Origin of the sequence: Trichocoleus sp. FACHB-40 (genome assembly GCF_014695915.1) — a bacterium.
Lineage (GTDB): Bacteria > Cyanobacteriota > Cyanobacteriia > Cyanobacteriales > FACHB-T130 > Funiculus > Funiculus sociatus.
In genome coordinates this window covers 115,133-172,803 of sequence record NZ_JACJPF010000041.1, presented here as the reverse complement: position 1 = coordinate 172,803, position 57,671 = coordinate 115,133, and the positions used below count along the sequence as shown (strand labels likewise).

At 46.0% G+C, this 57,671-nt stretch carries 50 protein-coding genes, 1 tRNA gene and 1 pseudogene (2 of these 52 running past the window's edge); 27 read left to right on the top strand and 25 right to left on the bottom strand.

Features of this window, described 5'->3' with window-relative positions:
• From H6F63_RS07270 to H6F63_RS07255, 4 genes are all read left to right on the top strand, one after another.
• Positions 1 to 2,784, top strand: the 3' portion of a protein-coding gene (locus H6F63_RS07270; protein WP_190636126.1) for an isopeptide-forming domain-containing fimbrial protein. It extends 669 nt beyond the left edge of the window; 2,784 of the gene's 3,453 nt are visible here — the last part of the coding sequence; the start codon falls outside the window, past its left edge; its stop codon occupies positions 2,782 to 2,784.
• A 38-nt stretch (positions 2,785 to 2,822) separates the two neighbouring features.
• A complete protein-coding gene (locus H6F63_RS07265; RefSeq protein ID WP_190636211.1) occupies positions 2,823 to 3,437 on the top strand; it encodes a pseudouridine synthase in 615 nt (204 codons plus the stop codon).
• 462 nt (positions 3,438 to 3,899) lie between these two features.
• Positions 3,900 to 6,107, top strand: a complete 2,208-nt coding sequence (locus H6F63_RS07260; protein WP_190636124.1) for a serine/threonine phosphatase — start codon at positions 3,900 to 3,902, stop codon at positions 6,105 to 6,107.
• 105 nt (positions 6,108 to 6,212) lie between these two features.
• Positions 6,213 to 7,532, top strand: coding sequence for an FHA domain-containing serine/threonine-protein kinase (locus H6F63_RS07255; protein WP_190636123.1), 1,320 nt, complete (start codon positions 6,213 to 6,215; stop codon positions 7,530 to 7,532).
• Here the strand turns inward: H6F63_RS07255 and H6F63_RS07250 are convergent.
• Positions 7,529 to 7,750: a DUF4327 family protein gene (locus H6F63_RS07250; RefSeq protein ID WP_190636121.1), complete on the bottom strand. Its 222-nt coding sequence runs from the start codon at positions 7,748 to 7,750 to the stop codon at positions 7,529 to 7,531. The two genes, H6F63_RS07255 and H6F63_RS07250, sit on opposite strands and share 4 nt — an antisense overlap.
• A gap of 409 nt (positions 7,751 to 8,159) precedes the next feature.
• Between H6F63_RS07250 and H6F63_RS07245 the strand changes: the two genes are divergently transcribed.
• Positions 8,160 to 9,047 (top strand): lipid kinase, encoded by an 888-nt coding sequence (locus tag H6F63_RS07245; RefSeq protein WP_190636118.1) that lies wholly within the window; start codon positions 8,160 to 8,162, stop codon positions 9,045 to 9,047.
• Here H6F63_RS07245 and H6F63_RS07240 read toward each other — a convergent pair.
• Positions 9,044 to 9,805: a Uma2 family endonuclease gene (locus H6F63_RS07240; RefSeq protein WP_190636116.1), complete on the bottom strand. Its 762-nt coding sequence runs from the start codon at positions 9,803 to 9,805 to the stop codon at positions 9,044 to 9,046. The two genes, H6F63_RS07245 and H6F63_RS07240, sit on opposite strands and share 4 nt — an antisense overlap.
• Before the next feature lie 76 nt (positions 9,806 to 9,881).
• On the bottom strand, positions 9,882 to 10,100 hold the full coding sequence (locus H6F63_RS07235) for a hypothetical protein (RefSeq protein ID WP_199297821.1): 219 nt from the start codon (positions 10,098 to 10,100) through the stop codon (positions 9,882 to 9,884).
• A gap of 122 nt (positions 10,101 to 10,222) precedes the next feature.
• Between H6F63_RS07235 and H6F63_RS07230 the strand changes: the two genes are divergently transcribed.
• Entirely contained in the window at positions 10,223 to 10,471 is a 249-nt protein-coding gene (locus tag H6F63_RS07230) for a helix-turn-helix transcriptional regulator (RefSeq protein ID WP_190636114.1), read from the top strand.
• A gap of 57 nt (positions 10,472 to 10,528) precedes the next feature.
• Here H6F63_RS07230 and cimA read toward each other — a convergent pair whose 3' ends face one another.
• Positions 10,529 to 12,172, bottom strand: coding sequence for a citramalate synthase (gene cimA, locus H6F63_RS07225; protein ID WP_190636112.1), 1,644 nt, complete (start codon positions 12,170 to 12,172; stop codon positions 10,529 to 10,531).
• A gap of 102 nt (positions 12,173 to 12,274) precedes the next feature.
• Here cimA and H6F63_RS07220 point away from each other — a divergent pair, with 102 nt between their 5' ends.
• The 3 genes from H6F63_RS07220 (at position 12,275) to H6F63_RS07210 (ending at position 14,132) form a co-directional block, all read left to right on the top strand.
• Positions 12,275 to 12,604, top strand: coding sequence for a 2Fe-2S iron-sulfur cluster-binding protein (locus H6F63_RS07220; protein WP_190636110.1), 330 nt, complete (start codon positions 12,275 to 12,277; stop codon positions 12,602 to 12,604).
• A 161-nt stretch (positions 12,605 to 12,765) separates the two neighbouring features.
• Positions 12,766 to 13,272 (top strand): hypothetical protein, encoded by a 507-nt coding sequence (locus H6F63_RS07215; protein ID WP_199297846.1) that lies wholly within the window; start codon positions 12,766 to 12,768, stop codon positions 13,270 to 13,272.
• 98 nt (positions 13,273 to 13,370) lie between these two features.
• Positions 13,371 to 14,132 carry an ATP-binding cassette domain-containing protein gene (locus tag H6F63_RS07210; RefSeq protein ID WP_190636107.1) on the top strand — a complete coding sequence of 254 codons (762 nt, stop codon included), beginning with the start codon at positions 13,371 to 13,373 and terminating at the stop codon, positions 14,130 to 14,132.
• Here the strand turns inward: H6F63_RS07210 and H6F63_RS07205 are convergent.
• The gene (locus H6F63_RS07205; protein ID WP_190636104.1) at positions 14,129 to 14,899 is read right to left on the bottom strand and encodes a winged helix-turn-helix domain-containing protein; all 771 of its coding nucleotides are present in this window, start codon (positions 14,897 to 14,899) and stop codon (positions 14,129 to 14,131) included. The two genes, H6F63_RS07210 and H6F63_RS07205, sit on opposite strands and share 4 nt — an antisense overlap.
• A 396-nt stretch (positions 14,900 to 15,295) precedes the next feature.
• On the opposite strand from H6F63_RS07205, the gene H6F63_RS07200 reads away from it, so the two are divergent.
• Both H6F63_RS07200 and H6F63_RS07195 read left to right on the top strand, forming a co-directional pair.
• The gene (locus tag H6F63_RS07200; RefSeq protein WP_190636103.1) at positions 15,296 to 15,595 is read left to right on the top strand and encodes a hypothetical protein; all 300 of its coding nucleotides are present in this window, start codon (positions 15,296 to 15,298) and stop codon (positions 15,593 to 15,595) included.
• Between the two features lie 154 nt (positions 15,596 to 15,749).
• Positions 15,750 to 16,004: a DUF6761 family protein gene (locus H6F63_RS07195; RefSeq protein ID WP_190422140.1), complete on the top strand. Its 255-nt coding sequence runs from the start codon at positions 15,750 to 15,752 to the stop codon at positions 16,002 to 16,004.
• Positions 16,005 to 16,478: 474 nt separating this feature from the next.
• Here H6F63_RS07195 and grxD read toward each other — a convergent pair whose 3' ends face one another.
• From grxD to H6F63_RS07180, 3 genes are all read right to left on the bottom strand, one after another.
• A complete protein-coding gene (grxD, locus tag H6F63_RS07190; protein ID WP_190421978.1) occupies positions 16,479 to 16,802 on the bottom strand; it encodes a Grx4 family monothiol glutaredoxin in 324 nt (107 codons plus the stop codon).
• A gap of 72 nt (positions 16,803 to 16,874) precedes the next feature.
• Positions 16,875 to 17,132 carry a BolA family transcriptional regulator gene (locus tag H6F63_RS07185; RefSeq protein WP_190421980.1) on the bottom strand — a complete coding sequence of 86 codons (258 nt, stop codon included), beginning with the start codon at positions 17,130 to 17,132 and terminating at the stop codon, positions 16,875 to 16,877.
• Between the two features lie 44 nt (positions 17,133 to 17,176).
• On the bottom strand, positions 17,177 to 17,809 hold the full coding sequence (locus tag H6F63_RS07180; RefSeq protein WP_190421982.1) for a hypothetical protein: 633 nt from the start codon (positions 17,807 to 17,809) through the stop codon (positions 17,177 to 17,179).
• A gap of 483 nt (positions 17,810 to 18,292) precedes the next feature.
• Between H6F63_RS07180 and H6F63_RS07175 the strand changes: the two genes are divergently transcribed.
• The 3 genes from H6F63_RS07175 to H6F63_RS07165 are packed head-to-tail and all read left to right on the top strand — an operon-like array spanning position 18,293 to position 25,412.
• Positions 18,293 to 20,932, top strand: a complete 2,640-nt coding sequence (locus H6F63_RS07175) for a response regulator (RefSeq protein ID WP_190636100.1) — start codon at positions 18,293 to 18,295, stop codon at positions 20,930 to 20,932.
• The gene (locus H6F63_RS07170) at positions 20,911 to 23,277 is read left to right on the top strand and encodes a GAF domain-containing protein (RefSeq protein WP_190636098.1); all 2,367 of its coding nucleotides are present in this window, start codon (positions 20,911 to 20,913) and stop codon (positions 23,275 to 23,277) included. Before H6F63_RS07175 ends, H6F63_RS07170 begins: the two co-directional genes overlap by 22 nt.
• A gap of 56 nt (positions 23,278 to 23,333) precedes the next feature.
• Positions 23,334 to 25,412, top strand: coding sequence for a S8 family serine peptidase (locus H6F63_RS07165; protein WP_190636089.1), 2,079 nt, complete (start codon positions 23,334 to 23,336; stop codon positions 25,410 to 25,412).
• Positions 25,413 to 25,457: 45 nt separating this feature from the next.
• Here the strand turns inward: H6F63_RS07165 and H6F63_RS07160 are convergent, their stop codons facing one another.
• From H6F63_RS07160 to H6F63_RS07145, 4 genes are all read right to left on the bottom strand, one after another.
• Positions 25,458 to 26,237 (bottom strand): lysophospholipid acyltransferase family protein, encoded by a 780-nt coding sequence (locus H6F63_RS07160; RefSeq protein WP_190636087.1) that lies wholly within the window; start codon positions 26,235 to 26,237, stop codon positions 25,458 to 25,460.
• 164 nt (positions 26,238 to 26,401) lie between these two features.
• On the bottom strand, positions 26,402 to 26,890 hold the full coding sequence (gene tadA / locus H6F63_RS07155) for a tRNA adenosine(34) deaminase TadA (RefSeq protein WP_190438701.1): 489 nt from the start codon (positions 26,888 to 26,890) through the stop codon (positions 26,402 to 26,404).
• 87 nt (positions 26,891 to 26,977) lie between these two features.
• A complete protein-coding gene (gene grxC, locus H6F63_RS07150) occupies positions 26,978 to 27,292 on the bottom strand; it encodes a glutaredoxin 3 (RefSeq protein ID WP_190421992.1) in 315 nt (104 codons plus the stop codon).
• Positions 27,293 to 27,334: 42 nt separating this feature from the next.
• Complete coding sequence (locus H6F63_RS07145; RefSeq protein ID WP_199297819.1) at positions 27,335 to 29,998, bottom strand: EAL domain-containing protein; 2,664 nt, start codon at positions 29,996 to 29,998, stop codon at positions 27,335 to 27,337.
• 196 nt (positions 29,999 to 30,194) lie between these two features.
• Here H6F63_RS07145 and H6F63_RS07140 point away from each other — a divergent pair, with 196 nt between their 5' ends.
• The 5 genes and pseudogenes from H6F63_RS07140 to H6F63_RS07120 all read left to right on the top strand — a co-directional run bounded on the left by H6F63_RS07140 (position 30,195) and on the right by H6F63_RS07120 (position 34,523).
• A complete protein-coding gene (locus H6F63_RS07140) occupies positions 30,195 to 31,490 on the top strand; it encodes an FAD-binding oxidoreductase (RefSeq protein ID WP_190636084.1) in 1,296 nt (431 codons plus the stop codon).
• A gap of 65 nt (positions 31,491 to 31,555) precedes the next feature.
• Positions 31,556 to 32,875 (top strand): heterodisulfide reductase-related iron-sulfur binding cluster, encoded by a 1,320-nt coding sequence (locus H6F63_RS07135; protein ID WP_190636082.1) that lies wholly within the window; start codon positions 31,556 to 31,558, stop codon positions 32,873 to 32,875.
• Positions 32,875 to 33,084 (top strand): annotated as a pseudogene (locus H6F63_RS07130) (Uma2 family endonuclease); the annotation flags it as partial. The gene H6F63_RS07135 and the pseudogene H6F63_RS07130, both read left to right, overlap by 1 nt.
• Before the next feature lie 138 nt (positions 33,085 to 33,222).
• A complete protein-coding gene (psb28, locus tag H6F63_RS07125) occupies positions 33,223 to 33,624 on the top strand; it encodes a photosystem II reaction center protein Psb28 (RefSeq protein WP_190636080.1) in 402 nt (133 codons plus the stop codon).
• Positions 33,621 to 34,523 (top strand): TIGR01777 family oxidoreductase, encoded by a 903-nt coding sequence (locus H6F63_RS07120; RefSeq protein WP_190636077.1) that lies wholly within the window; start codon positions 33,621 to 33,623, stop codon positions 34,521 to 34,523. The genes psb28 and H6F63_RS07120 overlap by 4 nt, the downstream gene beginning before the upstream one ends.
• A 103-nt stretch (positions 34,524 to 34,626) precedes the next feature.
• Here H6F63_RS07120 and murA read toward each other — a convergent pair whose 3' ends face one another.
• Positions 34,627 to 35,997: a UDP-N-acetylglucosamine 1-carboxyvinyltransferase gene (gene murA / locus H6F63_RS07115; protein WP_206755819.1), complete on the bottom strand. Its 1,371-nt coding sequence runs from the start codon at positions 35,995 to 35,997 to the stop codon at positions 34,627 to 34,629.
• Between the two features lie 58 nt (positions 35,998 to 36,055).
• On the bottom strand, positions 36,056 to 36,202 hold the full coding sequence (locus H6F63_RS07110) for a hypothetical protein (RefSeq protein ID WP_190636076.1): 147 nt from the start codon (positions 36,200 to 36,202) through the stop codon (positions 36,056 to 36,058).
• 6 nt (positions 36,203 to 36,208) lie between these two features.
• Here H6F63_RS07110 and H6F63_RS07105 point away from each other — a divergent pair.
• Positions 36,209 to 36,292 (top strand) — tRNA-Leu (locus H6F63_RS07105).
• A 104-nt stretch (positions 36,293 to 36,396) separates the two neighbouring features.
• Complete coding sequence (locus H6F63_RS07100) at positions 36,397 to 37,185, top strand: RNA methyltransferase (RefSeq protein ID WP_190636074.1); 789 nt, start codon at positions 36,397 to 36,399, stop codon at positions 37,183 to 37,185.
• Between the two features lie 83 nt (positions 37,186 to 37,268).
• Here the strand turns inward: H6F63_RS07100 and H6F63_RS07095 are convergent, their stop codons facing one another.
• Complete coding sequence (locus tag H6F63_RS07095) at positions 37,269 to 37,493, bottom strand: hypothetical protein (RefSeq protein WP_190636073.1); 225 nt, start codon at positions 37,491 to 37,493, stop codon at positions 37,269 to 37,271.
• A gap of 221 nt (positions 37,494 to 37,714) precedes the next feature.
• Here H6F63_RS07095 and lpdA point away from each other — a divergent pair, with 221 nt between their 5' ends.
• The 5 genes from lpdA (at position 37,715) to H6F63_RS07070 (ending at position 43,616) form a co-directional block, all read left to right on the top strand.
• Positions 37,715 to 39,148, top strand: coding sequence for a dihydrolipoyl dehydrogenase (gene lpdA / locus H6F63_RS07090; RefSeq protein WP_190636072.1), 1,434 nt, complete (start codon positions 37,715 to 37,717; stop codon positions 39,146 to 39,148).
• Positions 39,149 to 39,237: 89 nt separating this feature from the next.
• On the top strand, positions 39,238 to 40,122 hold the full coding sequence (gene trpC / locus H6F63_RS07085) for an indole-3-glycerol phosphate synthase TrpC (RefSeq protein ID WP_190636071.1): 885 nt from the start codon (positions 39,238 to 39,240) through the stop codon (positions 40,120 to 40,122).
• A gap of 396 nt (positions 40,123 to 40,518) precedes the next feature.
• On the top strand, positions 40,519 to 40,800 hold the full coding sequence (locus tag H6F63_RS07080) for a DUF5340 domain-containing protein (protein ID WP_190422014.1): 282 nt from the start codon (positions 40,519 to 40,521) through the stop codon (positions 40,798 to 40,800).
• Positions 40,801 to 40,912: 112 nt separating this feature from the next.
• The gene (locus H6F63_RS07075; protein WP_190636070.1) at positions 40,913 to 42,235 is read left to right on the top strand and encodes a hypothetical protein; all 1,323 of its coding nucleotides are present in this window, start codon (positions 40,913 to 40,915) and stop codon (positions 42,233 to 42,235) included.
• A gap of 226 nt (positions 42,236 to 42,461) precedes the next feature.
• Positions 42,462 to 43,616, top strand: coding sequence for an alanine--glyoxylate aminotransferase family protein (locus tag H6F63_RS07070; RefSeq protein WP_190636069.1), 1,155 nt, complete (start codon positions 42,462 to 42,464; stop codon positions 43,614 to 43,616).
• Positions 43,617 to 44,159: 543 nt separating this feature from the next.
• On the opposite strand, the gene H6F63_RS07065 is transcribed toward H6F63_RS07070, so the two are convergent.
• From H6F63_RS07065 to H6F63_RS07040, 6 genes are all read right to left on the bottom strand, one after another.
• Positions 44,160 to 44,351 (bottom strand): DUF2949 domain-containing protein, encoded by a 192-nt coding sequence (locus H6F63_RS07065; protein WP_190422022.1) that lies wholly within the window; start codon positions 44,349 to 44,351, stop codon positions 44,160 to 44,162.
• Positions 44,352 to 44,960: 609 nt separating this feature from the next.
• Positions 44,961 to 45,575, bottom strand: a complete 615-nt coding sequence (locus H6F63_RS07060) for a DUF192 domain-containing protein (RefSeq protein ID WP_347276778.1) — start codon at positions 45,573 to 45,575, stop codon at positions 44,961 to 44,963.
• Between the two features lie 23 nt (positions 45,576 to 45,598).
• Entirely contained in the window at positions 45,599 to 46,294 is a 696-nt protein-coding gene (gene nblR / locus H6F63_RS07055; protein WP_190422023.1) for a response regulator transcription factor NblR, read from the bottom strand.
• A gap of 243 nt (positions 46,295 to 46,537) precedes the next feature.
• Positions 46,538 to 47,236 carry a pirin family protein gene (locus tag H6F63_RS07050; RefSeq protein ID WP_190438742.1) on the bottom strand — a complete coding sequence of 233 codons (699 nt, stop codon included), beginning with the start codon at positions 47,234 to 47,236 and terminating at the stop codon, positions 46,538 to 46,540.
• 46 nt (positions 47,237 to 47,282) lie between these two features.
• On the bottom strand, positions 47,283 to 47,504 hold the full coding sequence (locus tag H6F63_RS07045) for a CDGSH iron-sulfur domain-containing protein (protein WP_242019576.1): 222 nt from the start codon (positions 47,502 to 47,504) through the stop codon (positions 47,283 to 47,285).
• A 179-nt stretch (positions 47,505 to 47,683) separates the two neighbouring features.
• A complete protein-coding gene (locus H6F63_RS07040) occupies positions 47,684 to 47,869 on the bottom strand; it encodes a hypothetical protein (RefSeq protein WP_190636062.1) in 186 nt (61 codons plus the stop codon).
• A 103-nt stretch (positions 47,870 to 47,972) separates the two neighbouring features.
• Here H6F63_RS07040 and metH point away from each other — a divergent pair, with 103 nt between their 5' ends.
• Positions 47,973 to 51,557 (top strand): methionine synthase, encoded by a 3,585-nt coding sequence (gene metH / locus H6F63_RS07035; RefSeq protein WP_190636060.1) that lies wholly within the window; start codon positions 47,973 to 47,975, stop codon positions 51,555 to 51,557.
• A 104-nt stretch (positions 51,558 to 51,661) separates the two neighbouring features.
• On the opposite strand, the gene H6F63_RS07030 is transcribed toward metH, so the two are convergent.
• The 4 genes from H6F63_RS07030 to H6F63_RS07015 all read right to left on the bottom strand — a co-directional run.
• Positions 51,662 to 52,420 carry a Uma2 family endonuclease gene (locus H6F63_RS07030; RefSeq protein ID WP_190636203.1) on the bottom strand — a complete coding sequence of 253 codons (759 nt, stop codon included), beginning with the start codon at positions 52,418 to 52,420 and terminating at the stop codon, positions 51,662 to 51,664.
• 328 nt (positions 52,421 to 52,748) lie between these two features.
• Positions 52,749 to 54,035: an MFS transporter gene (locus H6F63_RS07025; RefSeq protein WP_242019574.1), complete on the bottom strand. Its 1,287-nt coding sequence runs from the start codon at positions 54,033 to 54,035 to the stop codon at positions 52,749 to 52,751.
• A gap of 575 nt (positions 54,036 to 54,610) precedes the next feature.
• Entirely contained in the window at positions 54,611 to 55,774 is a 1,164-nt protein-coding gene (locus H6F63_RS07020) for a PepSY-associated TM helix domain-containing protein (protein ID WP_190636058.1), read from the bottom strand.
• Between the two features lie 40 nt (positions 55,775 to 55,814).
• Positions 55,815 to 57,671, bottom strand: the 3' portion of a protein-coding gene (locus H6F63_RS07015) for a TonB-dependent receptor (RefSeq protein ID WP_190636055.1). 939 nt of this gene lie beyond the right edge of the window; 1,857 of the gene's 2,796 nt are visible here — the last part of the coding sequence; the start codon falls outside the window, past its right edge; it ends in the stop codon at positions 55,815 to 55,817.

The window sequence follows — 57,671 nt, the reverse complement described above, 5'->3', positions numbered from 1 at the left end:
GTCAGTGGAAATGTTCAAGTACCCGATTCAGTAGCTTTGAGAGGAAATCAAGCTTCCGGTTATGAATACCTAACCGGAAGTGGCGATCTGGGTGATATAGACTTCGCTGCTACATTTATTACCGATCGCAACGCTGGAGACGGGGTAATTAAAAGAACAGCCAAAATTACCCTGACACCAGATAACAAAATCTCTGTAGAAATAGATTTTGGTGCGGGATATCAACTTGTTGTTCCGCCTTATGATTTGAGTAATAACGTTACACAAGACAGTAGAAATAACTTAGTTAACCAAACTCTCCCTCCTACGTTGAGGTTTGGCTTTGCTTCTTCAACTGGAACATTTACAAATATTCATGAAATTCAAAGCCTGAGAATTGATACTTTAGTTCCCCCTGTAGCGGATCTGAGCATCACCAAAACCGATAACTTGGACATTGCCAACCCAGGCGATACCATTACATACACTATTGTGGCAACTAATAACGGTCCGGCAGGCGTATTCGGAGCCAGCGTGACCGATACCTTACCGATTCAACTTGAAAATGCCACATGGGCTTGTACCGCCACAGCAGGCTCTATTTGCAATGCCCCGACTGGCAGTGGCAATATTAACACAACTGTAAACTTGCTTCCTAGCGGTACAGCGACCTTTACAGTCACAGCGCAGGTGAAAGCTGGGGCGACGGGAAGCATGGAAAACACAGCTAGCGTTCAGCTACCACCAAACTCCGGTCTAACCGACCCGACTCCAGACAATAACAGCGCTACAGATGCCACCAACCTACCTGCGATTGCTCCCGATCTAGCGATTGAAAAGACTCACACGGGCACCTTTATTGTAGGTAAGCAAGGAGTTTATAGCTTGAGCGTGAGAAACTTGCCTACATCTGGTTCTACCACAGGCACTGTCACAGTACAAGATACGCTGCCCGCCGGACTGAGTTTTGTCTCTGCCACTGGCACCAATTGGAGTTGTTCGGCGTCGGGGCAAGTTGTTAGCTGTACCTACACTGGCGGTATTGTAGCACCAGGCGAAAATTTGCCAGCGATCGCTCTGCGAGTTAATGTGGACAGTGCAGCGACAGGAAATATTACTAACTCTGCTACTGTTACCACACCTGGAGACGATCCGAACGATCCTGATAACCCTAATAAATCCAACAATACAGCTAATGACCCCACAACGGTTAATATCGGTCCGATAACGTTCAAATCCGTCCGCTTTTTGAGAGACAACGACAACACCGGAACGCTCACCGCTGGCGATGATATTCAATACACCATTATTGTCGAAAATCCCAGCAGCAATACAGCAGCAATCACAGGCGTAGTAATTAGCGACACCATCCCTACTCAATTGCAGGTGTTACGAGATGGTTCTAACACGGTAACTATTGACTCAGGCTTTGCGCTTTCCCCCAACTTGCCCAGCACTAGCTTTAATGGCACTGGCAATTCCGTCACCTTTACCCAACCAGGAACGCTAAATCCTGGTATTAGAGCAACTCTCACCTTTAACGCTCGGATTCTGCCTAACAGTGCTAGTCCAGTTGCTAACCTGGGCAGCGTCAATTACACAGGGGATGGAGGTAATCCGGTACTGACCGATGCCAGTGACTCTACTAATCCTACTGGGCCTGGTTCTGGAGTTAACCCCGGCACTCCAGGAAGTGTCTCCTCTGGCGGTAATGTGAACCAACCTAATGATAGTAATGCCGACCCGACGATTATCAACTTTGTTACTCCCTTGAATCCCTCCGGCAGCAAATCGGTGCGTTTAGCCGTAGACGCGGATGGCAGCGGCTCTCTCACCAACGGGGACATATTAGAGTACACCGTTACTTACACTAACAATAACTCCACCAGCGTAATTAGTAGCTTTCTAGTAATTGACCCCTTGCCTAACAGTTTGAGTTTCGTACCGGGCAGTTATATTTTTACAGCTACTAACGGTTTTGCTGCTGCCAACAACAATACAACTGTGACAGCTAATTTTAATTTCAACGGTACAACAGACACTAATCTGAGCAATCCTAATGCCACAGGGCAACTTGGTGCAGGCGGGGGTAGGGTGACAATCAAGTTCCGCGTCCAAGTGGTAGCTGCTGCTGGAACGTCGATTAGCAACCAAGCCCTTGCTACATTAAATGGAGGGAGATTACCTCCCGGTAGTTCCTATCCTACCGATGCGGTGTCAGGGCCAGGAGACTTAAATCAAGGCACTGGTGGTGGAAACAATGACCCAACACAGCTAGTAGTAGCTGCTGGTGGTCCCGCGCGTCTGCGGTTGGTGAAGAGAATCACGAGAGTAAATGCAACGCAGTACGCTAACTTTGTCCCAGCCGAACCTGCCGACCCCAATGAAACAGCTTTTCCTAACTTTGCTCAACTGTTATTGGGAGTTCCAAAGCTAGGGGGAAATACACCTTTAATAAGTGGTGATGAGGTAGAATACACGATTTATTTCCTATCTGATGGTGGTAGCCCAGTTAATAATGTCAGATTCTGCGATGCGATTCCCACTGGAACAACTTTTATCTCTGATAGTTTTAGTCCTGGTGCAGGTATTTTGGTGAATCGAGCAGGAATAAGTGCCTCTTTGACTAACTTAGCGGATGCTGACGTAGGGACATTTTTCTCATCTCTTGCTCCATTGGCTGCGGGTAATGCCTGTCCTAATCAAGGTAATCCTGATGGTGCAATAATTGTAAATTTAGGTAATATTTCTAATATTGCTGGTAATAACTTTGGTTTCGTGCGCTTTCGGATCAAAATTAACTGAAGAAATTACAATTTAAAATCTTAAACTTGAAATCATAAATTAGCGTGTACCGATATCTGATTTTTTACAAGCCTTATGGCGTCTTGACTCAGTTTACAGACAATAGTTCAACTGAGCACAAACGCAGCACGCTGAAAGATTATATCTCCGTTCCCTCGGTTTATCCGGTGGGTCGCTTGGATTGGGATAGTGAAGGATTGCTGCTGTTGACTAATGATGGACAGTTGCAGCATCGTTTGAGTAATCCTCGATTTGGGCATCCTCGGACGTACTGGGTGCAGGTGGAACGGATTCCGGATGAAGATGCTCAGGAGCGTTTGCGTCAAGGTGTGGTAATTCAAGATTACCGGACGCGACGGGCAAAGGTGAAGTTGTTGCCAGCAGAACCATCGCTACCACCGAGAGATCCGCCGATTCGATTTCGGAAAAATGTGCCGACAGCTTGGTTAGAGATGACTTTGTTTGAGGGAAAGAATCGCCAAGTGCGGCGGATGACGGCGGCGGTGGGGTTTCCGACGTTGCGACTGGTGAGGGTAGCGATCGCTCATCTGAGTATTGTTGGTCTAGACCCCGGACAGTGGCGGGATTTAAGCTTAGTTGAGCTAGAACTATTAAAGAAGCTATGTCAGACTAATGGTAGTCGCATTAAGTAGTTGTTATTTGTCAGCGATCGGTGAACAACTGTCAAGCACACCTGTAGGTAGTAGCTAGACTGCAAAGCCATTGCTAGATTCTATCTAGCGCGATCGCGCAAAAGCAAAACTTATAGTCTAGGCATATCTCATCGGGTGCTATGCTTGCCTATTACGTCAAAGTCGAATGGCACTTTGCCCTAAAATAAAGGACTCTTGGAGAAGCCACTGGGTATCTACGAGGCTGATAACTGACAACCCATTTCAAGGGGTTGAAAGTTTAGCCTACTTTAGCTTTAAGCCGGAAATTTATTTTTTCCTTTCAACCAGCCAATGCCATTCCATCAAAGTCTATTGACGCATACTAGAAACTTCTGCCTAATGAGGTTGGAAGCTTCGAGTGCGACATGGCAAACTAGAAAAGCAGTTAGTTTGTCTTTATTTCGATTCAACACACCACAAGGGAATTGAGGAAGTTCCGCCATGCTTGTTTGTCCCCAGTGTCAATTTGAAAACCCCAATACCAACAAGTTTTGTCAAAAATGTGGAACTTCCCTAACCCACAAAGTTTGTCCTCAATGCACTACTCATGTGCCTTTTAATCTGGAAAATTGCCCAAATTGTGGTGAGGAGACGGGAACTGTCAGGTGGGCGATTCTTTCTATCGAGCCAAAATTGTCAGTTGTCCCACAAGCAACCTCACAAGCGTCAGCGGATTCTGCCGACAAGGTTGCAGAAATTGCCTCTACAACTCAAACAACACAGCCGTCGTCTGATGTCTCAGTCGCCCAAACAATACCACCAGAAATTATTGTAGAACAGGAAGACATTACTACAGTCCCGCTACTCGATACTCCAAAGGTAGAGGTATCACCTGCATCTGTAGAGGCCGCAGAAGACACCCTCGATTTGACCTCAACTACATCTCCACTATCACCAACGGTTTCTGTTTCATCAGCTGATGACCAAACACAACCGTTGGGAGCAAATGAAGCAATTGACCTAAGTCCGGCTGAGGAAAGTTCTGATGAGCAACAGAGCGTTGATAGCAGTATTCCAGAAGACAAAGAAACAAAGCCACCAGAACAAACATATTTAGACCAGCAAAAGCGTTATCAATTGCTGGATAGTCCGCCTCAAAATTCCGGAGTCACTGAGGTGATGGTGAGAGTTTTGGATACTCAACCGTTTCAACAGTCTTTGCTGGAAGCTGTGGTTGATAGTGCAAAGTCAGAATCGACGACAGCTTCAGAAGACACTCTCTCCGCCAAAAGCATTCCGGGCATAGTTAGAGCATATTTGGATTTACACAATAAGTTTTATCCAACTGTGCCAGCAATTCACGATGCGTGGCAGGAAAATGAAACTTCCGTGGTGCTACTAGAAGACCGCTCCGAATTGCCTCTGCTCATCGAGCTTTGGAAGAATGCCCAAATGCCAATGTTGCAGATTTTGTACTGGCTAGATGAGATGGCAAAATTGTGGGCATCACTGGAACCCTGGCAGATGCGTCAGAGTTTGCTGGAATTGTCGAATTTGCGGGTGGATGAAGACCAAACACTGTGTCTGCAAAGGTTGTATGCAGAATCAGAAGATACGCCAATAACGTTACACGATCTGGGGCAAATGTGGCAGGGGTTATTCTACCAGTCCCAGCGAACACAATTTAATTCTTTGGATCAATTGTTTCGGGATTTGCGCGGGAGTAAGATTTCCACGGCTTCAGAAGTGCGCTCGCGTCTAGAAGAAATCGCTAGTGAAATCGAATCCAACCAACAACAAAAAGTAAGTCGTCAGGATCTGCCCACATCAGCAGACAGCAGCGAGGGCGATGATATGCCCACCATCATTCTACCGATGCAGTTGCTCAGTCTCGATGATGCTGGTTACACCGATATTGGGCGACAACGCGAACACAATGAGGACAACTTCGGCATCCAGACACAAGTCAAGAAGCAGGAAACCCCACTAGGTCGCACTGTGCAGGCGCGTGGTTTATACATTCTCTGCGATGGCATGGGGGGTCACGCTGGTGGGGAAGTAGCATCATTGATGGCTGTGGACACGCTGAAGCGATATTTCAAAGCTAATTGGCAAGACCATCTGCCATCGGAAGACAGCATCCGTGAAGCGATACATTTAGCCAACAAAGCAATTTACGATACTAACCAACAAAACGCCCGCTCTGGCAGCGGCCGCATGGGTACTACTCTGGTGTTGGTATTGGTGGAGGATACTAAGGTAGCGATCGCTCACGTCGGCGATAGTCGTCTCTATCGCCTCAGCCGCAAACTCGGCTTAGAGCAAGTCACCGTAGATCACGAAGTCGGTCAACGGGAAATCCAGCGAGGAGTAGAACCCACACTCGCCTACTCTCGCCCCGATGCCTACCAGCTTACCCAAGCCTTGGGGCCGCGAGATGAACAGTTTGTTCGTCCTGATGTCCAGTTTATGGAACTTAATGAAGATACTTTGCTAATTTTATGTTCCGATGGTCTATCAGATAATGACCTGCTTGAAACTCACTGGCAAACTCACCTGTTGCCTCTCCTTAGTTCCAGAGCTAACCTGGATCAGGGGTTGATGCAATTGATTGATCTGGCCAATCAGCACAACGGTCACGATAACATTACAGCAGTGGTAATCCGGGCGAAAGTGCGACCCGACCTGGAGCATCAGCAGCTTTTCTAAAAGTTGGGGGTTTTGGGTTTTGAGTTTTGAATTAAAGACTTAAAGCACAAAACTCAAAACTCCGGAGCAACGGAAATCTACGGCTCCGCAAAACTCAAAATGATTATGGTTACGCTGACCCTTCTAGATTCACAGTCATCCGCGCCCCAAGAGCATTGGGAATTCCAGCACGACACCATTAGGATTGGTCGCGCTCCCGATAATGACGTGGTTCTCAATGATGGCATGGTTTCCCGGCATCACCTGGAACTTCGGAGAATTGGCAATTCTGAAGCAAACAGTGATGGGAAAACTACGTCCGGGCAATGGCTGCTAGTTAATCAAGGTACGAATGGCACCTTTGTTAATGGCATCCTGATGTCCCACGGAATTGTATCTGATGATTGCCTGATCCAGTTGGCGCGAGGGGGGCCAGTGCTGAAATTTCAAATCAGCGCTCAGTCCTATGCGATCGCTCCCAGCTCTCTCCCAGCCCCAGTACCCCTCATTCCCCCCTACAACCAAGGGGGGGACAAAGGAATTCTGCTAGCTGGAGGGCGTAAGCCCCTCCTATCCCCAATCTTCAACCCTTGCACCCACGAGGGAAATCCACCTGGTAATTTGTTCTGTATTCACTGCGGTCAACCTGTGGTTCAGGTGCAGCGGTTCATTCATCATTACCAAGTTTTGCGGACGCTGGGACAAGGCGGAATGGGAACTACCTATCAAGCTTTGGACTCTCAACGTCCGCGTGGCGCATCTTTAGTGGTGCTAAAGGAAATGAACGCCGACATGGCTCAAAATTCCAAAGCTAAAGAACTCTTTGAACGCGAAGCCCGCACTCTAAAGACCCTGAATCATCCCGGAATTCCTCAGTATTATGACTTCTTTGTGGAAGAAGGCAAGAAATACCTAGCGATGGAACTAATCCAGGGTGAAGATTTAGAAAAGCGCATATATAAAAAAGGGCCAGTCCTACTCAATCAGGCGATTGAGTGGATGATTCAAACCTGCGACATTTTGGGCTATATCCATAGCCAAAGCCCGCCCCTAATCCATCGCGACATTAAACCCGCTAATTTGATGGTGCGCTACCGCGACAATCAAATAGTCGTCTTAGATTTTGGAGCAGTAAAAGAAATTGGCACGCCACCAGGGACGCGCATCGGTGCGCCAGATTACAGTGCGCCAGAACAAGACCGAGGTCAGCCAGTCACCCAATCAGATTTATATGCCATTGGCCCGACACTGATTTTCCTTTTAAGCGGCGAAAGCCCCCAAAAGTATTATCAACGGCGGGGTATGGGATACCGATTTAATGTAGAAGGGGTGCCGACAATTACACCCCAAGTGCGGCAGCTGATTGAAAAGGTGACAGAACCCAGGCCAAGCGATCGCTATCAGTCAGCAAAAGAACTGTCTGAAGCTTTGACCGCCTGCCTTTAGTCCTCGTCGTCCCAGGCTTCCACCTCTAACAAGGCGCTGACTGGATCTTGCATCGTAAAGTCAAATTCAAGTAGTTCTTTTTTCCAGTGAGGCCACTCATCGCCGTAAAGGAAAGCAATTTTCCAGAGGCTATCAGTAGGCTTGAGGATATTGGATTCTACAAGTGAATGCACCTGACGCTGCATTTTCACCATTGGGTGAATAACTTGCTGTCTCATATAGTAGAAATCAGTTTTGCAAATACTAAAGTGAAAAAGCTTCCCGCTTCTTTTTATTGCGTGGAGTTCGGTGCGCTCGCGGAAGCAATCCTTATCTCTTGTAGCGTAAAATGGTGCATTCTGGCAAGTCTTTTTGGGACTAATGTACGGTAATTACTACCACCCGCCAATCGATTTTGGATTTTGGATTTTGGATTTTGGATTGTTAAATCTCAATTTTGGATTGGAAAATCCTTGTCCCTAGCCTGTTTGAGAAATTTAACCGGGAAAAATCTAACCCTGCTTGAGCGATTTGCAGCTTCCCCACATAATAAATATTACCTGATGCTGCAACCCTAAGCATATACTTGAGGCTTGGAGGATGGTGGTAATTTCTTTCTCCTACGACTGATTGCCTTAAAAAATGCAGATGAGTCAGCGGGCATTGCTATTAATTAATCCTAAGTCTCGACGCGGTTACAACGCTCGGCAGCAAGCAATGCAACAATTGCAACAGCTGGGTTTTGAACTGGTGGAGCCACACAGTGGAAACCCCAAACAGTATTCGGACTTGATCCGGCAATACCGCCAACAGATTGATATGGTCATTGTTGGAGGTGGAGATGGTAGTGTCAATGCCTCTGTGGAGGGATTGTTAGATACAGATTTACCTTTGGGAATTCTACCTTTAGGTACAGCTAATAATCTTGCCAGAACCCTCGGCATTCCCCAGTCATTGCCTGAAGCTTGTAAAATTATTGCTGGTGGTCAAGTTCATCAAATTGACCTGGGCTGGGTGAATGGTCAGTATTTTTTTAATATTGCAAGTCTTGGGCTGAGTGCGGAAGTAAATCGCCGAGTTTCCAAAAAATTAAAGCGGCATTGGGGAGTTTTAGCCTATATTGTCACCGCGTTACAGGTAATCTGGACAGTGCGACCGTTTTGGGTAGATGTCCTGTCAGATGGACAATCTATCGAGTTTAAAACCTTGCAGATTACTGTGGCTAATGGTCGGTATTACGGCAGTGGCTTGGTGATTGCCGATGATGCCACCATTGACGACCAAAGGCTGGATCTGCATAGCTTGGAAATTCAGCACTGGTGGGAAATGCTGCCGCTAATACCACTTGCATTATCGGGTAAATCTGTCAAGGGTAAGGGAGTGAGAACTATTAGCGGCAAAGACATTGAGTTACATACTCGCAAGCCTTACCCAATCAACACTGATGGCGAACGCACAACCGAAACGCCAGCACGATTCCGAGTTATCCCGAAAGCATTGTCAGTTATTGTGCCGTCATCTTTCCAGAGATATTAATCTGGATCTAGACCAAGCGATCGCAATCGTTCAGCCAGCAGTTGAGCGCGAAGGCGTTCTTGTTCTAATTCTGCTTGAGCTTGTTGAGCTTGGGCTTGAGCTTGTTCTAGTTCTGCTTGAGCTTGTTGAGCTTGGGCTTGAGCTTGTTGAGCGTTTTGGATTGCTTGTTGAGCTGCTTCCTCTGGTGTCGGTACGCGATCGCCTTCTGGAGTAAAATAACGTAGCTGCCCCTGTTCAACACCCAGATACAAGCCTAGCTCCTCACTCCAACGCCAGCCCATGTCGTTAAGGGCAATTTCCTGATACCGATTCCCCATCAGCCTCCAGCCCTCAAATTCCAGCATATCTGGGGAAAACCAAAAGTATTCTGGTGTACGAAAGCGGTCTTGATACAAATCTTTCTTTAAAGTCCGGTCTGTCGTAGCGGTAGAAGTTGATAGCAACTCGATAATCAAATTGGGATACTTGCCATCTTCTTCCCAAACAACCCAAGCATTGCGAGGACGCTTTTGGGTTTGCTTGACTAAGAAAAAGTCAGGGCCGCGAAAATCGCGATTTCGCAGTTGTTGGCGACTAAAATATATTGTGAGATTGGCACCGATGAAATAATCTTCTCTGTCACGCCACAGCCATTCTAGACAGCTGACGAGCAACAGCAGTTGCATATAGTGTAAGGAACTTTCCATTTCTGGTTCATCGCTATACAACTGGGTAGCATCAGGCATCATCTCTTCTAGTTCCTGGGCAGATAGAACCATTTGCCTATACCTCGCAGTGACTTAGTTTTATTGTCGCTGATTCAATTAATCGGAATCCGCCGCGTCAAGATACTCATCACCTCGCCAGGATTTGAAGCAGGTGAAAGGGGACTCCACTCGCTAACCTCAGCAAAACCCAAGCAGTACAGCGTGAGAATCGTACTGGTGACACTTTTTTAGAACCAATCACCAACACCTTGAGGGGTTCTCGATTTGGCGATGGTACGGCAGAGGCGTTGGTGGAGAAGGGAACGGCAGATGTTTCGCTTGCTTGGGAAAGAAAGTTTTTGTGCATTTTGCTTCACCTGATTTTTGGCTAACGCTAACGTCGTCCTAATGGATTACGTTTGATTGTACAGTATGTAATCCATTAGGCACACATTTACTACGTCATAAGCCTCTGACACGATCAGAGGCATGGGAAAAGCAGGCGAAGCTCTAAAGCAGGTGTTGGAATCTTATAGTATTAGCCAGAACAGATTAGCAGTGGCTCTAGGAATTGAACGTGGCAGTGTTTACCGCTGGGTTCATGAAATTAGAGATCCGACAGCTGAGACGGTTAGAGATATTGTGAAGGCTCTCCAGGGAATAGAACCAGCTGCGGCAAAGAAGTTTATCGAAGTGTACTTGGAGGACTTGATTGAGGTTGAAAATGAAGATGAGTAGCCATCCCGTTATTTGTAGGACATCGCGCAGGCGAGATGCCTGCGCTACGGTGATTGGTCATATCTTTGTAGGAGAGGGGTTTCGCCTGTCATTTCGCCTTGCTCCCAACAGCAAACCGTATTCAATCCCTTCGACAACTGCCTGATAAGAAGCTTCCAGAATATTGCTGGAAACGCCTACAGTAGCCCAGCGCTGATGCCCATTACTTGATTCCACCAGCACGCGAGTTTTCGCCGCAGTACCCGCGCCACTGTCTAAGATTCGCACTTTGTAGTCTGTCAAGTAAAAGGCGGCAATTTCTGGGTAGAAGTTCACCAACGCTTTGCGTAATGCTTCATCCAGCGCCGAAACTGGGCCATTTCCTTCCGCAGCTTCTAAAATGTCTTTGCCATTGACGGCGACTTTCACCGTAGCGAGGGCATTGGCATTCTGCACGATATCGCAGTGAACTTGAAAGCCTTTGAGTTCAAACATTTGCTCTCGCTGTCCCAAAGCTTCGCGCATCAGCAAGTCAAAACTCGCCTCAGCTGCCTCAAATTGAAAGCCTTCATTCTCCAGTTCCTTGAGTCGGCGCAGGATGTCGCGACAGGCGGGATCTCCCTTATCTAGGTCTATGCCAAAGCTACGTGCTTTTGCCAAAACATTACTTAATCCGGCTTGGTCGGAAACAACGATTCGGCGTTCGTTGCCTACCTGTTGTGGCTGAATGTGTTCGTAAGTAAAAGGGTTGCGTTCGACGGCGGAAACGTGAATGCCGCCTTTGTGAGCAAAGGCAGAACGTCCAACAAAGGGGGCGTATTCGTCGGGGGCGAGATTGACGATTTCGCTGATCAGGCGAGAAGCTTCTGTAAGTTGAGCTAGTTGTTCGTCTTGGATACAGCTATATCCCAGTTTTAGTTGCAAGTTGGGAATTACTGAGCAAAGGTTAGCGTTACCGCAGCGTTCGCCGTAGCCGTTGATGGTGCCTTGAACCATTCTGGCTCCTTCCATGACGGCTGCGATCGCATTCGCTACCGCTGCATCAGAATCGTTGTGAGTGTGAATCCCTATCTGGGGAATTGGGAATTGGGAATTGGGAATTGAAAATTGCGAAATTGCTGTGACAACATTTTTCACAATTTGACTAATTTCGTGGGGAAGGGTGCCGCCGTTGGTGTCGCACAGTATCACCCATTCTGCACCAGCAGCGATCGCACTCTCTAACGTCTGCATCGCATAATCTGGATTCTGCTTGTAACCATCAAACCAGTGTTCCGCGTCGTAAAACACTCGCCGTCCCTGACTTCGCAGATACTCAATCGTATCTCGGATCATCTCTATATTTTCTTCTAGGCTGGTCTTCAGCCCCTCTGTAACGTGCAAATCCCACGATTTGCCGAAAATTGTCACCGAACGAGTACCAGCCGCCAAAATCGGTTGCAGCATCGGATCTTCAGCCGCACTGATGTTGGGGCGGCGAGTCGAACAAAACGCCACTACTTCCGCTTGGGTGAGTGGTTCTTCTTTGAGTTGCCAGAAAAATTGCACATCCTTGGGATTCGCCCCAGGCCAACCGCCCTCAATGAAGGGAATGCCCATTTTGTCTAACTTTCGGGCAATCCGCAATTTATCTTCCAGCGACAGCGATAGTCCTTCGCGTTGTGCGCCGTCTCGCAGTGTCGTGTCGTATATCCAAATCTGGTTTGTTTTATCTGAGTTCATGAACAAGTTAGATGGGGAGATAATTTAGAAACTTTTTGTAAATAAATGTAAAAATATACTTAACAAAAGTAACCAGTTAGCAGAGCCATTGAATTAATCATTATGCCAAAGGTGACAGCTCAAGGGAAAACATTTGAGTGCAATAAGGGTGCGAATCTTCGCCAAGTTTTACTCTTAAATGACATCGACCTGTACAACGGCAACGCGAAAATTATAAATTGTATGGGAATTGGCACTTGCGGCACTTGTGCAGTCGAGGTAGAAGGGGAAGTTTCCCAACCGAACTGGAAGGATAAAACCAGGCGATCGCTTCCTCCCCATTCTCCCACTTCAAATCTCCGATTAGCCTGCCAAACTCAGGTTTTAGGCGATATCAAAGTCTCTAAATATGACGGCTTCTGGGGACAAGGTTCGTCCCTTGTCTGGAGTTAATTTCTCGTTCGCAGGCGTAAGCCCGCAGAATGTCAGTAGCAAGGCAAAAGCGTCGTTTGAGGAGCTTGCTTCATCTATATCAGTTTAAAGCCGTGTCAAAAAACCTTGAATTAGAATCACAATCTATTTTCCGCATTTCGCCCCTGATTCGGATCACGCTAATGGCGCTATACTTGGCGCTAACGATTCCCTTACCGTTTTTGGCGCAAGTGTCAGATACTCCCATCTCGCCTAAGTTACTTTGGGTGGGAATTTGCTTAGGGTTTATGGCGCTTTATGCTGCGTTAAGCGAACGGGTAATTCTGGATGAGGAAAAAATCCAGGTGACTTATCCTAAATGGGTTCCCCGTTTTTTCCGCAAGGGTTGGTCGTTACCTTGGGCAGATGTAAAGGAATTAAAACTTCGCACTACTGGGCAAGGCGGAATAGTTTACTATTTTGTCAGCAAGTCGGAACAAAAAGCTTATTTGCTGCCGATGCGGGTAGTTGGTTTTGCGCGGTTGGTTAAGTTGGTGGAAGCGAAGACGGGAATTGATACAACCGATGTGCGTCCTTTGGCGCAACCCTGGATGTATCTAATTTTGTTGGGGTTTACGCTGTTGCTGTTATTGATAGATGGTTGGACAGTGTGGACGGCGACGACTCAAGGAATCTTAGGAGGTGCCTAAGCACCACCTAACCCCCTAACCCCCTCTAGGCAGCGGAGAGGGGAAGAAGAAGAAAAATAATCTCAAATTGTTTTTATACGCCTTTTTCAGCTAATTTTTTGAACTACGAAGACACTAAGACAAAAAGAGAAGTGTTGCGGCTAGAACAGGTGAGTTTAGCGGCTTCCGTGGGTTCGCAGTATTTGCTTAAGGATATTTCTTTTGAGGTATTCTCCGGCGATCGCATTACTATTATCGGCCCTTCTGGCGCCGGGAAAACTTCGCTGTTGCGCCTATTAAATCGCCTGAATGAACCAACATCTGGCAAGATTTATCTGGAAAATCAAGAATACGGTCAAATTCCCGTTATTCAGTTGCGACGGCAAGTGATGCTGGTTCCTCAAGAACCAAAACTCTTGGGTATGACTGTCAGAGATGCTTTAGCTTACCCTTTGGTTTTGAAAGGCGGCACAAAGCAGGAAATTAGTCAACAATTGCTACAGGTAAGCGAACAACTGCACATCCCCGAAGATTGGTTAGGTCGCACGGAGGTGCAATTATCGGTAGGACAACGGCAACTGGTAGCGATCGCGCGTGCTTTAGTCATCCAACCGAAAATATTATTACTCGATGAGCCGACATCTGCTCTAGATGCTGGTCGTAGCGATCGCGTTCTGCAAGTTTTGACCCAGTGCCTAGAGGGATGTGCAGTGGTGATGGTCAATCACCAGTTAGATTTAGCCCAGATGTTTTGCGATCGCGTTTTATATTTGCAGGATGGCCGTCTGCTTACCGACAAAACAGCACATCAGGTAAACTGGGCTAATCTACGCGAAACCCTGATTCAGGCAGAAGCTCAGGCAGCTGAAGAATGGAGTTAATAACTGGTAAGCGCCGAACGCTGACCGTTTCCATTTCCATTTCTGGTGCGAGTATTACCATTTGTCTTGGGTTCCAGCGCATTGAGAATCTCCGGATTGAACCGATAGCCGACGTTGCGGACAGTTTGAATCAAACTGGGTTGTCGCGGCACATTCTCAATTTTCTTGCGTAGGGACAAAACGTGAGTGTCAATAGTGCGCGGGTTATCAATGGCATCAGGCCAAGCGCGGCGCAGCAGTTCCGAACGGCTTAAGGGCAGTCCCCCAGCCTGAGCCAGTACATAAAGTAAACTGAACTCCTGGGGCGTTAAGTCAATAAACTCCTCTTTGAAACGGACTCGACGCTGTACTAAGTCTATTTTCAGGTCGCCATAATCTAAATACATGGGCGCTGCTGTGACTCGCACGCGGCGAACCAAAGCCTCAACCCGTGCCATAAATTCTTGCATCCCAAATGGCTTAGTTAGATAGTCGTCAGCTCCCGCTTTTAAACCATTAACGATATCTGCTTCTGTGTTGCGGGCAGACAGCATCAAGATGAGTGATTGTCCCTGTTCCTGGAGCCATCGGCAAAACTCGATACCATCACCATCCGGTAAGTCGGAATCAAGGATAACGACTGTAGGTTGGCGAGTGAGATATATCTCTCTAGCGTGATGAATTCCAGCGGATTGACACACCCAGTAGCTTGCTTGCTGTAAATGCCAGCCCAGTAGCGATCGCAGGTGCGGGTTTCCCTCGATGATCTGAATACAAATCGATCCCACGGCAGCAGGCTTCCTTCAAGCTGGTGTGTTCCACATTAACAAAGCTAATGTCATGATTCTGTAACTACTGCTACGGAGGCGCATTATGCCACCCTATTTTTGATTTTGGCCCTTCGAGCGAAACTCAAAAGTGGGATCGCCGCCCGCATCTAGTTACAATAAAGTTAACGAAGCTTAACGTTTAGTAATCATCCCCTGAACGATGCTATGCCAGAACCCTAGAGTTAGTAAAAAATTTTCCCAACTTACCTAAAGAGTGTCTCCACTCTGGAAAATAGCTTAAAAAATCCACGAGCAGATAGTAGAGAAGCGATCGCTCTCTAAAGCAGGTTGTAGCAGATGAATCCAAAATGGGTAGGTTAGTGTAAACAGAACATTGTAGAAATCGCCCAAGGGATGTATGCCGCTGATGCTCTAGTTTTCTACGATAGAAGTAATCAAGGAAGCGATCGCTTTTGGTGTACGCGCCCTAAAAAGCACCTCGCCTCTATCGTTCGCCCCGGAAATATGAGTTTTGATGTTTCTCTGAGGTACAAAATCAAGGAAGTCCCGCAGCGGCGATGCTGGATGTCTCCCGACGCTTGCCACAAACGCACTGACACCTTTTTAAAGGCAATTACTCAAGGAACACAATCGAGATTTCCATCATCACAAAATTTGTATATAACAGAAGAGTGTTTTGGGCTATTCCGCTGAAGAAAGACCTGTAGTTCTGGCTATGGAATTTTCAGATAAAGTACGCGATCGCTATAGCCCACTGCCCAAACTGGCTAACAACCCGCAGAATCAAACTTTCCTTGTTCCTGCTTCACCCTTTATACTTCATAATTCACACTTCTTACTTCCGACCATGCTACAGGATACACAAACCATCCGCTACTACCAAAAACTCACCGACGCCCTCGTCGAAATGTGGAACCGGGGTTATCGTTTCGATGATTTGCGGCTGTATTTAGATGGCTATCTCGCCGCCCTGCGTCAAACTAGCGCCCTCGAACCGTTTCATATACACCGCTTAGAAGAAGAAGTCAGCAGATACATTTACGATCCGTCCAACTTTGAAATGACACAGACACAGACACAACCAAAATCGGACTACTATTAGCTATTTTGGATTGCGTTGGTCAAAAGAAACATCTTTCAAATCGTTGCCTGTGGATAATTAATAATTTTGTTACCGATTTGTCCACAGGTAGCCGATTCTGGGTTAATAGAATCCATTTTTTGAAGCATCAGAAATATCCTACTTTGAGTACGATTCCCCTCCTATCAAATTAAATTAATAAAAAATACCCTCAGATAAATCTTTATTTTAAAGAACTTTCTGAGGGTATTTTTTTGTTAGTTTCAGACGGTTTACTTAAGAATAATCATAGAACAAAACCTAACGAATGCTGATTCGCGTTGGCTTTCATTCCTTAACCCAACCTACGTAGGTTTTGGATTTTGAGCTTCTAAGTGAACCGTATTGAGGTTCGATGGAGTGGTAAAGAAACCCAAGGAGTATGCTGGGTTTCGTTCCAAGGGTTCAGCCTACAAAATTTTTCAAAACTGATGTACAGTCATGCAAAATATGAGTTTAAGAAGCAAGAGCAACTTCAACCATTTCCTGCAATTCACCCTTCTGGTACAGCTCAATCAAAATATCCGAGCCGCCAACAAACTCGCCATTAATGTAAACTTGGGGAATTGTAGGCCAGCTGGAATACTCCTTAATTCCCTGCCGAATTTCCCAATCATCCAGAATGTCAACCGTCTGGTAGGGAACACCCAGAGTATTTAAAATCTGCACCACATTGTTAGAAAAACCACATTGGGGCATCAGCTTGTTGCCCTTCATAAAGACCACAATTTTGTTTTCTTTGAGCAAGCTATCAATCCGCTCTTTTAGTTCTGGGGTCATAATTTTGCTTGAAATGCCTCTATTGTCTAGTTTACTTCTAGTGCGCTTGCATAGCACCGTCCTCAGTTAGGCTTAAACAACCCTAACTGCCTCCCAATCCTGGGGAGTATAAGTTTTCAGGGCTAGAGCGTGAATAGCTTCAGTTGCCATAGCTTGCTGTACAGCACCATAAACAATCTGGTGCTGTTGCACGAGCCGTTTACCTTCAAACTGAGACGAAACCACAGTCACTTGATAATGGTCCCCACCGCCAGTCAAATCTTGAACCTGTACCTGAGCATCCGGCAACTTTGCCTTGATCATTTCCTCTACTTGAGCTGGGCTAACCATTTCTACTCCCGTTTACACTTCACAATTCAATCTTTAACTCTAATTTAGCGTTGGGGAGCAGAAGAAGATGAGGCGGGGGGATTATTGCTGGCGGGAGTGGTGCTAGGTGTATCGATAAAGCCTAGTTCCACTAGCTGCTGATAAGCCTTCTTCCCTAAGTCACGAGTTGGCTGCTGAGAGCGCACAATCTGAATCAACAAAGGTACTGCCAAATCTGGCTGATTTTGCGCTCGATGTACAAGTGCCAACTGATAAGTCGCCTCATCCCGAAGTTGGGCAGCTTGTACTGCCTTTTGACGTTGACTTTCGTAAACTCGGTTATCAATTCCCGAAAAACTAGAACCTAGTTGTTGATAAAAATTAGATAGCTGGTTGAAAACTTGACGAGCGTCTTGGAGTTTCTTGGCAGCGATCGCGTAGTTCTGCGAAGAAATCGCACTATTGGCTTCCGATAGCAAACGCTGCCCTCCCGGCATACTCAGGAGGCTACTATCTTGACTCAAGGGACGGATATTGTTCGGATCAGTAAAATCCGGCTGTGACTGACTGGCGTCTTCTGGTAGAGCAGGAACCTGGTTCTGAGCCTGCACGGGTTGTAGCAGGGTCAAAGTCACACTCAAGGGTAAAAAAGCAAGGCAGGTAAAGCCGAGGCGGCAAGCAGTTCCAGAAGATACCATAAAGTAACTTAAGAGTTAGAGGGATGAAAACACGACGATGATAAACTTTGGGTATATTAACATTGCCTGGTTCTACTGCGAAAAGGAACAGCAGCAGTAAAAGCCCCAAAGCCTTGCATGGTCGGACTCACAGAAGGCTCAAAAAGTTCCTGAATTTCTAAGGACGCAAGCCGGGCATATCCATCCCCCCTAGCACCTCTAATCGCTAAATTTTTTTCCAAAAAATCAGTAGAACTGACCCAACACCAGAAAACACGCTACCAGCGTGTTTGTGAAAGTCTCAGTTTTATTTTAACTACAGAAAAGAAAGGGAAATTAATTTACACATCTAGCCTTGATCAACCTTGTACCCTCAATGTTGGTAATATATAATATAAGATTTTAATTATTGGCACTTCCGAAATATTTTTGATTATTTAATCTTAGTTTTAGCTACCCTATTTTAGCTACCCTATTAATTAAACCTTAGATAAAAATCCTTTGATGATTCCTACTAATGAACCAGAGCGACTAGCAGCCGTTCGTCGATATAATATCCTTGACACTCCGCCCGATGGGGCCTTTGACCGCATTACAGCCTTAGCTGCCCGTTCCTTCAACGTCCCCATCTCAATTGTCAGCATCGTTGACCATGACCGGATTTGGTTTAAATCCCATCACGGATTAGAAGTACAGCAGATTGGGCGGGAACCTGGACTTTGTGCTAGTGCGATTTTGCAAGACGAAGTTTACACCGTCTTAGATGCCAAAGTAGACCCGCGCACCTTGGCTAATCCATTGGTAGCTGGAGAATTTGGACTGCAATTTTATGCAGCAGCTCCCCTGCTTACCCGCGATGGTTTTAGGTTGGGAACGTTATGCGTCATCGACTACGAACCTCGTGAGGTGACAGAAGCAGAAAAGCAAACTCTCAGGGAACTAGCGGCGATTGTTATTGATGAACTAGATTTGCGACTTGCTGCTCAAAGAACTGTGCAGGCTGAAGTTGCCTTACGAATGGCAGCAATGCAAGCTAGCCGTGCCAAAAGTGAGTTTTTGGCAATGATGAGCCATGAAATCCGCACTCCCATGAATGGGGTAATTGGCATGGCAGAGTTATTACTGCTAACCAACTTAACACCTCAACAAAAAAACTTTGCCGAAACAATTCGTACCAGTGGCGATGTATTACTGGCAATAATTAACGATATACTTGATTTCTCAAAAATAGAATCAAAAAAGCTGGAATTGGAAGAACAACCCTTTAGTTTAATAAGTTGCCTTGAGGGAGTATTAGATTTATTAGCACCTAAAGCAGCTGAAAAAGGTTTAGAGTTAGCATATTTGAGCGAGCCGGGAACGCCTAACACAATTGTGGGCGATGTCACCAGAGTGCGGCAAATTTTGCTGAACTTAGTGAGTAATGCTGTTAAATTTACCGCCCAAGGGGAAGTGACGGTATTAGTCTCAGCAAAAAAACTCATTGATAATCGAGAATCGGCAATAGGCAACGACGGTGAACCCCAATTATCAATTATCGATGGTAGAGCGGAAGTCAGCCCTTATGAAGTTAAATTTGTTGTTAAAGATACAGGCGTTGGCATTCCTTTAGACCGCAAAAATCGCCTGTTTCAACCATTTAGTCAGGTGGATTCTTCCACTACTCGTCAATATGGTGGTACCGGGTTGGGATTGGCTATTAGCAAGCAGTTGAGCGAAATGATGAGCGGGCGAATATGGTTTGAAAGTGAATTAGGGCGTGGTTCTAGCTTCTATTTCACGATGCTTACCCAGTGTTCTGCTGACAGGGTGGAAGATGATGATCTTAAGTCGCAATTAATTGGAAAACGACTGCTAATTGTAAATAACAATGCCACTAATCGTAAAAAATTAATTTTAAAAGCCCAATCCTGGGGGATGGCTAGCCAAACAGTTGCATCGGGAGCTGAAGCTTTAACATATTTGCGTTCAGGAAGCAGCATTGATGTTGCAATTCTAGATATGCAAATGCCAGAAATGGAGCATTTGAGGTTAGCGAGAGAGATTCGCTCATTACCAGGTGGTAAGACACTACCTTTAGTAATATTGACCCCGTTGGGTAGGCAAGAAAAAGAGCAACAGGTAGAAGAACTAAATGCTACTTTGTTATACAAGCCGATTAAAGAATCCCAACTTTACGATGTTTTAGTAGGAATTTTAGCACCAAAACAACTGAAGCTACGAGAAAGTGATGAAACTCCCCAGCGATCGCTTTCTACTTCTACTTTATCTCAAGCTGACTTTCTAGTAGAGCAAAAGCTACCTTTGCGGATTCTCTTAGCTGAAGACAATCAGATAAATCAGCAAGTGGCGTTACATCTACTAAAAAAAGTGGGGTATGAAGCTGATGTAGCGAATAATGGGTTAGAAGTGTTAGAAGCTTTGCGCCGCAAATCTTATGATGTGGTGCTGATGGACGTGCAGATGCCAGAAATGGATGGATTTGAAACAACAAGGCACATTTGTCAAGACTGGCAGTTATTTGGAAGCCAGGAGAATGCGCGGTTACAAAGACCTCGAATTATTGCCATGACAGCTAATGCTATGGAAAGCGATCGCTTAGCTTGTCTTGAAGCTGGGATGGACGATTATATCAGTAAGCCGATTCGGTTTGAAGAGTTGATTTCCACTTTAAGTAAGTGTCAACCTTTAAACAGGAGTGAGGCTAAAAAACTGATGACTGAGCAAGAAGAATCGGTAAAAACGCCAATTAAAAAATCATCCTCTTCTTTGCCCTTAGACTTCAGGAATGCCATTAATACCCAAGTGCTGCAATCATTTTTGGAACAAATGGGTGGAATCAACTCGGATTTAGTAGAAGATTTGGTTGAGTGCTACCTAGAAGATTCCCCCAAATTACTACAAAAAATGAAAAAAGCTATTAACAATGGAGATGCGATCGCTCTTGAGGGAGCAGCTCATACTTGGAAGGCAAACAGCGCTACTTTTGGAGCTATACAACTAGCCGAACTTTGTAGACAGATGGAAGAAATGAGTCATGAGAAAAAATTTTCCGCTGCATCCGCTTTAATTTCTGCTATGGAATTAGAATATGACAAAGTTAAGGCTGCTTTGCAGATAGAATGTCAGCCCAGTCAGGTATGAATATAAATTCCTCGTCAACGCTGAATACCGCCGCAACTGGAAAACAACCTTACCTAGTCTTGATTGTCGAAGACGACAGATTAACCCGGCTTCAGCTGCGCGCCATGATGGAAAAAGAGGGATATCGGGTAGCAGAGGCGAAAGATGGTGATCAAGGTTTAGCTGAGTATATTCGATTGCGCCCAGATATTGTCTTACTAGATGCCTTGATGCCGACAATTGATGGCTTCAATTGTTGTACCCTGCTACGAAAACTTCCTCAAGGCGATCGCATTCCTGTTTTAATTATTACTGCTCTTGAAGATTCTCATTCAGTAGATCAGGCGTTTGCTGCGGGCGCTACCGATTTCATTACTAAGCCTATCCACTGGGCAGTGCTACGTCAACGGGTGCGCCGTCTTCTTGATGCTAGTCGAGCTACAGCAGAATTGCAACAGCAAAACGATCGGTTGCGGTTGATGGGAAATATTACCCAGCAAATCCGTCAGTCTTTAGATTTAAAAGAAATTCTTCAAACTACGGTAGCTCAAGTAAGAGAATTTTTGCAAACGGATCGCGTCGTTATTTATCGTTTTCTATCCGACTGGAGTGGATCTATAGAAGTGGAATCGGTAGATGAACGCTACAGACCTATTTTAGGCGCAAAAATTACAGATCCCTGTTTCAATGAAAAATATATTAGCCTTTACAAACAAGGTCGGATCAAAGCGACAACGGATGTTAACAATGGCGGGTTAAGCCGGTGTCACCTTGATTTACTAACCAGTTTTCAAGTCAGAGCTAATTTGGTAGTACCAATTCTGCAAATAGAAGCAATCGAAGATGGCCTATATGATGCAGCGAATGCTCAAAGAAAAAGAATAAACTATGAACAAGGTTCTGAGCTTCATTCTTCATCCCCAACGCCTAACAATAGCAAGTTATGGGGATTGCTAGTTGCTCATCATTGTTCCTCAACCAGACAATGGAATCAGTTAGAAATTGATTGTCTTTCTTCATTGGCAAACCAAGCAGCGATCGCTATTCAACAATCTGAACTTTACCAACAAGTGCAGCGGCTTAACAGCGACCTCGAACGTCAGGTACAGGAACGTACAGCTCAGTTGCAGCAAGCTCTCAAATTTGAAGCGATGCTAAAACGAATTACAGACAAAGTGCGTGACAGCCTCGACGAAAACCAAATTCTACAAACAGCCGTACAAGAATTAGCCATTGGACTTGAAGTAGGTTACTGTGGTACAGCCTTGTACAACCTTGAAGAAGCAACTTCCACTATTTGCCAAGAATATCCAACTTCTCTGCCTTCACATCAGAATTATGCAGTGCAAATGGCTGCTTTTACTGAGATTTATTCTAACCTTTTGCAAGGGCAGTATCTGCAATTTTGCCAATTAGATTCTAAACTGACCAATCCTATCCCTAGTCATGTTGCAGCACTGGCTTGTCCTATTTTTGATAACCAAGGAGTTTTAGGGAACTTGTGGTTACTTCATCACCAGGAATATCTGTTTAATGAATTAGAAATTCGATTGGTGCGACAAGTAGCGAATCAATGCGCGATCGCAATTCGACAAGCCCGCCTTTACCAAGCGACTCTTGTTCAAGTAAAGGAACTAGAGAAAGTCAACCAGCTAAAAGATGACTTTCTCAGTACAGTTTCTCACGAATTACGCACGCCTATATCCAACATGAAGATGGCAATTGAAATGTTGGAAGATATAATAATTCTAACAAATAATTCTTTCGGTAATTCAACAGCAGAAAATCCAGATAATAGCCAATCTATTATCTACTTGGAGATGTTGAATGACGAATGCGAACGAGAAATAAATTTGATTAACGATTTACTGCAATTGCAGCAAGTAAAGGCGGGTTTGTACCCTTTAGAAAGAATAGATATTGAACTCCAACACTGGATTCCTTATGTAATGGAGCCTTTTGAACAGCGAACCAAAAACCAGCAGCAAATTTTACAAGTAGAAATATCCAAAGAATTGCCTATTTTATATTCCGACGCCTTCAGTTTGGAGCGGATAATTACAGAGTTAGTAAATAATGCTTGTAAGTACACTCCCCCAGGCGAAAAAATAACCGTGGCTGTCCGTGAAGTGGCGGGAATGATTCAGATAAGCGTGAGCAATTCTGGTATTGAGATTCCAGAAAGCGAATTACCCCGCGTTTTCGACCAATTTTACCGCATTCCCAGTAACGATCGCTGGAAACATGGTGGAACTGGTCTAGGACTGGCGCTAGTGCAGAAATTGATAACCTATTTAGGAGGTTCAATTCAAGTAGAAAGTAAATCGGGGAATACTTGCTTTTTGGTTGAGTTACCGATTACCTAAAGGGGACTGGGTAAGATAATGAGCAATCTTTCAATCCTTCAATTAGCAATACTTCAATGACCAATTACCAATCCGCTAGTGGTGTACCAGAAGAGAGTATAGGCAATATTTTACAACGGGGAGGAGAAGAATTGGCGCTGGAGAAAGTGAGCGATCGCTTCACAGTCCGCCCAACTTCACAAGCAGCTGACGTAACCCAAAGTGTCCCCGCCGAACCAACTCTAGAAATTCCCAAAGCCGGCTTACAAGAATTTATAGTAGACCCATCTGGGCGAGACAAAGCAATGCAAGCGGCACGAGCATCAGAAGATGTTGCCTTTGCCAGCCACGTCTACCAGCTCAAAGAGAATCCGCAAACGTTAGTTTACCTCACAGATCAGGTGACAATACAATTTGCGCCCTCTGTGGAGGAAGAAACAAGAAATGCGATCGCATCCGAACATGGTTTACAACTACTCAAACCAGTCAATGGCATTCCCAACACCTTTGTCTTTCACCTTACCCCACAAGCCACAGAAAACCCCGTCAAAATAGCCAACCGACTGATGGGGCGAAAAGAGGTACTAACCTCCGAACCTAATATCGTCGTGCGACAAGAGCAACACTACCGCCCCAAAGATTCCCTCTATCCCCAGCAATGGTATCTCAACAACGCAGGCGCTAATCAAGTGGCAGCTAGTTCCCATATTTCAGTTGAGAAAGCCTGGGATATCACTCGCGGCGTGCGTTCCGTAGTCGTCGCCGTAACTGATGATGGCTTTGACCTCAACCACCCAGACTTTCAAGGTGCCGGAAAAATCGTCGCCCCCAAAGACTTCAAAGACCAAGACTTCTTGCCACTACCGGGAGAGGAAGACGAAAACCACGGTACCGCCTGCGCTGGAGTTGCAGTTGCCGAAGAAACTGGCAGCGGCATTGTGGGAGTTGCGCCTGGTTGTGCCTTAATGCCCCTCCGCACCACAGGATTCTTAGATGACGAAAGCATCGAACAACTATTTGAGTGGGCAATCCAAAATGGTGCCAGCGTCATCTCCTGTAGCTGGGGGCCAGCAGCCGTATACTTTCCTCTTTCCCTACGACAACGCGCCGCCCTCACCCGTGCTGCTACAATAGGACGCGATCGCAAAGGCTGCGTCATCGTCTTTGCTGCTGGTAACGCCAATCGCCCCATCAGCGGCACCATCAACGAACAAGGCTGGCCAAATAACCTCCTAAAAGGCCCCACCCAGTGGCTAGGCGGTTTCACCGTTCATCCAGACGTAATCACCGTTTCCGCCTGTACCAGCCTAAGTAAAAAATCCGCCTACAGTAACTGGGGGAACGTAACCATCTCTGCCCCCAGCAACAACGCCCCACCGGGGATGTGGTTTGAACAAACCGGATATATCAGCACCGCCCCCGAAGTCCGAACCGCCCTGCCCGGACTAGGCGTCTTAACCGCTGACCGACTAGGCGCAGCCGGATACTCCTCCAACAACTTTACCAACGATTTCGGCGGCACCTCCAGCGCTTGTCCCGTCGTCGCAGGTGTCGCCGCCCTAGTTTTGTCAGCCAACCCCGATTTAACTGCACAAGAAGTCAGGCGAATTCTGCAACAAACCGCCGACAAAATTGTAGACCCCGACCCTGACCCCCAGCTTGCTTTTCGGCTAGGCACTTACGATGTCAACGGTTACTCCCAATGGTTCGGTTATGGCAAAGTCAATGCTTTTAAAGCCGTTCAAGCTGCCAAAGAACAGCGAGTCCAACAGTCCAAACCCTCCCAAGTCTTAAATGGACGTAACAACAACAGCCTAGCCATTCCCGACGACAACCCTCAAGGCATCAGCAGTCCCATTCAAGTTCCCCAAACCGGAAGCGTTCGGGATATTCAGATTGGTGTCAATATTGAACACAGTTTCCTGGGGGATATTGAGGTGAGTTTAATCCCACCCACAGGACAAACTGTACTGTTGCAAGGTCGCACCTTGGGTTCTGCAACCCAGTTACAAGGCACCTACACGCTGCAAAACACACCCGCACTCAAGCAACTACTCGATTCACCCGCAGCAGGAGTTTGGCGGCTGTTAGTAGTGGATTATGCCCAGTTAGACACAGGTACTGTAAAAAGCTGGGAATTAACCTTGGGCATCTGATATTTTCCTCGTCCCTCGTTCCCAGTCGGAGGCTGGAAGGAGAATCTATCCTTGAGCGCTCGATACCTTCTCTAATGGAGTTGGCACACAGACCGTATCCACCGCCACCGCTTCGCTGTCATCCAACTGTATCAGCGCAGCTTCTAAATCAGCAGTCAATTTTTTCGCACTTGTTTTCGGCTTACCAGTACAAGAATAATTCGCCACTGAGATCGGAGTACCGATGTTAACCTTGACACCGCAACCCCAGTGTGGTACTCTGCTGCCGTAACGAATGCTGATTGGGACAATTTTAACGCCCAATCCTGGATTTTCCGATTCCACTTGCACCGCGATCCGCGCCAAGCCCGGTTTCAAGGGATGAAGTCGCCCATCCTGGAAGATGTTACCCTCCGGGAAAATGACCATCACTTCCTCCCTTTCGAGAAGTTCGACACCATGACGAAAACTGCCTAAGCCCGGATTTCTCGTATCTACCGGGAAACCTCCCATGCGACTGATAAACCAGCCTTGTAACCCTGTCATTTCATCCGCTGATACCATAATTCGCAAGTCACGACCCGTGACTGGTTTCCCAACTGCGTAAGGTACGACAAAGGCATCCCAGCGAGAGCGATGGGTAGGAGCTAGGATAACAGGGCCAGTAGCGGGGAGATTTTCCTGTCCAGTTATTTCGCTGCTGCCAATGTAAAACGGCATAACAACGCAGCTTGTCAGCTTGTAGCCTGCGGAGGCTAGCCAGGGTAAGACGCGGGAATTAACTGAAACTCCTTTGCCAGAGGTTGCAGTTGCTATGGTTGTTTCAGAGGGGTCGAGCTGAGTCATCGCGGATAAAATTTCTCACGGCATCCATAATTACACCTTAAGTATTCTTAAGGCATCTGTCTTCTATAAGATGGACAGTTTTCCGGCTGTCATTGATAAGACAAAATAAAGGCAAAATTAAAAACCCAAAAGAAAAGAATTTGTCTTTTTTTCGGTTCTAATTTTTAGTTTGTACTTTTTGAGCGCCGTTGGGCAAACCAGGATTGCAGTTGTTGGCGACAGACAGATTCTAAGATACCACCCAATACAGGCAAGTGGTGATTAGAGCAGGCACTATCTGGGATATTAGCAACTGTACGAATGGCACCAGTTTTTGCGTCGTCGGCTCCGTAAACTAAAAGCCGCAGACGTGCTAGGACAATTGCACCAGCGCACATTGGGCAAGGCTCCAAGGTAACGTAGAGGGTGCATTGATTGAGGTGCCAGTTTTGCCTCGCTTGCCCCGCTGTTCTAATAGCGATAATTTCGGCGTGGGCTGTGGGGTCTTTGTCGCGCTCTTTGCGATTTTCACCTTCTGCTATTAAGTTACCATCCACGTCAACTATCACTGCTCCGACTGGCACTTCCCCAGCTTCACCAGCATTTTGAGCGAGTTCTATCGCCCGGCTCATCCATTGTCGATGAATTAGATATGCCGGATTGTCAATTGTCATAGTCGCTCCTTGCCCTCAGCCGTCTATGCTACGGCTACGCCCCTTTCACCCCGCCCTAAACGGGAGACACAGGCAGGTTTCGCCTGTCTAAACAGCTGCTTGAACCAGTAGGGGGTCTAGTTTCCCTTCTTTATCCATCTGATACATATCATCACATCCACCAATGTGCTGCTCGTTGATGAAAATCTGGGGGACGCTGCGCCGCCCGTTGGCACGTTGGGCCATTTTCGCTCTAGCTGCTTCATCGCCATCAATTTTATATTCTTTGTAGTTGACTCCTTTCCACCAGAGGAGCATTTTGGCGCGGATGCAGTAGGGGCAAGTTTGCCAGGTGTAGATTTCGACGTCGGCTTTGATGCGCTCTGGATCACGCCCTAACAGAGGATTAAGAAAGTTTAGCATTTTCATTTTCCCAAGTTGTGAATCTTTTGTGTGCTATGACATCTAGTTTTTCATATTTAATTTTCCATTTTTAATAATTTCCGTTGCTGCTTGGGCGGCTACAGGCGGACTAAATAAATAACCTTGCAAACCATCACACTCAACCGAGCGCAAAAACTCCAATTGTTCTGGGGTTTCCACTCCCTCAGCAATCACTTTTAAATTCAGTCCATGACCCAGCGCCATGATTGCCTTGACAATAGCCGCATCATGGGGATTCCTCATCAAGTCACGAATAAAAGAGCGGTCGATTTTAAGCGTATCTAGAGGAAAATGTTTCAGATAACTGAGCGAAGAATAACCAGTTCCAAAATCATCCATTGAAATTTGGATTCCTATGTTTTGCAACTTTCGCAACACAGAAATGGTCAAATCCACATCCTGCATAGCAATACTTTCAGTAATTTCCAGCTCCAAAAAATAAGGTTCCAGACCCGTTTCAGCGAGAATCTGATCGATAATTTTTAGCAGGTTATTTTGCTGAAACTGACGTGCTGAAAGATTGACTGCAATGCGGAATTGCGGCATCCCTTGAGACTGCCAGAGGCGATTTTGGGCGCAAGCTGTCCGCAAAACCCATTCCCCAATTGGGCAAATAAGACCAGTTTCTTCTGCCAGTGGAATAAATTGATAAGGCGAAATAAATCCCAAATCGCTAGAGTTCCAGCGAATCAGCGCTTCCATCCCCACAATCTGACCCGTGATTAAATTCACTTGCGGCTGGTAGTGCAACAGAAATTCCTCGCGTTCCAACGCTTTGTAAAGTCTGTTTTCTAACACCAATCGCTCTAGCGCTCTTGCCCCCAGTGCTGGCGTGTATAGCTGATAGTTATTTCGACCTTGCTGCTTGGCTCTATACATAGCAGCATCGGCGTTTTTCAAGAGGGTTTCTGCATCTTCTCCATCGTAAGGAGCCAGAGCGATTCCCAAACTTGCTTTAATGTAAAGTTCCTGTTCCTCAAAACGAAAAGGAACATTTAGTCCGCCTAGAATTCGCTGGGCAATTTTAGTGGCATCATCGGCACAGGTGACGGGGGAAAGCATAATAGTGAATTCATCTCCACCCCAACGAGCAACAATGTCAGTGTCCCGCAGACAGTCCTTTAAGCGTCGCGCCGCAGCTTGCAGTAGCTGGTCGCCTACGGCATGACCCAGAGTATCGTTGATCCGCTTGAAGCCATCCAGGTCGAGAAACACCACCGCCAGCATTTCATCGCGGCTTAGATGGGCGTTTGCCAGCGCTAAAGAAAGTCTGTCATTAAATAGCAACCGATTCGGCAACCCCGTCAGGAGGTCGTGAGATGCCTGATGCCGGATTGTATCCTCCACGCGCCTTTGCATCACAGCCATGTAGAGGTGAGTTCCAATAGCTTGAGCTAGTTTGAGTTCTTCGGGACTCCATTCTTTGGCTTGTGCTTGCTTAATTTCTCGCCACGCTTCAAAAGATAGGCGGGGGCGCAGGTTGCGGTCGTCGAGATTCTGTTTTCCTGCCCATAAGGTTTCTGTACTGATCTCATTGCGGAAGATTGTGAGGCACCCGACGCACTGCTGATGATACCTCAGAGGCACGATGAGAATAGACCGAATGGTAGTTGACTCGAAACTAGAGGCTAAAGACTTTAGTTGCGGTTCTCGGTAGAGATCCTTAACGGTGTAAGGCGAGGATGAAGGATGAAGGATGAAGGATGAATTTATACTTCTGCCTTCGGAAGTGTGAAGATTTTGAGGCTGGATATCTTGGTTGTTTTCTCTGCAATACTGACTAGCGACATCTTTTTCCCCATTGAGAATGCTTTGCCACAAGGAAGTTTCTTCTAGCCAGGGCAAACTGGGCTGATCGCCATAGGTATAAATTTGAGCAGGTCTTCCTGTGGTATCTGCGGTAATAAAAAGCCTGCCACCGTTGCCCTGTAAGGCTTGGACGGTTTCTTCTAGAACGGCCTGCCGGATTTCTGTAAGTTTAAGTGGGGAGTGGAGCAGACTGCTAATGTGGTTGATCGCTGCTTCATGGTAAGCCTGTTGTCTGGCTGTGTGGAGAAGATGAGATTGAGCGATCGCAATCGACATCTGATCCACCAACAGCTGCACAACTTGCAACTCTTGTTCGCTAAATCGTCGCTGTATCGCGTTGTGGCACGCCAACAGCCCCCACAAGCTGTTTTGATGCAAAATCGGAATTGTTAGAGAAGATTTCACCCCCATCGCCATCAGATATTCGATATGGCAAGGATCGACTGGGGAATAGCGGATGTCTTCACTGGCAAAAGTTTTGCCAGTTGAGGGGCAATCTAACTGCTCTTGAGTCTTGTGTCCAGTGGTTACATCTATAATCACTCGCTGACGAGCTTTGACAAACATTTTGCGGGCTTGGGGAGGAATATCCTCGGCTGGAAACCGCAGCCCCAGTAGGGAAGGCAGGCGATTTTCCCGGATCGACTCAGCAATGACCTCGCCACTCCCATCCAGAGCAAATCGGTAAATTTTCACCCGATCCATGCCCAAAAAAGTACGGATTTCTCGCGCCGTTGTCGTCAAAATCTCTTGCAATTCCAAAGACTGGCGAATTCGGGTAGTAATCCGATTCAGCAAACTTTCCCGATCGTAGGAGCCAGCTGGCATTGTCCGTGCTTTTTGCTGTATGGCTTGTGTCTTTTTTCGTCGAACCATTCAGTTAAACCTACCCCTGGAGAGTGTCATTTACCCCTACTACAATTATGAAACCTTGGACTCTATCCTAAGAAATAAAATACAAATTTATTATTAATATTACAAAGGATTAAGTGTTCCTTATGTGTAAAGCTCGTGCAATGCTCGTATTTAGCTCCACTCTAAATGTGTTTTAGCCTAGCTGTCTTTATAAGCCATGAATAGCGTAGCCCAAAAATTGAAAAGCATCCTCAGCAGCTCAACCATTATTCCGTGGGAAGATGCAAAAGTCGCCCGGAAATCAGAAATATCCCAAGCCGTTACACCCTCAACCACCGTTGATTGCCTAGTCTATCCCGATACCCTGGAAGAACTCGCCTTAGTTATGACTTTTGCCCAGCAGCAGCGATCGCGCGTCCTACCCTGCGGCAGTGGTAGCAAAATTAGTTGGGGTGGATTAGTAGATGGGGTTAATTTAGTTGTCAGTACCGAACGCCTCAATCGTTTGATAGATCATGCCGTCGGTGATTTAACCGTCACAGTCGAGGCAGGCATGAAGTTTGCCGAATTGCAAAAAATTTTAGCGCAACAAGGTCAATTTCTCCCCCTAGATCCAGCTTATCCTGAAACCGCTACTATTGGTGGCATTGTCGCCACGGCTTCGGCTGGGTCTTGGCGACAACGTTATGGGGGGGTTCGGGATATGCTTTTGGGGCTTTCTTTTGTCCGAAGCGATGGTCAAATTGCTAAAGCTGGGGGACGGGTGGTAAAAAATGTTGCTGGTTATGACTTGATGAAGTTATTTACTGGCTCTTTTGGAACGCTAGGAATTATCTCTCAAGTGACATTTCGAGTTTATCCCCTGCCAGAGGTGTCTGGAACTGTGGTGCTTATTGGCACAGGCGAAGGAATTGCAACGGCAACTAAAACTTTGCTGGCTTCTGCTTTGACTCCCACTGCGGTTGATTTGCTATCGCCGACTCTGGTGGAAAAGGCGAATTTAGGTGAGGGTATGGGTTTAATTGTTCGCTTCCAAAGTGTGGCGGCGAGTGTTAAGGAACAGTCGGCTAGACTTCTGGAAGTAGGGCAACATCTGGGTTTACAGGGGACAATATATTCTGATGCCGATGAGTCTAAACTATGGCTGTTGTTACAAGAACAAATGTGGATATCCCCCCAAGATGCTGCTGTTACTTGCAAAATAGGAGTAGTACCCTCGTCGTCAGCGGCAATCCTTGCTGAAATCCCGTCTTTATTGTGTTTGATTCACGCTGGTAGTGGGTTAGGAGTGGTGCGGGTTAATAGTACAGATGTTAAGCCAATTTTGGAGATGCGATCGCGTCTATCTTCCCAAGGCGGTTTTTTGACTATTCTGGAAGCACCCATCGCTTTGAAGCAGCAGTTAGATGTCTGGGGTTATACGGGTAATGCTCTTGATTTAATGCGGAAAATTAAAACACAGTTTGATCCAGAAAATATTTTGAGTCCTGGTCGGTTTGTGGGAGGAATTTAAACGAACCGCTGAGGCGCAGAAGACGCAGACTTAAGAGAAGAAAGAAGAGAGAGAAAAGAGAGAAGATGCAAAGTTTATCTGAAGAGTCTAGTTTTGATGCTAAACATCCGCCAGATCCGAAGTTAATTGATAGTTGCGTTCATTGTGGTTTTTGTCTTTCTACTTGTCCGAGTTATCGGGTAATTGGTAAGGAAACTGATTCGCCAAGGGGCCGCATCTATTTGATGGATGCGATTAATGAGGGGAGAATTCCTCTTAATACGGCTACTGTGCAGCATTTTGATTCTTGCTTGGGTTGTCTTGCTTGTGTAACAACTTGTCCTTCTGGCGTTCAGTATGACAAGTTGTTATCTGCTACTCGTCCTCAAATTGAACGAAATTATCCTCGCAGTTTGCCAGAAAAGTTATATAGGCAACTCATTTTTTCCCTATTTCCTTACCCTAATCGACTGCGAGTAATGCTTGCTCCTCTGATGGTTTATCAGAAGTTGGGGTTGCAAAAAATTGTGCGTTCTACTGGCTTACTTAAGCGGATATCTCCTCATTTGGCGGCGATGGAATCTAATCTGCCAGAACTTTCTTTAAAAGCTTTTCAAGATAGTTTACCAGAACTTATTCCGGCTGAAGGTGAGAAACGCTATCGGGTAGGTGTAATTTTAGGTTGCGTTCAGCGTATTTTCTTCTCAAAGGTGAATGAAGCGACGGTGCGCGTCTTAACTGCGAATGGTTGTGAGGTGGTGATTCCCAAGAGCCAGGGATGTTGTGCGGCGCTACCACATCACCAAGGACAGGAAGAACAAGCGAAAGCGATCGCTAGGTCTATGATTGATAGTTTTGCCGACACTAATGTAGACTACATCATCATCAATGCTGCTGGTTGCGGTCATACTTTAAAAGAGTACGGACACATCCTACAAGATGACCCAGAATATAAAGAAAAAGCTGCAAATTTTGCCTCTAAAGTTAAAGATGCACAAGAGTTTCTTTATGAAGCAGGCGTGACAGCAAAACTTTCACCGCTTTCTGATCAACCCCTAACCTTAGTTTATCAAGATGCCTGCCATTTATTGCATGGGCAAAAGATTAGTTTGCAACCCCGCCAACTTTTGCGACAAATCCCAGGCGTACAACTTCGAGAACCAATTGATGCTGCTTTGTGTTGTGGTAGCGCAGGTGTTTACAATATGCTTCAGCCAGAAGTTGCTGAAGAATTAGGTAAGCAAAAAGTAGAAAATTTGCTCAATACTGGTGCTAAATTAATCGCTTCTTCCAATCCCGGTTGTACTTTGCAAATTACTAAGCATTTACCGAATCAAGGTAAAGACATTTCGATTTTGCACCCGGTGGAGTTACTAGATTACTCAATTCGCGGCGTAAAGCTGTAGTAACCGGAAATATCTTGCACTGCCTTCAACACGGTAGCAAATTAGGCTGGCTGCTCGATCCAGATGAACGCTCCGTGCTACTCTACCCACGCGGACAGCAACCAGAATTATTGCAAGAAACAGGTGATGTGCTACCCGTTCCAGACCTGGTAGCAGAACTACGGCTAACGGTTGGGGATTTGTTTGGATGGTTAAAGTTGAGAGGATAAATAGGAAAGACAAAAGATTGAGCAAGTAGAAATAAAGGTGAATGGCGAATAGCGGAAGTAAACCGTAGGGCAGCAGGAGAGCCTTTCGCTCTCGTGATGCCTGCGGTACAATGCTTAGGAATTTCGTTTAATTTTTTCATGACTTCCGATACACCATTAATTCAATTTTTTGAAGGTATTCCTGAAGAAATCAGTAATGTCAGCTTACGCCGGAACAAGAGTTCTGGAGTTCGTACCGTATTGATGACGTTTAAAGAGTTGAAATCCATAGAAAGATTCAACAGCTTTAGAAAAAAATTTTCTAATTCGCTGCGCTTAAGTGATGAAGAAGGTGTGATTAGTGTCGAGCCTTCCTCGGTTAAATTTATTTTCTCAGGGCCAGAAGGGGATGATTTCGAGCGGCTGGACTGCGAATTTGAAATCCCGCGAGACGAGCACTGGGAAAGATTTATGCGGTTTATGAATCGCTATGCTGAAGCGAATGGCATGGCTTACAGCGAAACCCAAAAAACAGCAGCTAGCCAAGCAGGTGCATCATGAAAGTAGCGATCGCAGGAGGAACCGGATTTGTCGGCTCTCGTTTGGTAGAGCGACTACTAGCTGAAGGTCATCAGGTGCTAATTTTAACTCGCAACCCCGCTTCTGTGAAACCCGCTCCAAATGTAGAGGTTGTTGCCTATAATCCCCAAGAATCGGGAGCTTGGCAACAGTCGATTTCTGGATGCGATGCGGTGGTGAATTTGGCGGGGGAACCCATCGCCGAAAAGCGCTGGACACCAGAACACAAGAAGGAAATTATCAATAGTCGCAAAATTGGCACTCAAAAAATTGTAGAAGCCATTTCTAAAGCCAACCCGAAACCATCAGTTTTGGTGAGTGCTTCCGCAATTGGTTACTATGGCACCAGCGAAACCGCCACGTTTGAAGAAAGCAGTCCTTCTGGTAATGATTTTTTGGCACAAGTTTGTCAAGAATGGGAAGCAGAAGCCCAAAAAGTAAAAGACACGGGTACGCGGCTGGTGATTGTGCGAATTGGGATAGTTCTGGCTATGGGAGGAGCAATTGGTAAAATGATTCCTCCCTTTAAAATGTTTGCTGGCGGCCCTATCGGCACAGGGAAGCAGTGGTTCTCTTGGATACACCGAGACGATCTAGTGAACCTAATTTTATTCGCACTACAACAAAGAGAAGTTGAAGGTGTTCTCAACGCCACAGCCCCGAACCCAGTCCGCATGAACGAAGTATCGCAAACCTTGGGGGAAGTTTTAAATCGTCCCTCCTGGTTGCCAGTTCCCGCCTTTGCTTTAGAAGTTCTTTTGGGAGATGGGGCCCAAGTCGTTTTGGAAGGACAACAAGTTCTACCAAAACGCACCATTACCCAAGGCTTTGACTATCAATATCCCAGCCTCAAACAGGCGTTGGAGGAATTCTTGGATTAATGCTAATTGCTAATTGCTAATTGTGTTCCTGGGTACTGGGTACTGGGTACTGGGGCAGTATTTTCCTAGTCCCTAGCCCCTAGTCCCTAGTCCCTCTTAGCCATTAGCCAACCTTTACAGTTTCAACTGGCAAAGTATCCTCATCCTGCACCCGCTCTAATTTAGCTCCCAGTTGCCGCAGTTTCTCCTCTAGCTTCTCATAGCCTCGGTCTAAATGCTGCAATCCTTGAATCGTCGTTTTTCCTTCTGCCGCCAGCGCCGCCAGCACCAGTGCCGCCGAAGCGCGTAAATCTGTCGCTAATACTGGCGCGCCCGATAGCATCGGCACACCCCGCACTAGCGCATGGTTGCCTTTGACGCGAATATCTGCACCCATGCGATTTAATTCGGCAACGTGACGCAAACGATTTTCAAACACGGTCTCACTGATGGCGCTATCGCCATCGGCAAGTGTCAGCAACGCCATAAACTGCGCCTGCATATCTGTCGGGAAACCCGGATAGGGCAAGGTTTCGATATCAGTCCCTACGTATTGGTGTCCGCCGATAATCCGCAGACAGTCGGGTGCATCTTCAATCACCTTAGCGCCAATTTCTCGCAGCTTAGCGATCGCTGCTGTCAGATGATCTGGAACCACAGGCGAGATACTGATTTCTGAATGCGTAATTGCCCCTGCTACTAGCAACGTCCCCGCCTCAATCCGGTCGGGAATAATGTTGTAGTCGGTAGAATGCAATTTGGGAACACCGGAAATTACAATTGTGTTGGTGCCTGCACCGCGAACTCTCGCGCCCATCGAATTGCAGAAATTAGCCAGATCCCCGACTTCAGGCTCTTGTGCAGCGTTTTCTATCGTGGTTTCGCCTTCCGCCAAGGTCGCCGCCATCATCAGCGTCTCTGTAGCACCGACGCTGGGATAATCTAAATAAATTTTTGCCCCTTTTAACTTTCCGCTGCTTCCATTGACATAAGCATGGACAATTCCATGCTCAATTTGCACATCTGCCCCCATGTCCCGCAAACCCCGGACGTGGAGATCAACTGGTCTGGCACCAATAGCGCAACCGCCGGGTAACGGCACCCTTGCCACCCCCAGACGCGCCAGCATTGGGCCTATGAGAAAGAAGCTTGCCCGCAGTTGCGAAACCAACTCATAGGGCGCTTTTGATTCTCCGATGTGGCTGGCATTGATGTCGAGAATGTCGCCATTTCGTTCTAGCTTTACACCCAAGGACGACAAAATTTGACCCATTCGTTCCACATCGACAAGCGAGGGAACATTCCGGAGGCGAAAATCTTCCGGACAAAGCAATGCTCCCGCCATGATCGCTAGGGCTGAGTTTTTGGCACCGCTAATTTTGGCGTGTCCTTTCAGAGAGTTTCTGCCCCAAATCTGTAGGACGGATTTGTCTTCTTCGGGCAGAGAGTAGGTGTTGGTCAGGTTGAGAGAGGGGTTAATAGGTCTATCCTCCAAATTTCCGGAAATAGTGTTGCATTTTTTTAAATTTGGTTTTGATTCTACAGTAAAGATTTTAAATGTCTACATTATTGGCACTCCAGATATCATTTTCAGCCGAGTTAAGCATTTTACCTTGTCCTGGTTCCAATTTCCGGAGCAAACAAATTAGTTGACTAATGCCAAAACTTGCGGCAATATGATAATTTGGAAATGTAGTCAAGGCTACGCGGAACTGGCGGAATTGGCAGACGCGCTAGATTCAGGTTCTAGAGTCCGCAAGGATGTCCGGGTTCAAGTCCCGGGTTCCGCATCTCAATTTTGGATTTTTGATTTGGGATTACTAGCCTAGTAATCCCAAATTATTTTGTACTCAGCAAGTCATCCCCAATCCAAAATCTAAAAATCCAAAATCGAATGTTGACCAGTCTCCAGAATCCTCTGGTAAAGCAAATCCGCAAGTTGCATACTCCTAAAGAGCGGCGAGAGCAGCAGCTATTTTTGTTGGAAGGGACGCACTTGCTGGAGGAAGCGATCGCAGTTGATTATCCTCTGGTGACAGTTTGCTGTACGCTGGAATGGCAGGAGCGTCACCCGCAACTGTGGAACAGCATTTGTCAACGTTCCCCGCGCACCGAATTGGTGAGTCCGGAAGTCCTGAAGGCTCTTGCTACCACAATTCAACCAGATGGTGTAGTCGCTACAGCACCGCGAGTCTCCAATCGGGCGCAAAGTCTACCCGTCAATGGTTTGGGGCTGGTATTGGAAACAATACAAGATCCCGGCAACCTGGGGACAATGATTCGCACCGCCGCCGCATCTGGTGTAGATTGGCTTTGTGTGAGTGCAGATAGTGTAGATTTAGATAATCCGAAGGTGCTGCGAGCCTCAGCCGGACAGTGGTTTCGGCTACCGATGAGCGTCAGTTCGGATTTAATAGCTGACATTTCCCACTGTCGGAAACAAGGGATGCAGGTAGTAGCCACTGTTCCCACAGCAACTTTAACTTATTGGGAAGTTGACTTGCGCCGTCCGACGCTGATTTTGATGGGCAATGAAGGCGCGGGGTTGTCAGATAATTTAAGTGTAATGGCGGATGTGCAGGTGAAAATTCCCCTGAGTCCGGGGGTAGAGTCTTTGAACGTAGCTGTAGCAGCTGCCTTGATGTTATACGAAGCGCAGCGTCAGAAAAGTTTTAGCGATTAGCCATTGATGTTAGGTAAGAAGCGTCGCCTACAGAAGCGTCGCCTACAAAATCAGACTTTGAGCAGAAAATGCCCAAAGTCTGATTATACATTCCCGATTTCTTGGAAATATTGCTCAATGTCAGCAACGGCATCCTCTAAATCATCTACGGCAATCGGATATTGTTGATGATTATTCCCCTTAACGGCGTGCAACTTTGAAGTATCTCTCTGACTTTCCTGAGATAGCAACAATTCCTGCAATTCGTCGAGGGACTTGCTGAAAGAATCATCGGTATCGCGTTCGTTCTCTTGGTGACTGTAATTCATGCGTCTGATTCCTAAAACACTGCTCATCCTAGCAGCGCACTCTGATAGTTATGAGACGATCGCCAAAACTCGACAATCGCGATTATGTTAGCTTCTACAATACAACAGAGACTTTAAAGATGTCCCCCGTCAAATTACTGACTAATAACTGATCGTTTGGGACTTGCGCTCACTGTTGGTCAAGTTCAAAATAAGTAGGGCATCGCGCACGGGAGAGTAACGTGACTGAGGGATTTGATTACGATTTAGTGATTATTGGGGCGGGTGTAGGCGGACATGGTGCTGCATTACACGCCGTCAGCTGCGGACTGAAAACCGCTATTGTAGAAGCAGCAGATATGGGCGGTACTTGTGTTAACCGGGGCTGCATTCCTTCAAAAGCACTGCTTGCGGCATCTGGTCGGGTACGGGAGTTACATAACGCCCATCACCTGAAATCGTTGGGTATTCAAGTATCTGGCGTTGAGTTTAACAAAGAAGCGATCGCGTCCCACGCCAACAACCTTGTTTCCAAGATTCGCGGTGATTTGACAAATAGCCTACAACGATTGGGTGTAGATATCATCCGGGGTAGGGGTAAAGTAGCTGGACAGCAAAAAGTATCTGTTACCACAGAATCGGGCGAAAAAACTGTCACCGGAAAAGACATTATCATTTCCAGTGGATCAATTCCTTGGGTTCCTCCAGGGATTCAAATTGACCACAAAACCGTCTTTACCAGTGACGAAGGCGTAAAATTGGAATCGCTACCACCGTGGATTGCGATTGTTGGCAGCGGTTACATCGGTCTGGAGTTTTCGGATATTTACACAGCGTTAGGCTGTGAAGTGACGATGATTGAAGCTTTAGACCAGCTGATGCCTGGTTTTGACCGCGACATTGCAACTATAGCTGAAAGGATACTGATTAAGCCCCGCGACATCGAAACCAAAGTCGGCATTTTGGCAAAAAGTGTCACCCCCGGAACGCCAGTAGTTATTGAGCTAGCCGATGCTAAAACTAAAGAAGTCGTGGACGTGCTGGAAGTAGATGCTTGTCTGGTGGCTACGGGACGCATTCCAGATACTAAAGACCTGGGATTAGAATCTGTGGGCGTAGAGACAGATAGGAAGGGCTTTATCACTGTCGATGACCGGATGGCAGTTCTGTCAGGCGGCGAAGTAGTACCCCACCTGTGGGCGATTGGAGATGCCACTGGTAAGATGATGCTGGCTCATGCTGCGTCTGCTCAAGGTGTCGTGGCAGTAGAAAATATTTGCGATCGCCATCGATTGGTAGACTATCACAGTATCCCAGCCGCAGCATTTACCCACCCAGAAATCAGCTTTGTCGGCTACACAGAAACAGCAGCAAAGGATGTGGGCAAAGAACAGGGATTTGAAGTGGGGGTAGCGAAGAGTTACTTCAAAGGTAACTCGAAAGCGATCGCTGAAGGTGAAGCGGACGGCATGGCAAAGGTCGTCTACCGCAAAGACACCGGGGAAGTGCTGGGTGTTCATATTATCGGAATGCACGCAGCAGATTTGATCCACGAAGCCGCAAATGCGATCGCTTCTCGTAACACTGTCAACACCCTGGCCTACTATGTCCACGCTCACCCCACCCTCTCGGAAGTGCTGGATGAAGCCTACAAACGGGCTGTAGGAAGTCACTAGCCAATGCAAGGATTTTAGATTTTGGATTGAAAACAAAATCCAAAATCTAAAATCCAAAATCCAAAATCGAATTGTGCCAAACTATATCTATGCAAATTCGCCGTCGTCCACCAAACCCATCTGTTTCCATCAGCAATTTCGGTTATCGAGTTGTCGTACCTGGTAATGAACCAAGTCACATTTTGGAGGAAATTGTCTGGCATAAAGAGACGGAAGTTGACCGGATGCGAGAACGTCTCCCCTTGAACGAGTTGCAGCGTCAAGTACAGACAGCACCAGCAGTGCGTGACTTTCTTGGGGCATTACGACAAGGTAAGACAAAACCTGCCTTAATTGCGGAAGTAAAAAAAGCCAGTCCCAGTAAGGGAATCATTCGGGAAGATTTCGATGCGGTAGCGATCGCTACCGCATACAAGCAGGGACAAGCGAGTTGTTTATCGGTACTCACTGATAAAAAATTCTTCTCTGGTAGCTTTGAAAACTTGACTGCTGTTCGCGCTGCCGTAGAGTTGCCCGTATTGTGTAAGGATTTTGTAATATATCCTTATCAAATCTATCTCGCCCGACGACACGGAGCTGATGCCGTCCTGCTAATTGCGGCAGTTCTTAACGACAAAGACCTGCAATACTTTGTCAAAATTACCAACGCTTTGAGGATGACACCCCTAATTGAAGTGCATACTCTAGCAGAACTAGACCGCGTATTATCCCTGAAAGACGTTACCCTAGTTGGTATAAATAATCGCAACTTGCAAGATTTTTCTGTGGATCTGCAAACAACCTGTCAGATTCTGGCAGCGCGAAGCAGCGAGTTGCAACAGCGCGGCATTCTTGTCGTTAGTGAGTCCGGGCTGCACACCCCATCTGACCTTAGCACGGTTCAGGCTGCTGGTGCAGATGCAGTGCTAATTGGTGAATCTTTGGTAAAACAGCCTGACCCGGCTGCGGGTATCGCCAAGCTGTTTTCCAAGTGACACGCTTTTGAATCAGGAAGAAGGATGAAAGAGGAAATATAAATAAATTAAATCTGGCTAATTGCCCATAATTAAATAGTTCATGGTTCATAGTTCATCAATAGACTTGTTGCATTGATTCAGCCCCGAACTGAACAGGGCATCATAGCTAAAATCATCGCCGCGATCCTTTAGTAAATGTTTCAACCCGTTGTAACGGATTGAAGTTTTGAACCAGAAATTTATTTTCAAGGCGATGACTGCAAGAAGTCTAATGAACAATCAACCATCAACAAACTGAGAAATAATATGGGTAATAAGACGGATTTGAGCTAAAAAAATTTCTTCCTTCAGCCCCCATCCTTGCGCTTTTATCCTTAACTTAGATATCCGTCCCCTTGAGGTAAATCAGGTTTCATGGAGCCAATTCCCCTTCCGTCTCACATTCACTACGAACTACTGCTGCAACTTTTAGAACGCCAAACCTCCTTTGCTGCAAGACAACAACCAGCAGTGCGGGAGCAAGTTCACCAGCTTATAAGTACCCTACGCAAAGCGATGGCTCAACAAAAGCAAATTGAGCAAACCTGCGCTAGAGCAAATTTACCAATTGATTACCGTTGGTCTGTGAATAATATCGCTTTTGAGGAGACACCGCCGCCTGATGTCGTCACCGGACAACGGGAACCGAAGGGTTAGAAAGTTAAAAGTTATGAGTTTTGAATACACTGAGAGATATAACTCATAACTTGTAACTACGAAATGGCTGCTGGATGCACCAAAACTATTATTGATTTCTGGGAGGTTAGGAGTGACTGAACCAGATTCAAGTAATCGTTTCTGGTGGGACTCCCAGGAAGCGTTAGCAGAAGCAGAACAAACGAATGCTGATGCTACCCCACAACCTCACGAACCAGACCAGGGACAATCTTGGGAGCAGGAACGTCAAGCTTTACTCAAAGAGTTGGAACAATGGCGAGAAGCAGCTAAGGCGGCGGATGCTCGTGTAACCCATGACCAACAGCAATTAGAGCGCATTCATCAGTTAGAGCAGGCTTTGCAAGAGTCGCAAGCTTGTGTAAATGAACTAAGACTCAAACTTGGCGAACGAAACCTTTTGAAAGCCCAGCTAGCCTCAACAGAGGAAGTAGCTAACCTTCAACAGCAGGCCCTTTCTCAACTAAAACAAGAATTAGCCGAGCAGCGAAAGGCTCTGGAAGCGCAAGAAACACAAGCGCTACTCAAAGACCAAACTGTTCAAGAATTGTTGGCGACTATTGAAAAAAACGCTTTATCGCAGCAAGGAGAACTAGGACACCTGCGAAAAGAGTTGGCTCAAAGCCGTCGAGCTGTTCAAGCTGGTCAAAAGTTGTTGCAGCAGGAGATAGAGACGAGACAAACATCTCTGGAAGCTCAAGTTTTACGAGTGCAGGAGCTAGAAGCAGAAATTCTGGAGGCTCGAAGCTTGAGGAGAAGTGTGGAGGTGCAGCTAGCCGAGTCTCATCAACAAATTGAGGCGCTGTATCGTCGGTTAAGCGATCGCGCTGCTACTTTAAATCAGCTAGAAGATCATCTCCAACAAGCCCACGAAGCCCTGGAAGACCAACAACAACTAACGGTGACACTCCACCAGACTGAAACCCTCGTCTCGGAACAAAATGCCACCATTGACACCCTTTACCGCCAAATTGAAGCCTTAGAAATTCAGCTGGAGCAACAGCTGAAGATTCAGGCTCGACTTCAACAAGCTTGTCATGAACTGGCAGAATCACGCGATCGCCATTCCTCCCGCACCGCCGAACTTGAGTTACAAATAGGCACCCTGCAAGAGCAAATTCTTAAATCTGCCCAGCAAGCAGGCGAATATGAAGCAGCTATCCAGTATTGGAAAGATCGCTACGGTACAGCCAACGCCTTTGCTCAACAACTCAAGGAGGTAATGGAAAAAGTTATCGCAGACTGTCCAGATGAACTCTTGGAACTGCTGATGACAACCCAATCCGCCGCCGCTTCTCAACTCTCTAAGCCAGTTTCTCCAACACCTATAGCATCTCCTCCAGCAAACAAAAATTTGCAGGTAGATTTGCCAGCTTTCTTAAGAAAGACTCCGCCAGCGAACCCAGAAGTTAGTTAGTATTTATTTGCTAATGGCTAATGTAGCGATTCTAAGTTACTCGTTAAATCTTCCTAAGCGCGATCGCTTACGCCAACGCTCCGCCAAAGCGGTTCATGAATTTTGACAACTCATTTATTAATTGCTAATAGCTGATGGTAATTGACAACCTGGTAATTAGCCATTAGCAATCAGCTATAGATGTGCGATCCTAAATAATGCGCTCTTCAACTTTAAGGACAGATCAATGGATGACAAGCTAATGCTGATGATTCCCGGCCCTACCCCAGTGCCGGAACAGGTACTCCTAGCCTTAGCCAAGCACCCCTTCGGACACCGCAGCGGCGAATTTGGCAAGTTGATGGCAGAGGTGACAGAAAACCTCAAATGGTTGCACCAGACACAGAATGATGTACTGTGTTTAACTGCCAGCGGTACGGGGGCGATGGAAGCTGGCATTATTAACTTTTTGAGTCCAGGCGATCGCGTGTTGGTTGGCTGTAACGGCAAATTTGGCGATCGCTGGGCAGAATTATCCGAAGCTTTCGGTTTAAATGTTGACAAAGTTACAGCCGAATGGGGTCAACCTCTAGATCCAGAACAAATTCGCGCCAAACTCGAAGCTGACACCGACAAACAAATCAAAGCGGTTATTATCACCCATAGCGAAACTTCTACGGGTGTTCTCAACGATCTGGAAACCATTAACCGTCATGTCAAAGCCCACGGCGAAGCTTTAATCATCGTTGATGCTGTCACCAGCTTGGGGGCTGTGAATTTGCCTATTGACGAATGGGGGCTGGATGTGGTGGCTTCCGGTTCCCAAAAAGCCTACATGATTCCCCCTGGTTTAGGCTTTGTATCCGTCGGGCCGAAAGCCTGGGAAGCTTACAAAACGGCTAAGTTGCCCCGCTTCTACCTGGATTTAGGCAAGTATCGCAAAGATGCTGCTAAAAATACTACCCCCTTCACTCCGCCAGTTAACCTGATGGTGGCATTGCATACCGCCTTGAGGATGATGAAGGCTGAGGGGTTGGAATCTATCTACGGGCGGCACCAGCGCTTGATGAATGCTACCCGCGAAGCGATGAAAGGGCTGTCATTACCTTTATTTGCCCCTGACGGTTTTGGTAGTCCGGCAATTACTGCTGTGGCACCAACTGGGGTGGATTCCGAAAAAATCCGGTCGGTGATGAAAAAGCGGTTTGACATCGTTCTGGCTGGCGGACAAGACCATCTCAAAGGCAAAATCTTCCGTATTGGTCACTTGGGATTTGTGAGCGATCGCGATATTCTCGCTGCTGTTGCCTCCCTGGAAGCCACCCTGCGCGAAGTAGGATATGAAGGCTTTACTCCCGGTGCTGGTGTTGCGGCTGCTGCCAGAGTGTTTGCCCAATCTTAAGCGATTAGTAATTAGTTTCATAGGGTGGGCAATGCCCGCCCTACAATTATCAAATCGTTGTAACCTAGTCCCATTTAGCTTCCGGAAGTTCTGTGTACTTTGCTTTTAACGTTGGAAGATGTTTTAGCACCAGTTTCACGCCTGTCCAGCCCGGACGACCAACGGGTGTTACCACTATATATTTAATCAAATTTTGCACTTTCAGCTAAGTTGTATTGATGTTAATTAAGCGAAAGCTGCAATTAAAGCAATTCAAGTGTTGGGTGCGGTACTTCTGTAGGGGCTTTTTGATTGCCACGTCCCTACCAAATGTTACAACCACAATATATTCCAGCCAACTGACAAACGCTATAAAGACATCTATTACTGAAAAACGAAACCCTTGTCCTAATAACAAAAAAGAGCGGGTCTTTTATCGACCTGCTCTCTTTGTTTGGATAAATTGTAACAGATTGAACCTCCTAGGTCTTCTTCTGTGGGTCAGGATCATACCAAAGCCCAATATTGACATGACTTTTTTGCTCCTCGCCGAGTCATGAATTCTTATGCAGTTTCCAGCCAATCATAAATTTGATCTAACTGTTCTAGCGTTACTAAACCGTACTGCCATAAAATCATCGGCAAAGGCCCTGGATCGTTTTCCCGATGCCGCAAAGCGATCGAAATTGAAGCTTTGGATATTGCCAAATCTTCTTGTAAAAACCGAAGAAACCGAGAATAGCTTGCAGGTGCCATATTAGCTTTCACCACCTTTTGTCAAAGTCTGTTTTGTTATTTTGTAATTAAAACGCTGCTCGTTTAAAGTATCGATAGACAGAATCATATCTGTCCACCGTTATCAAAGCTGCTTCCCTACTATTTTCCTTTTACCTGACCGAATTCAGGTGTCACAGATCACCAACTTCCTGTGACAATTGGGCAGATGGTTCTACCGTTAACGAAGATAGGGATATAACTGGCTTATCCAGTTACCTTTGAGCGGGGTTGTTTGGTGACAAAGACACCGGAAACTTAAGTGTGGTTCCACTGTTTCCGCCAAACCCCAACCAATTGTCAAAAAGTAAACTTTGCTTAATATTTTTTTACTTCACGATTTAAATTTCATCCCTCTCTAAAAGGAGAGATTTACTTTTTAAGAGCGCTTCTGTTACACCCACCCCACACCTACACACCGAAACACTCTCTCATCCTTAGAGGAACCAACTCTCTTGAAGCGAGAAGAGGTTTAAGCGTTAACTTTAAATTAAAAATTCACCCTCAAACTCTATCTTGGGAAAGATTACCTTACTTTGGTAACAAATGCGCGAATAGTATGAGTTAAATTTTAAATTGGTTTCATAAGAATTACAAAGCTGGGCGTGTAGGGGTATCCGTATTTGTATCCAGCTGCTCAATGGTAACGCGATCGCCTACTTTTAGACCCAGTTCGGCGGCTCGTCCTCCCCGGAGTTCAATCACCCGATCGGTAGGTGTATCGGGGCCATAGGTAGGACAGATACTGGTAGTGCAGGGAGGGACATTTGCCGCAATAAATTTCACAACACCATCCCGCATAAAAATCATATCTAGAGGAATGAGTGTATTCTTCATCCAGAAGCCAATTGGTCGCGGTGTCCCGAACTCAAACAGCATCCCCCGGTCATCAGCCAAAGACGTGCGGTACATCAAACCCATAGCCTGTTGCTCTGGAGTACGCGCCACTTCCAACGCGATCGCCTCACCTGCAATAATAGCTTTAGCAGAAATTGGCAAAGTTTGACCCAAATTATCTTTGATTCCCGAAGCCTGCGCCTCACCAGAAAGCGTTTTAGATTCTAATGGCACTGACAAAGAAGTTGGTGTTGGTGATAACTGCGCCTCACCAGAAGGCGTTTTTAGTTCTGACTTTGATACTGGTGGCGAACATCCCATCAGCAACACGCACAGCATTATCCACAGCAAACTAACCCGACTACTCACAAATTCATCCCTCTTCCTTATACTTATGCTTCCCGCAAAACATACCCCACACCCCGCACCGTCTGAATCAAACGCTTCTCCCCCTCCTCCTCAATTTTGAGACGTAAATATCGAATATACACCTCAATGACATTCGACTCACCCATAAACTCATAACCCCAAACATTTTCTAGAATCTGTTCGCGGGTCAAAACCTCACGGGGATGGGACATCATATACTTCAACAGTTCAAATTCCTTCATTGTCAGATCAATCGTTCGCCCGTTACGCATCGCTCGGCGAGTAGCTAAGTCTAACACCAGATCGCTAAATCGTAACTGTTCATTAGCACCAGCTTCCGGCTGTAAATAGAGGCGTACCAGCTGCAAAAAGGCATCAGTGCGATAAGGTTTGAGAAAATAATCATCGGCACCAGACTCCAAACAAGCAACCCTATCCTCAACCGTATCCCGTGCCATTAACAGAAGCACAGGCACACGAGAGCCTGCATTTCTCAGCTGAGTACACAACTTTAGCCCGGAATCTCCTGTCAAAACTCGATCTACAACAACCAAAGCTGGCTGGAGTTCGCACGCTTGATGGAAACCGCTAGTGGAGTCGGGCGCAACAACAGTAGTATATCCCGCTTCTCTTAAGTCCAGACTCACACGCTGAACAAGAACTTCGTCTGTTTCCACAAGTAAAACACACGGGCTGCGGTCAAATGCAACATTAGACATAAGCAAAAGTGGCGCAACGCTGCTTTTTTATTTCAGTCTAGCTGAAACCACTGCATCCCTATTTGGAAAGAGTTTTATTTTCTATAGCAGTCCTACATGATTCGTGAAGGCGAGATGCCCGACTTCTCTAAGAAGTCGGGCATCTGAAGGGCTGGCTCACAACTCTGCCGAGGATTGCTATAGCACTTCCCTCATCCCCTAACTCGACTACTAAAGGAGAGAAATTAGAGTGGAATTTGCCGATTATGCCATGTCGAAGAGTAGCACTTCTGCCATTTCCTTACCGACTAGCTTTAGTGACTCCTCGTTACTCACAGCCGCACCATCGCCTGCTTCTAGCAAGTTGTCGTTCAGCATTACACTACCTCGCGCTACCTGCACCCAAGCATGACGGTTGGGTTTAAGTTGGTGGATAACTTGCTCACCAGTATCAAGTAAGGTGGTATAGGTATCGACATCTTGATGAATAGTCACCGAGTTACTGCGCCCATCTCCAGATAAAATTAGGCGAAGATTACCCCGCTTTTCTTCATCAGAATAAGTCTTCTGCTCGTAAGTTGGTTTTACCCCTTTTTTATTCGGCAAAATCCAAATTTGCAGAAAATGCACTCCTTCAGTTTGAGAATGATTGTACTCGCTGTGAGCAATACCTGTACCAGCGCTCATTCTCTGCACATCACCAGGGCGAATTATCGAACCAGTACCCAAGCTATCTTTATGTTCTAAAGCACCTTCTAGCACATAGGTGACAATCTCCATATCATTGTGGGAATGTGTCGGAAAACCCTTACCTGAATGTACCCGATCCTCATTAATCACGCGCAGACTTCTAAATCCCATCTGAGCAGGATCGTAATAGTTAGCGAAGGAAAATGTATGGTAACTGTTTAGCCAACCGTGATTAGCGTGTCCTCGATTTTCTGATTTCCGAAGCGTAATCATTTTCTACTCCTATTTACCTCAAAGATGTAGCAGCAGGAATTACAGCTTAAAGTTTGCTATGGCTACCGTCACAATATGGGGGATTGCCTGTGTATTTGCAGTTGCAAATTGCTTTTTGTTGTTTTTCCGTAATCTCAAAAGCCCCAAAAGCAAATTCTATTTCTTTGTGAGCGTCACAAAAAAGCTGATTTTCAGATTGTCCGCCACTACACCAGTAATAAGTGCCTGTTTCCAGTTCTAAAACAATTGGATTTCTATCAGCGATCACTGGTTATTTCATTGTTGCAGGTTTACTTTTAAATTCAATAATTAAAATATAATGTATATTGACTAAAGCTGTAAAGTATGCACTTTAAAGTAAGATAGTACCCAAAAGGATACTGTATCCAAAAGGCCAAAACAACCAAAAGATAGGTCAGTTTTAAAATCCCAGAGAAATAACGTTATTTAGTGGATGAAAACTGTAATTCTGCTGGGTTTATGGGGGGTGTCGCACATGAGCCATACTTTCGATCCCAACTCGCGTTCCCTTAATCCGGATGCCTTAAAAGTTTGCCATTTAACGCCAGTTAAAATAATTGCTTGTGTGGTAACTTGCTCTTGTGGGAGAGTAGATGTATTCACTGTCTGCATGTTTATCGCTTTGATTACTCCAGAAATCTATTAAATATTGCAAAATATATTAAGCTGACCTTCAAAGCCTAACTCAATTCATATTTTAAAGCCGTCGCCATCTATGACTAGCCCCTTCCTGACTCGCCTCCACAGTCCCGAACGCCCTGTCATCGTCTTCGATGGCGCAATGGGAACCAACCTGCAAACGCAAAACCTCACTGCTGAAGACTTTGGTGGGGCGCAATACGAAGGTTGTAACGAGTATCTGATATACACAAAGCCGGAAGCCGTAGAGAAGGTACATCGCGACTTTCTGGCGGTTGGTGCGGATGTAATTGAGACGGATACCTTTGGCGCTGCGTCTATTGTGCTGGCTGAGTATGACTTGGCGGATGAAGCGTATAGTTTGAATAAAAAGGCGGCGGAACTAGCGAAACGGGTGGCGGCAGAATTTTCTACGCCGGAGAAACCCCGATTTGTTGCTGGTTCGATGGGGCCAACGACAAAGTTACCGACGCTGGGACATATTGACTTTGACACGATGCAAGCTTCTTTTGCAGAACAAGCAGAAGGGCTGTTTGATGGCGGCGTAGATTTGTTTATTGTTGAGACTTGTCAGGATGTGCTGCAAATTAAGGCGGCACTGAATGCAGTTGAGTCAGTATTTCAGAAGAAAGGCGAAAGACGAGCGTTGATGGTGTCGGTGACGATGGAAACTACTGGGACGATGCTGGTGGGTTCTGATATCAGCGCAGTTTTGACGATTCTGCAACCTTACCCGATTGATATTTTGGGGTTAAATTGTGCCACTGGCCCCGACCGGATGGCGGAGCATGTTAAGTATCTTTCAGCACATTCGCCTTTTGTAGTTTCTTGTATCCCGAATGCGGGACTTCCGGAAAACGTCGGCGGTCATGCACATTATCGTCTGACTCCGATGGAATTGCGGATGGCGCTGATGCACTTTGTAGAAGATTTGGGCGTGCAGGTGATTGGCGGTTGTTGCGGTACGCGCCCTGCCCATATTGAACAGTTGGCAGAAATTGGCAAGACTTTGCAACCGAAGGAGCGACAGCCTAGCTATGAGCCTGCGGGTGCGTCGATTTACAGCGCTCAGCCTTATGACCAGGATAATTCATTCTTGATTGTGGGTGAACGCTTAAATGCTAGTGGTTCTAAGAAGTGCCGCGATTTGCTGAATGCTGAAGACTGGGATGGTCTGGTGTCTTTGGCTAAGTCGCAGGTGCGCGAAGGGGCGCACGTCCTCGATGTCAACGTGGATTATGTGGGACGCGATGGTGTGCGTGATATGCACGAGTTGGCATCTAGGTTAGTAACAAATGTTACTTTGCCGCTGATGCTGGACTCGACGGAATGGGAAAAGATGGAGGCGGGGTTAAAGGTTTCTGGTGGTAAGTGTTTGCTCAATTCGACTAACTATGAAGATGGTGAGCCGCGCTTTTTGAAGGTGTTGGAGTTGGCGAAGAAGTATGGGGCTGGCGTAGTAATTGGCACTATCGATGAGGATGGGATGGCGCGGACGGCTGATAAGAAGTTTGCGATCGCGCACCGGGCATATCATCAAGCTGTTGAATTCGGTATCCCAGCTCACGAGATATTTTTTGATACGCTAGCTCTACCTATTTCTACGGGCATTGAAGAAGACCGGGCTAACGCTAAAGCCACAATTGAATCTATCCGTCGCATCCGGGAAGAATTGCCTGGATGTCACGTTATGCTGGGCGTTTCTAATGTCTCTTTCGGCTTGAATCCAGCGGCGCGGGTGGTGCTGAATTCCATGTTTCTGCACGAGGCGATGGCAGTGGGGATGGATGCGGCAATTGTTAGCGCCAGCAAGATTCTACCATTGGCGAAAATTGAGCCAGAACATCAAGAAGTCTGCCGCAAGCTAATTTACGATGAACGCAAATTTGAAGGCGATGTTTGCGTTTATGACCCCTTGGGAGAGCTTACCACACTGTTTGAAGGGAAAACCACAAAACGCGATCGCTCTGGGGATGAAAATCTACCAGTCGAAGAACGTCTCAAGCGTCACATCATCGACGGAGAACGCATCGGTTTAGAAGAACAACTTACCAAAGCTTTAGAAAAATATCCGCCTCTCCATATTATTAATACTTTCCTGCTTGATGGCATGAAAGTTGTTGGCGAGTTGTTTGGTTCCGGACAAATGCAGTTACCTTTCGTGTTGCAATCAGCAGAAACAATGAAAGCGGCTGTTGCTTATCTAGAACCATTGATGGAAAAGAAAGATGCTGGAAATAATGCCAAAGGAACTGTAGTAATTGCCACCGTTAAAGGAGATGTCCACGATATCGGTAAGAATTTGGTGGATATTATTCTTTCAAATAATGGTTACAAGGTGGTTAATATTGGCATCAAGCAGCCAGTTGATAACATCGTTAATGCTTTTGAACAGCACCAGGCTGATTGTATTGCGATGAGCGGGTTGTTGGTGAAATCCACCGCTTTTATGAAAGAGAATTTGGAGGTTTTTAACCAAAAAGGAATTACAGTTCCAGTAATTTTAGGCGGTGCGGCACTGACCCCAAAATTTGTCTATGAAGATTGCCAAAACACTTACAAAGGTAAGGTAATTTACGGCAAAGATGCTTTTTCTGACTTGCATTTCATGGATAAATTGATGCCGGCAAAATCTGCGGGAAACTGGGATAATTTACAGGGATTTTTGGATGAAGTTGCAATATCTGACTCCCTCTCCAACCCTCCCGCGTCAACGACGGAAGGAGAAGAAAATAACACCCTTCCCGCAGGCGGAGACGGCAAGAATGAGGTGGTGTCCCAACCTGAAGATACACGGCGTTCTGAGGCAGTAGCAACCGATATTGAGCGTCCAATTCCGCCTTTCTGGGGTAGTAAGTTATTGCAGCCTGAAGATATCCCGTTGGCGGAGGTTTTTGAGTATCTGGATTTGCAAGCTTTGATTGCTGGACAGTGGCAATTCCGCAAGCCGAAAGAGCAGTCTCGTGAGGAGTACAATCAGTTTTTAGAGGAGACAGTTTATCCGATTTTGAAGGAGTGGAAGCAGCGAGTTTTAGAGGAGAATTTGCTGCGTCCGCAAGTTGTTTATGGGTATTTCCCGTGCCAGTCTGAAGGGAATTCGTTGTATTTGTACGATCCGGAGGGGATGAACCGCAAAGACGCGAAGGAAGAGAGGGAGAAGAAGGTTGTGGCGACGTTTAATTTTCCTCGCCAGAGGTCTATGCGTCGGCTGTGTATTGCTGATTTCTTTGCGCCTGTTGAGTCAGGACAAATTGATGTGTTTGCGATGCAGGCGGTGACTGTAGGGGATATTGCGACGGAGTTCGCGCAGAAGCTTTTTGCGAATAATCAATACAGCGATTATCTGTATTTCCACGGTTTGGCGGTGCAGACGGCTGAGGCTGTGGCGGAGTGGCTTCACGCCCGAATTCGGCGGGAGTTTGGGTTTGGTGGTGAGGAACCGGATAATATTCGGGATATTTTGGCGCAGCGTTATCAGGGGAGTCGGTATAGTTTTGGGTATCCGGCTTGTCCGAATATTCAGGATCAGTATAAGTTGTTAGAGTTGTTGGGAAGCGATCGCATCAATCTCCACATGGATGAAAGCGAACAACTTTATCCGGAACAATCTACGACTGCGATTATTGCCTATCACCCAGCAGCGAAATACTTCAGCGCCTAAGCGGGTGGCGGGTTAACCTCTCCCCAACCCCTCTCCTAGCAGGAGAGGGGAGTCATAATTCCCCCTTCTCTCACAGGGAAGGGATTAGGGGGTTAGGTCTGCCTTCACAACTGTTCCGGGTTAATCCCTCGTTCTCGCAGGAGTTCCTCTAAGGCTTGATAACGCTGTCTTTCTTGTTCCAACTGGGATAGTGCTTCATCAGCCCGTTGGCGTTCAGTTTCAGCCCTTTGACGTTCCTCATCAGCCCGTTGACGTTCAGTTTCAGCCCTTTGACGTTCCTGTTCCCTAAGTTGAGCCAATTCAACAAAGGTCAGAAACCGTTCTCCTGTGGGTGAAAAAATTTCCAAATTATCGGATGTCACCTGAAACCTTACCCCTAGACGAGGGCTAACCCATCCGTTCATCTCTTCAATTATCTCTAATTGCTCTCCAGAACGCAGCCAGCCGATTAACTCAATGTCATCTGGATCGTAAATGTAATATTCTTCAACGCCGTAGCGTTCGTAGAACTTTAATTTATGAGCCATTGCTTTAAGACGATTTCCGGGAGATAAGATTTCAAAAACAACCTGTGGGGGAATATTATCTTCTTCCCATTGTTTATAGGAACCCCTATCACCTTTTGGTCTACCAAAGATTACCATTGCATCTGGCGCTTGGCGAGTCTTGTTATCTCCTTCGACGGGATACCAAAGTAAATCACCTGCGACAAATACATCCATGTAAGCAGCAAACAATAATTCTAAGTTTTCCTTAATTATTACAATCCAACGGAATTGTTTAGTGTTGTCTGACATTTGCTGCCCGTCGCTGTCAGGGTAGATGATGGCTGGTGCGGTATCTGTTGGTAGTTGTTGTACCATACTGCTGTGTTTGGAGCTTGGGGAAATTGTTTTAATTATAGCGATGCCTTCGGTGGGCTTTGCCAACGCATCAATCTCCACAAGCAATCCTATTTGAGTTGTGAAGGATAGCCTTTCAGATACCCGACTTCTTGAAAAAGTCGGGTATCTCGCCTTCTCGAATCATTTAGAACTGCTATAACTTAGTAATTGCTATCTCGTTGAATCCTGAAAAAATTACTTTTAAACGTTTTTTTTAGATTTTATACACCATAAATCTAAAAAAATTTATGCTAATTTTTTCAGGGATTAGGCTCTGTAGCGCGATCGCAGTCTGGGACAATAGTTTCTACATCGCGCAACGCAGGGAAAGCATACCCACCCAAGCCGATGAGCAAACCACAAAAGGAGAAGAGAGTATATTGAAGTGCCATTCCAGATCCAGAGGCAGTACAAATATACTACCCAAGCTCCCAGCCAGGAAGCCTCCTGGTACCATCGCTGGCTCAAAAACATAGTCAGCTAAAAGTCCAGCGATCGCTAACCCCAGTGGTGCAGTAATCTGGGCAATTAAGTAGCGAGTAGCAAAAACACGTCCTTGGACGTTGGGTTCCACCTTTGATAGCCAAATAGCTTGATTAGAACTACCGATAAAAGGTGAAAAGAAAGCCATAAAAAACCCAGCTATCATCCAAATTGAGGGCAAATTTCCTAAACCCAACACCATCATGCCAGTAAAGCTCAATGCTGTCCCTAGCAACAACCCGTGAATGCGGTGCTGGGAAATGCCCCAAATACTAAGTACCACAGCACCGACTACACCACCTATACCGATAGCAGCTTGTACGCTGGCGAGTACCCCTGCATTATCACCACTACGAGCTAAAATCATCGGAGAATGAATCGCACCATTAGCAGTATCAAATAAATTAGAACTTAGCAGGAAAATCAGGATTGTTAAAAGGCTAGGACGCTTCAAGATGTAACTGAAGCCAAATGTCAACTCTTGCTTAATGTTTTGGCTATGGGGACTCTCTTGGCTTTTTTGGGGTTGTGGGATAGCTATAAACCAAAGCGTACTGATAGCGATCGCAAAGGTAATAATATCAATTGTCAGGATTCCTTGGAACCCAATTGTATAGTAAAGCGCCCCCGCTAACGCTGGTGCAATGATACTAGAACCAGAATAGGTGATGTATGAACTCATCGCAGTAGCACGAGTGTAATGCTGTTTGGGTACGATCGCTGACATAGAGGCTGAGTAAGCCAGACTCTGGACGTAGCCAAAGAAACCATTAATGGCTCCTGTCACATAAAAATGCCAAATTTGCAAGTGATTGGTCAACAGTAGTAATAAAATGGCAACTGTCGAGAAACCTGCGGCTGTATCACCCAGCATCATTAAGTATTTACGGTTCCAGCGATCGACAAATAACCCAGCGAAAGAGGCGGCGATTACTTTTGGGATGTGGGTAAAAAATATAATTAAAGACAAGGGCGTTGCTTGATTTGTAAGTTCCCAAGCCCATAAAGTAATAGCAAAGTTAGTCATCTCGGAGCCAAGAACTGATGCCAACTGTCCGATCCAAATAATAAGAAACTTGTTAAGGTTAGTTGGCTGATTTTCTGGTTCCATTAGTTTTTTCTCCTATATAGCAATCCTATTTAATGTGTAGAGACGTTGCAGGCAACGTCTCTATTTTTTTGATGAACTACTGAGATGCTTGACTGATAAAGAGAGAAACTCATAAATAAATTATTAATTCTAGGTTAGTTTAATCCCAGCATAACCCATGAAAATTCACACGTATGCGTTTATTTTCCGTAGGTTTGAACTAAATTAAGAATATAATTACTGTTTAACCAATCTTAAGATTTTTATGTTAAGAACTTGAGAAAAGAAAGATTTATCAGGTTTTTATAAACTCATACATAGCAATCCATGTAGGAATTAAAAAATTTTCGCTCTTTTTTCCAGACTCTTCTATATCCCCCGGAGGAGCTGTTTTTTACTAAATAAAAATAAAGCTTTTATATAGCAATACTAACTCATTTAATAACTTCTCCCTTTCCTTCTCCTCAACACCCTGTCTGCCTTAGCGGTTCGTTTAAAAGGTAGTCACAGCTCAAATAGGGCTGCTATACACAAGTAAACAGTCAAAGTTTGGATAGGAAAAGTTAAGTTTAAATGGTCGATGGATGTTAGAACTCTCAAATCCAAGGCCATGCAGTAGTCGTAAGTATCTTTTCCTTCCCTTCTGGTAAGCTTTGGCTTTGGAACATAGCTTCTTTGCGACGTGCGATCGCCCACTGACGCTGACGCCACAACGCGAAGCCCGTGAGAAATAAAACAGTGGGTGTGAAGCCTATAAACACGTATAAAATTCGCATAGGAATCCCACCAAAGTTACCCATGTGCATAGGAAACAGTGCATTCATAATCTTGGTTCCCAAGGGTAACTTAAGAGAATTTTCTACCCGTAAAACCTCACCCCTGTATTGGTCAACATAAACATTACTGCGACCGCTGGGAGTTGCTTCTTGGGGTAATTTCATGGTGACTCGAAAAGCCACATCCGGTTCGCTAGGAAGGGAAATATAGGTGGCTTCCCCCTCTGGCAATGCTAAAGAAGCTTTTTGTAAAGCTGCATTTAATGCTATTGGTGACTTATTTGGAACAAGGGTAGATTTTGGTTCGGCGGGTGTTTGTGTATTTGTCAACCCATAAATTACACTTTCAAACTGAGAGTTAAAAGCCAACGCTGCTCCCGTGGAAGCAAGGAGGATTAGGAACGCAGCGGACAAAATCCCTCCTACTTTGTGGATGTCGTAGTTAACCAGTTGCTTAGGAGAATTCCATCGGATTTTGAAACCTTGACCGAACCGTTTCCAGCCAGGCCATAGTATTAATCCAGTGATTCCCAGTAGCAGCAGCAATATGCCACATATACCCACGACTATTTGACCAGTTTCGCCAGCGAGGAGGGTCTTGTGAATGTCATAGATGAAAGTCATCAGAGTTTGTCCCCACTGACGAGAACCTAGAACTGCTCCCGTGTAAGGATTAATGTAAATTTTGTTCCATTTATCATCTTTTGATTTCATCCAGACTTGATGAGTTAATTCTGGCGATCGCGCTAGTTCGATGGAATCAGGGAAAAAGTCTGGGTAGGCTTGACGGGCATTTTTCACTACAGTCTCTAGGGATATGCGATCGCCTTGAGGGACAACTTCCATCAAAGTTAAATTCCGGGAGTGGTCGATCTCGTGCCAGAAGACTAACGCGCTACCAGTCAAGCCAATTACAATCAGCAATAGTCCTACTATTACCCCAACAATTCGATGCAAAATCAATGCGGGTTTGCGTAGTTTCATGTTTCCTATCCTGATTACCCATCTGTGAGCAGTTACGATATTACCAAGTCAGACGATAGCCAATGCTGATACTTCTACCTCTAGCAGCAAGGTAACTACTATCATCATCACCAGTCGTAGATTGAGAAAAGACTGGGAAATATTGATTGTTTAGCAAGTTCTCAATGCCTAGATACAATTCCCCTTGACCCAACTTTATGCCACTGATGTAGTCAACCACCACGTAGCTGCTGAGTGGTTGACGGAAACCAACCCCATCTTCAAATCCCCGCCTGCGATCGCCACTATATAAAAGTTGCAATCGATTTCGCCAGCCGGGTGTAGTTTGATGTTCAACATATGCTGTGATCTTTATGGGTTGGATGTCGCGGTTGCTAAGAGGTCTAAAATCACCTGTATCTTCTTCATCAATATCGCCTTCAGTCCAACTCACTGTACCACCAAGGGCAAAGCCTCCTCCAGCTTGCCAATCAAGAGTAGCTTCAACGCCGTAGTTCCGTTGTGGAGAACGCAGAAGTTCAAAGTCACCGAAATCATTTCCTGTGAAGCTAAGGACTGAACCTAAAGCTGAGTAGTTGTAGAAACCAGCTATAGATGCTTGCACATTGTTCCAGTTACCTCGTACTCCAATTTCGTAATTATCGACTTTCTGCGGTTCTAAAGCTTGAAAGTCTTTTTCAACTGCAAATCCATCCGGGGGAAAACCGAGGGCGAAGCTAACGTTAGGTACAGAAAATCCTTGAGAAAAGCTGGTAAACAAACTTACTTCATCTGTTAGGTTATACACGGCACCGATATTAAAAAGGGTGGCGCTAAAGTTTTTCTCTCCCCCTTCAATGTCTCTACCTGGATTTCCCGGCCCTTCATAAGTCGTGTAGTTGTCAATACTTAGACCGCTACGTTCGTGACGCACTCCGCCATTGATTCGGAAGCGATCGCTTAAGTCCCATTGCATCTGGGCAAACAATCCCAAACTTTCAAAGTCATAAGCTGGGGTGTATGGAGTCAGAGAACCAATTTTTCTTAAAGTTCGACCGCCACTGTTGTCAAAAGCTTCTGAGTCAAACACGTCTACATCGGAAGCCGTATTTTTTTGTTTTTCATAGTCAACGCCCCAGAGTAAACTAGCATTCTCGAATAAGGGCGTGTCTATTTGTAATCGTCCTCCCCAAGTATTCTCCCTTCTCGGAAATTGAGTAATGGCATCAAAGAAGCCGTCATCTCGATAATCAAAAGCAATACTAATCTCTGTATTATCTCGATAATATGCTTGAGCCTGAACGTTACTACCTAAAAGATTTTCATTGGTGTAACCCAAGCTAATCACTGTACCCCGTTGTGCCGGATCGTCTGTGCCGATATAATCTTGTTCTCCAACAAAAATGGCGCGGGGTTTTTGCAAGCCGGGGATACTTTCAATGGTTGTATCTGGGATGTAACTGACTTCTCGGCGATCGCGAGTGTGATTGATCGTAAATTGCAGGCGTTGATTTTCATCAAAGTTCAAACCAACCTTACCCAAGATGCCATAGGTCGTGGTGTCGTCTAGAGTCCCATTATCAGTGGGGATGCGATCGCCTTGAGCATCATAAAAGCCACCTGTCCAATTTCCTGAGACGGAAAGCAGATAATCAAAAATCCCTTCTGTACCAGAAATTGAGTGTTGGAGATTATAGCCAAAACTATCTTCTTCCAAATTCCCCAAAGCATCTGACACACCAAATTGAGTTGTAGAAGTTAGCCTTTCTTCGCTTGGTCTTCTAGTAATAATGTTAATCGTGCCACCTGTCGCTTGGCTTCCATAGGTTGCACTCGGCCCGCGAACAACTTCGATGCGTTCAATAGCATCAGGAGCAATGTTTCTGAACTGAACAAGTGTAGAGTTATTGTTTTGCTG

Bases quoted from the DNA above. Each gene is read 5' to 3' on its own strand.
- H6F63_RS07065 (WP_190422022.1), bottom strand. From the start codon at position 44,351: ATGGCACCTGCAAGCTATTCTCGGTTTCTTCGGTTTTTACAAGAAGAT.
- H6F63_RS07135 (WP_190636082.1), top strand. From the start codon at position 31,556: ATGCAAAGTTTATCTGAAGAGTCTAGTTTTGATGCTAAACATCCGCCA.
- H6F63_RS07030 (WP_190636203.1), bottom strand. From the start codon at position 52,420: ATGGTACAACAACTACCAACAGATACCGCACCAGCCATCATCTACCCT.
- H6F63_RS07170 (WP_190636098.1), top strand. From the start codon at position 20,911: ATGTCAGCCCAGTCAGGTATGAATATAAATTCCTCGTCAACGCTGAAT.
- trpC (WP_190636071.1), top strand. From the start codon at position 39,238: ATGCAAATTCGCCGTCGTCCACCAAACCCATCTGTTTCCATCAGCAAT.
- H6F63_RS07245 (WP_190636118.1), top strand. From the start codon at position 8,160: ATGAGTCAGCGGGCATTGCTATTAATTAATCCTAAGTCTCGACGCGGT.
- H6F63_RS07220 (WP_190636110.1), top strand. From the start codon at position 12,275: ATGCCAAAGGTGACAGCTCAAGGGAAAACATTTGAGTGCAATAAGGGT.
- H6F63_RS07160 (WP_190636087.1), bottom strand. From the start codon at position 26,237: ATGACTCAGCTCGACCCCTCTGAAACAACCATAGCAACTGCAACCTCT.
- H6F63_RS07240 (WP_190636116.1), bottom strand. From the start codon at position 9,805: ATGGTTCTATCTGCCCAGGAACTAGAAGAGATGATGCCTGATGCTACC.
- H6F63_RS07095 (WP_190636073.1), bottom strand. From the start codon at position 37,493: ATGAATTACAGTCACCAAGAGAACGAACGCGATACCGATGATTCTTTC.
- cimA (WP_190636112.1), bottom strand. From the start codon at position 12,172: ATGAACTCAGATAAAACAAACCAGATTTGGATATACGACACGACACTG.
- H6F63_RS07025 (WP_242019574.1), bottom strand. From the start codon at position 54,035: ATGGAACCAGAAAATCAGCCAACTAACCTTAACAAGTTTCTTATTATT.
- grxC (WP_190421992.1), bottom strand. From the start codon at position 27,292: ATGCTAAACTTTCTTAATCCTCTGTTAGGGCGTGATCCAGAGCGCATC.
- tadA (WP_190438701.1), bottom strand. From the start codon at position 26,890: ATGACAATTGACAATCCGGCATATCTAATTCATCGACAATGGATGAGC.
- H6F63_RS07175 (WP_190636100.1), top strand. From the start codon at position 18,293: ATGATTCCTACTAATGAACCAGAGCGACTAGCAGCCGTTCGTCGATAT.
- H6F63_RS07145 (WP_199297819.1), bottom strand. From the start codon at position 29,998: ATGGTTCGACGAAAAAAGACACAAGCCATACAGCAAAAAGCACGGACA.
- nblR (WP_190422023.1), bottom strand. From the start codon at position 46,294: ATGTCTAATGTTGCATTTGACCGCAGCCCGTGTGTTTTACTTGTGGAA.
- psb28 (WP_190636080.1), top strand. From the start codon at position 33,223: ATGACTTCCGATACACCATTAATTCAATTTTTTGAAGGTATTCCTGAA.
- H6F63_RS07250 (WP_190636121.1), bottom strand. From the start codon at position 7,750: ATGAGACAGCAAGTTATTCACCCAATGGTGAAAATGCAGCGTCAGGTG.
- H6F63_RS07255 (WP_190636123.1), top strand. From the start codon at position 6,213: ATGGTTACGCTGACCCTTCTAGATTCACAGTCATCCGCGCCCCAAGAG.
- metH (WP_190636060.1), top strand. From the start codon at position 47,973: ATGACTAGCCCCTTCCTGACTCGCCTCCACAGTCCCGAACGCCCTGTC.
- H6F63_RS07235 (WP_199297821.1), bottom strand. From the start codon at position 10,100: ATGCACAAAAACTTTCTTTCCCAAGCAAGCGAAACATCTGCCGTTCCC.
- H6F63_RS07080 (WP_190422014.1), top strand. From the start codon at position 40,519: ATGGAGCCAATTCCCCTTCCGTCTCACATTCACTACGAACTACTGCTG.
- H6F63_RS07260 (WP_190636124.1), top strand. From the start codon at position 3,900: ATGCTTGTTTGTCCCCAGTGTCAATTTGAAAACCCCAATACCAACAAG.
- grxD (WP_190421978.1), bottom strand. From the start codon at position 16,802: ATGACCCCAGAACTAAAAGAGCGGATTGATAGCTTGCTCAAAGAAAAC.
- H6F63_RS07070 (WP_190636069.1), top strand. From the start codon at position 42,462: ATGGATGACAAGCTAATGCTGATGATTCCCGGCCCTACCCCAGTGCCG.
- H6F63_RS07185 (WP_190421980.1), bottom strand. From the start codon at position 17,132: ATGGTTAGCCCAGCTCAAGTAGAGGAAATGATCAAGGCAAAGTTGCCG.
- H6F63_RS07195 (WP_190422140.1), top strand. From the start codon at position 15,750: ATGCTACAGGATACACAAACCATCCGCTACTACCAAAAACTCACCGAC.
- H6F63_RS07230 (WP_190636114.1), top strand. From the start codon at position 10,223: ATGGGAAAAGCAGGCGAAGCTCTAAAGCAGGTGTTGGAATCTTATAGT.
- H6F63_RS07140 (WP_190636084.1), top strand. From the start codon at position 30,195: ATGAATAGCGTAGCCCAAAAATTGAAAAGCATCCTCAGCAGCTCAACC.
- H6F63_RS07020 (WP_190636058.1), bottom strand. From the start codon at position 55,774: ATGAAACTACGCAAACCCGCATTGATTTTGCATCGAATTGTTGGGGTA.
- H6F63_RS07100 (WP_190636074.1), top strand. From the start codon at position 36,397: ATGTTGACCAGTCTCCAGAATCCTCTGGTAAAGCAAATCCGCAAGTTG.
- H6F63_RS07215 (WP_199297846.1), top strand. From the start codon at position 12,766: ATGGCGCTATACTTGGCGCTAACGATTCCCTTACCGTTTTTGGCGCAA.
- H6F63_RS07165 (WP_190636089.1), top strand. From the start codon at position 23,334: ATGACCAATTACCAATCCGCTAGTGGTGTACCAGAAGAGAGTATAGGC.
- H6F63_RS07180 (WP_190421982.1), bottom strand. From the start codon at position 17,809: ATGGTATCTTCTGGAACTGCTTGCCGCCTCGGCTTTACCTGCCTTGCT.
- H6F63_RS07050 (WP_190438742.1), bottom strand. From the start codon at position 47,236: ATGATTACGCTTCGGAAATCAGAAAATCGAGGACACGCTAATCACGGT.
- H6F63_RS07200 (WP_190636103.1), top strand. From the start codon at position 15,296: ATGTATGCCGCTGATGCTCTAGTTTTCTACGATAGAAGTAATCAAGGA.
- H6F63_RS07040 (WP_190636062.1), bottom strand. From the start codon at position 47,869: ATGCAGACAGTGAATACATCTACTCTCCCACAAGAGCAAGTTACCACA.
- H6F63_RS07120 (WP_190636077.1), top strand. From the start codon at position 33,621: ATGAAAGTAGCGATCGCAGGAGGAACCGGATTTGTCGGCTCTCGTTTG.